This is a genomic window from Roseibium alexandrii DFL-11 (assembly GCF_000158095.2).
Lineage (GTDB): Bacteria > Pseudomonadota > Alphaproteobacteria > Rhizobiales > Stappiaceae > Roseibium > Roseibium alexandrii.
In genome coordinates this window covers 3680203-3737873 of record NZ_CM011002.1, presented here as the reverse complement: position 1 = coordinate 3737873, position 57671 = coordinate 3680203, and the positions used below count along the sequence as shown (strand labels likewise).

Here is a 57671-nt window from a genome sequence, read left to right as displayed (position 1 = left end):
GGGCTGCCGAGCGATGAACAAGTTCAGATCGCAACCCGTGTCCGGAGCACGAACCAAACACCGTTTTCACACCTGACAACCTATGTCCCGGCTGAAATCGCTCGCAACTATTCAGAAAATGACCTGGCAACGACCCCGCTCTTCAAATTGCTGGAACGTGGCGGTGTCCAGATCAAGGATGCTCATCAGTCGGTTTCCGCAACCCTTGCCGGGCCGGAAGTTGCCGACGCTCTTGATGTCGCGGTCGGCTCTGCGCTGTTGTCCTTGCGCCGCGTGGTCAAGGACGTTGATGGCAATGGGGTTGAGTATCTGGCGGGCCTCTACCGCCCGGACATGTTCCGCCTTGAGATGCCGCTAACCCGGGTCGGGGACGGGAACGCCCGCCATTGGGAGCCAGCGATTGGAAAGACGCACGAGGAGGGCGCATGACAGCGGCCACGACCCTTCTCGACAAGCTTTGGTCGTCGCACGAAGTGCTGACCCGTGAAGACGGGACATCGCTTTTGTGGGTGGACCGGCACCTTGTGCATGAAGGGTCCCATCATGCGTTCGCCAAACTGGCCGAACGTGGTGCGGCCGTCGCTGAACCCGAATTGACCTTTGCCGTTGTTGACCACTATGCGCCGACGCGCCACCGAGAACATATCGCAGATCCTAAAATCCGCCGCATGATCGAAACGCTGCGCTCGAATGCAACGCAGCACAGTTTGCGCCTGTTCGATCTGATGGATCCGGCGCAGGGCATCGTGCATGTCGTGGGCCCGGAGCAGGGGCTGACCTTGCCGGGTCTGCTGGTCAATTGTGGCGACAGCCACACATCGACCCACGGTGCGTTTGGTGCGCTCGCTTTTGGCATCGGTGCGACGGAAGTCGCTCATGTTCTTGCGACACAAACCGTATGGCAGAAAAAACCGGCGGCCATGCGTATCGTCGTTGACGGGAAGCTGGCCGAGGGCATCAGCGCCAAGGATATCGCGCTTAACTGGATTGCAAAACTTGGGTCCGACGGCGCCCGGGGACACGCGATCGAATATGCCGGAAGCGCCATCCGGGACCTGTCGATGGAAGGGCGGATGACGCTCTGCAACCTTTCGATCGAAGGCGGTGGCCGCTTTGGCATGGTCGCGCCCGATGACACCACCTTTGCTTATATCAAAGGGCGGCCCTTCGCGCCAAACGGCGCAGCTTTTGAGAAAGCTCAGGAAAAGTGGCAGAAACTGCGCTCTAACGAAGATGCCGTCTTTGCCAAAGATGTAAGTCTGGCGGCAGAAGAGATCGCACCGACCGTCACTTGGGGCACGAGCCCTGAGCAAGCATTGCCGGTCAGCGCAACGCTTCCTGATCCGTCCAGGCTGTCAGAGGAAAAGCAAAAGGCTGCGCGCGACGCGCTGGACTATATGGGGCTGGCTGCCGGGTGCCCGATCGAAGGCACGCCGGTCGATCAGGTGTTTCTCGGTTCATGTACCAACGGGCGGATCGAAGACCTTCGGGCCGCTGCCGCCGTGCTTGCAGGCCGGGCGGTGAAGGTACCGGGACTGGTCTCTCCCGGGTCAGCACTTGTCCGCCACCAGGCAGAACAAGAAGGTCTGGACCAGATTTTCCGGAAAGCCGGTTTGGAGTGGTCTGCGTCCGGCTGTTCGATGTGTGTTGGCATGAACGGCGACATCGTTGCGCCGGGCAAGCGTTGCGCGTCTTCGACCAACCGGAACTTTCGCGGGCGCCAGGGTCCGGGTGCTCGCACGCACCTCATGTCACCGGCGATGGTCGCAGCTGCCGCTGTGACCGGCACCATCACCGATGTACGCCCTCTCTTGAAAGGGAGGGAACTCTGATGGCTGGTTGGACTGAACATCAGGGGCAAGCAGTCGCTTTGCCGGTTCACAATATCGATACGGATCAGTTGATTCCGGCCCGGTTCATGTCGACGCCAAGGTCAGAGGGTTATGGACAGTTCCTCCTTCATGATCTGAGGCGTCTGGACGACGGATTGGAGTGTCCGGACTTCCCGCTTAATCAGTTTCCGCAGGCCAGCATCTTGATCGCAGGCCGGAATTTCGGCAGCGGTTCTTCGCGTGAAGCAGCGGTCTACGCGTTGGTGGATGCAGGTTTTAGGGCCGTGGTGGCACCGAGCTTCGGCGACATCTTTGCGAGCAATGCGGTCAATAACGGTCTGTTGCCAGCACTTATCTCGGAGGCCGATCTTGAGCGCCTGACGGGCGAGCTCAACGAAGGCTGCGGTCCGGCACACATTCATCTGGAGCACGGACACATCATCGTCGGTGGATCCGAAGTCCCATTCTCACTCGACAACAGCTGGCGAACAAAGCTGATCAACGGGTGGGACGACATCGACCTGACACTGCAACACGAACGTGCGATCGAGAAACACAAGCAAGATCGCAGAACAACTTCTTCCTGGGTTTGGCCCAACGCGGAAGACCAGAACTCTCAAATGAATGGGAGCCAATAGCTGAGGGGCCAGCCTTGAAAACATAGGGACCAACTGAGGGACGTCCCGCAAAGTGGAGTGAGACTATGAAAAACATCCTCGTAGCTGGCTTGGTTGCCAGTGCATCACTGTTCACAGCGACCGCGCATGCGGAAGACAGGATTTCCGCGGTTCATGCATTCCCGGAAACGCTGATCTACACAAAAAGCTTCCTGTCCTTCGTCGACAAGGTCAACGAAGCTGGCAAGGGCGTGGTCCAGATTGATGTGCGCGGTGGCCCGGAAGCCATTGGCATGTTCCAGCAGCCGGATGCCGTGCGGGATGGCATCGTTGACATGGTTTACACACCGGGCTCCTTCTATGGTGGCGCCCTGCCGGAAAAAGACGCGATGGTCGGCTCGAACCTGACCGCTGTTGAAACACGCCAGAACGGTGGTACGGAACTGATTGATCAGATCCATCAGGAAAAAATGGGTCTGAAATATCTCGGCTGGTTTGACAGTGGTGTCTGCTACAATCTTTGGACCCGCGACGAGCCGACCTTCGATGCCGATGGCAATCTGGAAGTGGAAGGCCTGAAACTGCGCGGCAACAACGTCTACAACGCGTTTTTCTCCAACTATCTCGGCGCGCAGGTCATCGATTTGCCGACCGGTGAAGTCTATGCCGCTCTGCAGCGCGGCGTTGTCGATGCAACCGGCTGGACCCAAATCGGTTTGATCGATCTGAAATGGAACGAGTTCCTGAACTACCGGATCGAGCCCTGCTTCTTCTCCACCGACCTTGGTGTGATCGTGAATCTGGAGAAGTGGGATTCCCTGTCTGATGAATCCAAGAAAATCCTGCAAGATGTCGCCATTCAGCATGAGAAGGACAGTGTCGAGGCTCTGCGCAAGAAGCGGGATGAGGATTTCGCCGCGCTTGATGCTGCAGGCATGATCTCTGTCTCATTGGAAGGTGAAGCCAAAGCCAATTACCTCGCAGCAGCACGCGAAAAGACGTGGGAGCGGATGAAGGGCCTGATGGCAGAACAGCCGGGCGGCACCGACAATTACGATCGCTTGATCGAATTGTTCTACGATTTCGACGCTGCAAAATAAGCACTTGAAACACGGGCTCGCGGGGATCGCGGGCCCTCTTTTTTGCTGGAGCAGGCGGTCTTCATGACAGCACTCAAGAAAGCATATAACGCCTTGATCGATACAATGGCGATTGCAGCCGGGGCAACGCTTGTGTGGCTTATGGTATCGGTGGTCGGCTCTGTGCTCATGCGAAATATGGGTATGCAGCCGTTTGCCTGGCTGTTTACGTCGGCCGAATACGGACTTCTCTACATGACCATGCTGGGCGCGCCGTGGCTGGTGCGCGAGAAAGGGCATGTGCATATCGAGCTCATTACGTCGATCTTGCCTCCTGCCGTCCGGAACGTTGTAAGCCGGAGCGTGGCGCTTGCCTGTGTCCTTGTCTGCCTCATTCTGGCCTGGCAAGGCGTTGAATTGCTTTTGAAAAACATTGAGCGCGGTGATTATGACACGCGCGCCTATTATTACCCGCGCTGGCTTCTCACGATTTCCTTTCCCGTCAGCTTCGGGCTGATGGCAATCGAGTTTTCGCGTTTTGTCGCCGGGCCGGACACGCTCCATACCGGCGAAGCAGGGATACACGAATAATGGAATGGTATGAGGCGCTTGCCCTTTTGCTGGGTGTAATCGTGGCCCTCATGGCAATCGGGATGCCGGTCGCCTTGGCGTTTCTTGCGGCGAACATCGTGGGAGCCTGGATTTTCATGGGCGGGGAGCGCGGCATTGGCCAGTTGCTCAACAATGGCCTTGGGTCCATGACCAAGTTCGCCCTGGTCCCCATTCCACTGTTCTTGTTGATGGGGGAAATCTTCTTTCACACGGGACTCGGCAACCGCATGTTCACGGCCATCGACAAGCTGCTTGGCCGGCTTCCCGGGCGCCTCAGCTATGTCACCGTAATGGGGGGGACAGCGTTCTCAACCCTCTCCGGCTCGTCCATGGGGTCGACCGCGCTTCTCGGCTCGCTCATGGTCCCTGAGATGAACCGGCGCGGCTATAAGACCCACATGAGCATCGGCCCGATCCTTGGGACGGGCGGTCTGGCCATTATCATCCCGCCGTCTGCTCTTGCCGTTCTTCTAGCAACGCTTGCGCAGATCGATGTTGGTGCCTTGCTGATTGCAGGGGTCATTCCGGGGCTCATCCTGGCTGGGTTTTACATCGCCACCATCTGGCTTCAGACGAAAATCGATCCATCCGCTGCGCCGGCCTATGACGTTGAGCCGATGTCCCTCGGTGCCAAACTCTCGCTCTTGGTGCGGGAGGTGGTTCCGATGGTGGGCGTGATGGTCATTATCATTACACTGATGATCAATGGTTTCATTACGCCATCAGAAGCAGCCGCCTTCGGCGCGCTGGGCGTGCTCATCCTTGCCGCCGTCTTCCGCTGCCTCACATGGGAGGCCATGCGCAAATCGATTACCGGTGCGCTTCGGGTCACCCTGATGGCCTATCTGATCGTGTTCGGGTCGGCCACCTTCAGTCAGTTGCTCGCTTTTTCCGGAGCTTCCCGCGGTCTGGTCAACTGGGCAACATCGTTTGAACTGGCACCGATCGCGATGCTGCTCGTGATGTTTGCAGTTCTTTTGATCCTTGGCATGTTCATGGAGCAGATTTCGATCATGCTGTTGACCGTTCCGATTTTCTTCCCACTCGCATTGACGCTGGGCTTCGATCCGATCTGGTTTGGCCTGATCATGCTCTTGTCGCTGGAAATCAGCTTCACAACACCGCCCTTTGGGCTGTTGTTGTTCGTAATGAAGGGGGTCGCGCCCCCCGGCACCACCATGCGAGACATCTATACCTCGGCTTTCCCGTTTATCGGCTGCTCGCTGCTGGTCGTCGCCTTGTTGGTCTTGTTTCCGGGCTTGGCCCTGTGGCTGCCAGGTTTGTAGTGGCAATTAGGGACGGCAACCCAGCCGGGAGTGAATTCCGGCACAGGCTAGAGCAACAAATAAACCCGCCCAAATAGGCGGGTTTATTTTTTATCATTCGATGTAGGTACGGTTTAATTCAGGCCTTTTGGCCGACGGATCGTCCCGCTCCCTCAGGCTGTTCGAGAGCCGCATGGGCCTGATGATAGGCCCCCAACTTCTCTGCAACCGCTTGATCCGGCAGAGAACTTGCCCGGGTCGTTAGGTCCACGTGCAACAGCAGTGTTTCAACAGTTGCTGCGAGTGTGTCGTCGGGTCCGTAAAGGAAGTGGAAGAGGTGCAGCTTCTTGCCTTCACCTTTAAGCACCTGGGTGCGGATGGTCAGCCGGTTACCGGCGTGTAATTCGCTGAGATAACGGACATGGGTTTCGATGGTAAAATAGCTTTTGCCTGACGCGATATAATTCGCATCTGCGCCGATCAGCTCCATGAACCGGTCCGTTGCGAGTGACCCGGCCTCGAGATAGTGGGTCTCGTTCATATGGCCGTTGTAGTCGGTCCAGCTGACAGGGATTTTCCGGTCGCCCGTAATTGGCAAATCCGGCGCTTCAGGTTTCGGCAAGTCTGCCTCATGGCGCTGGATGACGCCGCCGGCGCCACTGCCGGTTTTTTTAAGCGCCCGCATCATGCCAACGAGATTGTCGTCCCGCAGACGCTCCAGCTCGCGGATCGACATATGGCCGGATTGCGCATCAGATTGCCCCGCTATCAGGTCAACCAGCTCATCGGTAAACTCCGGGACGTCCATCAGTTTTGTCCAGGGCCACTTCAAGGCCGGACCGAACTGCGCCATGAAATGCTTCATACCGGCTTCACCGCCGGCAATCCGGTAGGTCTCGAAAAGGCCCATCTGCGCCCATCGGATGCCAAAACCCATCCGGATGGCTTCATCGATTTCTTCTGTTGTGGCAATACCGTCCTTGACCAGCCATAGGGCTTCGCGCCAGACCGCTTCCAGAAACCGGTCCGCAATGTGGGCGTCGATTTCCTTGCGGACCATCAGGGGGAACATGCCGATTGAGCGGAGAACGGGCGCTGCGTTCTCGCAAGCCCCGGCATCTCCAACCAGCTCAATGAGCGGCAGGAGGTAAACTGGGTTGAAAGGGTGTGCGACGATAGCGCGCGCGCCTTTCTCGTTCAGCTCCGATGGCTTGAACCCCGAAGTTGACGAGCCAATGACCGCGGTCTCCGGCGCCAGTTCACTCAGGTCTCCGAGGATCCTGTGTTTCAGGTCCAGCCGCTCTGGAATGCTTTCCTGTATCCAGTTTGCGTTCTGAACAGCATCAGCCATCTCTGAGTGGAAGCTCAAGTTCCCTTCGGCGGGCAGCGCCGTATCATAAAGCGCGGGCAGGCTGCGGCGCGCATTGGCGATCACTTCGCCGATCTTGCGTTCCGCTTCCGGGTCTGGATCAAAAACGGCAACATCCCAGCCGTTCAGGAGAAATCTCGCGGCCCAACCGCCGCCGATGACGCCGCCGCCAATGATTGCCGCCTTCATTTTGGAGCCCTCCTGGTCAGACCCAGTGTTTGTCGAACGGCGACTGGTCCGGCAATACGGGCTCCCATGCCTTCAATGACGCCGGCCGCTTTTTCGACAAGCTGGGCATTGGTGGCCAGCACGCCCTTTTCCAGGAAGAGATTGTCTTCCAGGCCAACCCGGACATTGCCACCTGCCAGAACGGAAGCTGCGACATACGGCATTTGATCGCGGCCAAGGCTGAAGGCCGACCAGGTCCAGTCTTGCGGGACCGCATTCACCATGGCCATGAAGGTGTTGAGATCGTTCGGCGCGCCCCAGGGAACGCCCATGCACAGCTGAACGAGGGCCGGGTATGTCAATGTGCCTTCTTCAACCAGCTGTTTGGCAAACCAGAGATGCCCGGTGTCAAAGGCTTCGATCTCCGGCTTAACGCCAAGCTCCGTCATCATGCCGCCCATGGCCCGGAGCATGCCCGGAGTGTTGGTCATGACATAATCGGCTTCAGCAAAATTCATGGTGCCGCAGTCAAGGGTGCAGATTTCCGGAAGGCACTCGGCGATGTGTGCCATACGTTCTGTTGCACCAATCATGTCCGTTCCGGCTGCATTGACGGGCAAGGGGGCTTCTGTAGAGCCAAAAACTATATCGCCGCCCATTCCGGCGGTCAGATTGAGGACCACGTCAACGTCGGCCGAGCGAATGCGGTCCGTGACTTCACGGTAGAGGTCCAGACGGCGGGACGGGACACCGGTCTCCGGATCGCGGACATGGCAATGAACGACTGCAGCACCCGCCCTGGCCGCGTCGATCGCACTGTCCGCGATTTCCTTCGGGCTGCGTGGAACATGGGGAGACTTGTCCTGCGTGGAGCCCGATCCGGTGACAGCGCAGGTGATGAAAACGTCCCGGTTCATTTGAAGTGGCATGAATTTTTCCTCCGGATCAGCGGGCGTTCAACCGGACTAGGGAGAACGGCCAAAAGCTGATCGTTTTTAAAGTGATAGAGCATCTTTGTGCGTTTTCCTGAGCGCACGATGCTCTAGCGGCCCTTCCAGACCGGATCGCGTTTTTCTGCAAAGGCACGCGCGCCCTCAAGTTGATCTTCCGATCGATAGAGCCGTTCGACGGTTTCGAACTGGCTCTTGGTGATGCGGTTCATGGCATCCTGGAATTTCATGTCTTCCGCTTCACGAACGACTTCCTTGATCGCGGCGTAGACAAGCGGTGGGCCTGAGGCGAGCAACTCGGCCATCTTCCGAGCCTCGCTCATCAAGTCAGCAGCCGGAAGGACGTGGTTGACGAGACCCCAGCGGGCGGCTTCCTCGACTTCGATCCAGCGGCCTGTCAGGAGCATTTCCATGGCAATATGATACGGGATGCGCTTGGGCAGTTTGATGCTGGCCGCATCGGCAACCGTACCGGAGCGGATTTCCGGAAGGGCAAATGTCGCGTGATCGGCAGCCAGAATAATGTCGGCAGACAGGGCGAGCTCCAGTCCGCCGCCGCAGCAAATGCCGTTTACGGCCGCGATCACCGGCTTGTTGAGGCCGCGCAATTCCTGCAATCCGCCAAAGCCGCCTTTGCCGTAATCACCATCGACCGCATCACCGCCGGCGGCAGCCTTCAAGTCCCAGCCAGGGCAGAAGAACTTCTCGCCGGCGCCGGTGACAATCACCACCCGCAGATCCGGGTTGTCGCGAAAGTCAGTGAAGATGTCTCCCATGATCCGGCTTGTCTTGAGATCGATGGCATTGGCCTTCGGACGGTCGAGCGTGACCTCCAGAATATGGCCGGTGACGCTTGTCTTGATTGGGTTATCCGTCATGATTTTGTCCGCATCTGATGAGGGCATCGGCCGCAATCGCAAAATCCTGGCCGCAAAGGAGGGGATTTATCTCGGCCTCTTCGACCGTTCCGGATTGAACGTAGTCTTGGAGAGCCATGATCGTATCGAGAACCTTGGGAAGGTCGCAAGCAGGCCGGCCCCGGTAGCCGGCGAGTACTTTTGAGATTTTCAGGTGTTCGAGGGCTTCTTCAATCTCTCGGCGGTTGGCGGGAATGGTGAGAGACACGCCGTCTTGCAGGAGTTCGGTAAAAACGCCGCCGGCAGCGATGGTGAGAACATGGCCATGCCCAGGGTCCTTCACGATGCCGATCAGGAGCTCTGCCTGCGCGCCGGTGACCATCTCCTCCACGAGAAAGGTACCGACAGGCATTTTGCCCGCGGCCACCTCAACATCTTCCCGCGAATTGAGATTGAGTATAACCGCCCCGGCTTCGCTTTTGTGCGCAATTCCCTGCCCTTTTAAAACGACTGGAAAGCCAACGCTTTCAGCCACTTCTGCCGCCTTCTCCGGGGAGGCTGCGGTGCCGCTTTTGGGTACCCGAATCCCGAAGGCTCCAAGCTGTTGCTTGGCTTGGTGTTCGCTCAGGGTTTCAGGGCTCGTCAAAGGTGGTGAGGTGAAGACGTTGTCAGCTGGAGGGGGTGCCATATTTGACGCGGCTGCGATGGCTGCAAGGGCCTCTTCCATGCCTGAAAAGGGAACTAAGCCACGGTCGATGAGGTTTGCTGCAATGGATTCCGGCAGGGCTTCGACCAAAGAGCTGACAATGCCCATCGGCTTGTTCGACAGGTTGGCAGCCGCTTCGATGGAGCCGATCACCTTTTCCCACTCAGCGCCATCGCAGCGGTCTTCCCTTGGGAAATCGAGGACTATGAGGCCAAGCGCCAGATCTCCGGTCATCATGGCGGCAAAAGTGGCCGTCATCGCATCCGAGTCACCCCAGATATAGGTGTGATAGTCGAGCGGGTTGGCGAGGGCGACTTTGGGGCCGAGCGCTTCTCTCAGTCCGTCTGACTGGGTTTGGGTGAGGTCTGGAAAAATAACATCATGGGTCAGCCCGAGATCCGCCATGAGACTGGCTTCGCCGCCGGAACAGGAGAGCGATGCGATCCGCTCAGATGTAAGCGGTCCATGGACGTGCATCAGTTTGAGCGTTTCCAGAAGCACCGGAAGAGACCGGACCTCAGCAATGCCGAGCCGGTCAAACAGGGCCGTCGCGCCTGCGGACGAGCCGGCAATGGAGGCCGTATGCGAGATCGTGGCAGCCTGAGCCTGATCGGAACGGCCGGTCTTCAGCGCCACGACCGGTTTTCCGCAGGCCCAGGCCTTTCTCGCGAAGGCTTCAAAGGACGGGAGATCGTCGATCCCCTCGATATGAAGACCGATCGCTGTGACCCGGTCATCATCAAGCAAAGCCTCGCCGATGTGAGATAATCCCGACTGCGCCTGATTGCCCACTGTCATGATGTAGGCAATTGGCAGGCCCCGCGCCTGCATGGTGAGGTTCAGGGCAATGTTGGAACTCTGCGAGATAATGGCAACGCCGTTGGAAACCTTCGCTAAACCGTGCTGATCCGGCCAGAGCGACGCGGTTTCCAGCGCGTTGATGAACCCGTAGCAATTGGGTCCGAGGATCGGCATGTCACCGGCGGCGGCCACCAGCTCTTCCTGGAGGCCAACGCCATCTTCCAGTTCTGCCGCAGCTTCCCGGAAGCCGGACGCAAAACAAACTGCACCGCCTGCGCCCAATTGCGCTGCCTGACGGATCACTTCGATGGTCGCATGCCGGTTGACGCCGACGAAAATCGCGTCCGGTGCTTCGTTCAACTGGTCAAGGGACAAGACCGCCGGAAAACCTGCGATCTCGCTGCGTTTTGGATGAACGGCCGTCAATTGGCCCGTGTAGCCAAAGGCGTGGCACTGCTTGAGGACGCTTTCGCACCAGGTGCCCCCGCCCACAACCGCAATCGAGCGCGGGTTCAGCAGCCGGTTCAAGGACCGCATCCTTATGCTCCCAGCGGACGGAAAATGTCCCGGCTGATGATGTGCCGCTGGATCTCGCTGGTGCCGTCCCAAATGCGCTCAACCCGCGCATCGCGCCAGAAGCGTTCGATCGGGAAATCATCCATCAGGCCCATGCCGCCGAAGATCTGCAAGGTGGTGTCGGTCACGCGCGCCAGCATTTCGGTCGCATAAACCTTGGCGCTTGCGATTTCCCGATTGGCGGGCAGGCTTTGGTCGAGACGCCATGCCCCGGCAAGCGTCAGCCAGTCCGCCGCGTCGATCTCCGTGATCATGTCGGCAACCTGGAAGCTGATACCCTGGAATTTGGCGATGGATTGGCCGAATTGCTTGCGTTCGGCAGCATAGTTCACCGCATAGTCGAAGCAGCGGCGTGCGCGGCCAACGCTCATGGCCGCAACGGTCAGGCGCGTGGCATAGAGCCATTCGTTCATGACCTCAAAGCCGCCGTCGACTTCACCCAGCACCTGCGCATTCGGCAAACGGCATTGGTCGAAGTACAGAATATAATTCTTGTAGCCTTTGTGGCTGACGGAGTTGTAGCCGTCGCGTACTTCGAAACCAGGCGTGCCGCGATCCACCAAAAAACAGGTGATCCGTTTTTTCGGTCCTTTTGGCGTTTCGTCCACGCCGGTGGCCACGAAGACGATAAAGAAATCGGCATGCTCGGCCCCGGAAATGAAGTGCTTGGACCCGTTGATCACCCAATCCCCGCCATCGCGGACCGCCTGGCATTTCATGCCCCGCACGTCGGACCCAGCGTCCGGTTCGGTCATGGCCAAAGCGTCCATTTTCTCGCCGCGCACAGCCGGGAGCAGGTATTTTTCCTTTTGCTCGCCTTCACAGGCCATCAGGATGTTCTGCGGTCGGCCGAAGAAATGGTTGAGCGCCATGGACCCGCGGCCAAGCTCGCGCTCGACAAGCGTGAAATCGAGGTGGCCAAGACCCGCGCCGCCGACGCTTTCCGGGAAATTGCAGGCATAAAACCCGAGGTCGATACATTTTTGCTTGAGTTCTTCCCCAAGCTCATGGGGCACCTGACCGGTCTTCTCCACCATCTCCTCGTGTGGGTAGATTTCATTTTCAACGAAAGACCGTACGGTGGACACGATCATCTCTTGTTCGTCGGTCAGGCCAAAATGCATCGCCAGCGCCTCTCTTGATTTGATTGATCGAGAGTGAGAGAAAGAAAGCTGATCGTCTGTGCAGTTTTGGTAAGATATCGTGCAGATTTTGATAAAAACCAAAGATGAGAAGGTTTCGCAGGTTCGGTCAATCTGTGTGCTGCTGTTCGACAACTTTTCCAACCATTGTCTGGCCAACGCTGTCGAGCCGTTCCGGGCCGCCAACACCATCGCGCGCAAAGAGCTCTATTCCTGGCAGCATGTCAGCGTTGAGGGCGGCACGGTAACGTCGTCCAGCGGCCTGCCAGTGGAAACGCTCAAGTGGCAGCAGGCGCCGCCGGGCGGCGACTACCTGTTTGTTATGCCGAGCTACGGCTTCAAGGCATTTTCAACGCCAAAGCTGCATCAGATCCTCCGGGCTGCACGGGCGCGGTTCAAGCTGCTTGGAGGTCTCGACACGGGTGCATGGATGCTCGCGGCCGCCGGCGTCCTGGAGGATGCTCGGGTCACTATTCACTGGGACGAGTTTGCAGGTTTTTCCGAAACCTTTCCTGAGGTGGATGTCGTTGAAGACCGGTTTGTGCTGGAAAACCGGATTGCCACTTGTGGCGGGGCATCTACGACATTCGAGTTGATGCTGGAGATTATCAAGAAAGACCACAGCCCTCTCTTTGCGCTGGAGGTGGCTGCCCTGTTCATGCATGGCAGCGCCGGTGAGCGTCCGGACTTGTTGCCGGTGCGTTCCGGTGATGGCCTCATGCGCGAAGCAACCGCCTTGATGCGGCGGAATATCGAAACTCCCCTTGCCATTCCCACCGTTGCAGGAAGGCTCAAGGTTGATCAGCGTTTACTCGAAACACGCTTTCGGTCCGAGTTCGGGATGACGCCGCTGGCGGTTTATAAATCAATCCGGCTTAGGGAAGCGCGGCGTCTGGTTCAGTCGACGGATCTGACCATCGCGGAGATCGCCGTGCGCTGCGGATACCAAAACGCCAGCGCCATGACGCGCGCCTACCGGCTTGAATTCGGATCTCCTCCGAGGCAGGAGCGCTGATGGGTGCAGCAATGAGACAATATGGCGGGGAAACAAATTTATTTTCGGGCTCAGTCCTATTCGCACACCATATAAATGCTCAAAGACCCACAAACCGGCCACCCGCTGAAACCAAGAGCAGGAACAAAGACATGAAAGCCGCGTACTACGAAAAAAATGGACCGGCCTCCGAGGTGATTATTGTTGGAGATCTGGACGATCCCAAACCGGCTCCAGGCGAAGTTCTGGTGCAGGTGGCAACCTCGGCTCCTAACCCTTCGGATGTGAAGTCCCGGGCGGGCGCGCGCGGGCCGATGGCATTTGAGCGCATCATCCCGCACAGCGATGGTGCCGGCCGGATCGTGGCCGTTGGTGAGGGTGTGAATGAGGAGCGTATCGGCGAGCGGGTCTGGCTTTGGAATGCGGCTTGGAAACGGCCACATGGATCGAACGCAACTCTCGTCGCCCTGCATGAGGAGCAGGCCGTCTACCTGCCAACGGAGGCAAGTTTCGAGGCGGGCGCTTGTCTCGGCATTCCTGCGATGACCGCGCACCGATGCCTCTTTGCCGACGGGTCGATTGATGGTCAGGATATTTTGGTGACCGGCGGCGCGGGTACTGTGGGGTCCTATGCCATCCAGATGGCCAAGCTGCGCGGTGCCCGGGTGTTCACCACCGTCAGCTCGGAGGAAAAGGCTGAGCATGCGCGGAAGATGGGCGCGGATGTCGTTTTGAACTATCGGACCGAGGATGTTGCCGCAGCCATATTGGACGCAACGGATGGAAAGGGTGTGGACCGGATCGTCGAGGTGGAGTTCGGAGGCAATCTCTCCGTCACACAAAAGGTGCTGGCGCAGAACGGAACGGTTGCTGCCTATGGCTCCATGGCGGACCCGGAACCGAAACTTCCGTTTTACCCAATGATGTTTGCCGGGCAGACCTTGCGGATGGTACTGGTCTATGTGCTGCCCGAAGCCGCGCGAACCGCTGCTGTTGTGGATATTACCGGCTGGCTGACCAACAACGAATTGCAGCATCCGGTTGCCCGTACGTTCTCGCTGGACCAGACTGCCGAAGCCCACGCCTTTGTGGAGGCTGGTACCAAAATCGGTACGACGGTGATCAAGGTCGCCGACCTATAGGCCAACGCATTCGTCACGATTCTTGTACTTGATCTAAAGAACAGTTGAGTTCGGACAGGGACCGCGAAACACTGGTGGTCTGTTCGCACCGTGGCCGGATAACAAGCACACTGGCCATGAAGCGGCAGATATCAAGACGCGGAAGGGAGGTCCGCAGCAATGTCCATGGAGACCGGCAGCGCCAGCAAGTTTCTGATCATCGATGATCACCCGCTGTTTCGCGAAGCGTTGCACAGCGCCGTTGAGCTTGCCTATCCGAACTCAGATACGCTCGATGCAGCGTCACTTGATGAGGCGAACCAGATCTTGCAGGACGATGCCGGATTTGATCTGGCGCTCCTGGATCTATCGATGCCAGGGGTCAAGGGAATGGACGGGCTGCTGCATTTGAGAACCCATTATCCGCGCCTTCCGGTGGTTGTTGTCTCAGGGGCTGAGGATCCGCCGATCATTGCGCAAGTTTTGGCTTATGGAGCGGCTGGATTTATCCCGAAATCCTCGAAGAAGACGACGCTGGCCGATGCCATTCAGCAGGTTATGAACGGGGCAGTTTATGTGCCGGAAACCTATGCGGACGGTGCGGAAGACCCGCTTGACGATGACACTCGCAAAATGATCGAACGGCTGTCCAGCCTGACGCCTCAGCAAATCCGTGTGTTGCAAATGATCTGCAATGGCCTTCTCAACAAGCAGATTGCCTATGAACTGTCGGTTGGTGAAACCACGGTTAAGGCGCATGTGTCTGAAATCTTGCGCAAATTGAGTGTTTCCAGCCGGACGCAGGCCGTCATTGAGGTCAATCGCCTTGAGGCGCTGGGCACCGCCAGTCCGTTCGAGCTGTCAACAGCAGCAGCGCCCGCCTAATCGGTCCAATAGCTGACAGAGACTATTCGCCGCCGTTGATCAGATGGGTTGCCAGGGCTCGCAATTGCGCCGGTTTCACAGGCTTCGGCATGTGTTCAACACCAAGCCGCTTGGCTTCTTCAACAACAGTTTCGGAAGCATCGGCTGTCGCAAGGATTGCCGGCACTTTGGTTGGCAGGATGGTGAAAAGCTGGGCCAGTGTTTCAGTTCCGAGATTGCCATGATCCAGATGGTGATCGGCGATGATCAGATCCGGGATCCAGCCTAAGCTTTCCAATGCTTCCAGCGCATCCCGTGTGGACCGCCCCACCTTGAATTCGCAGCCCCAGTTCGCAAGCAACCCCTCCATTGCCTCAACAACGGCCGGATCATTTTCCAGAACCAATATCTTGCGGCCGGAAAGGTTGCCCTTGGCTGCGGGCGGAGCTGAAGGCTGGGTTTCTGCAGTTTGCAATGCCGGGGGAGTTGAGGCCCTCAGCGCACTGATGCGGAAGACGCTGCCTTTGCCCGGAGATGATTGAACGGAGACCTCGTGATTGAGCGCCGTCACAAGACGATTAACGATGGCAAGGCCCAAGCCAAGCCCGGTCCCTTGGTCCGCCGCTCCCTCTGACAGTGGTCCGCGATGAAACTCCTCAAAGATCTTTTCTTGCTGGTCTTCCGGAATACCGCGGCCGGTATCGATCACTTCAATTGAAATCCGATCCCCCTGCCGCCGGGTGCCGATCAAGACACCGCCTTTATCCGTATAATGAATGGCGTTGGAGATCAGGTTCTGAAGTGCGCGCCGCAGCATCAGCCGGTCGGTGTAGACGCAGTCATTTGTCACGGCCACCCGCAGCCGCAGTCCCTTTTTTTCGGCCATGGGCCGAAGATCGGACAGGAGACTGTCCAGAATTGGGGGGATCGGCACGGAGGTGAAGCGCGGCATTGTCACGCCCGCATCCAGACGCGAAATATCAAGCAACGTGCGCAAGAGCTCATTCATCGTGTCGAGAGACCGCTCGACCTGCGCAACCATGGCTATTGCCTTGTCCGATTGCTGGAGGTCGTAGAGTGACGAGATCGTCAACTGGGCTGCATTGAGCGGTTGCAGAATGTCATGACTGGCGGCCGCCAGAAACTGTGTTTTCGACCGGTTGGCCCGCTCCGATATGTCTTTCTGGCGGGCGAGCTCGACGTTGATTTCTTCCACGCGGCGCAAGGCCGACGTCAGCTCATCCGTCCGCTTCCGGATCTGGCCCTCAAGGGAAATGGCCGTTTCAAACAGCGAAAACGCGTTGCGCTGTTGATCGACCGCCTGCTCAACGCGATTGACCAGCGCTGCATTGATCTTTTTCAGCCGGACCGGGTCATCGATATCATAAAGGCTCATGATGGCGTTTCCGGTTCGGCTGGGGGTTTCGCAAAGGCAATTCCGGTGAACGTATGATTGAGATGCATCGACAGATACTGCTCACCGTATGTGTTGAAGCCGAGCACGTTGTAGGCGTCATAGATCGCATTGATGCGCTGCGTCGCCTGCCGGTTTTGCGCATCAATCCGGCGAAGGGCGCAGTCGAACCCGAGCACAAAGTCGATGCCGCCGATTTCAGCATCGACACTCTCGAATGCTTCCCGCGTTGACCGGCTCATGCCCGTGGGCTCGGCAACGGTCAGGACAATCCCGTCGTCGATTGCACAGAAGAAGGAGAGCGACCCGTCCGGGTTCACCTTTTGCACCGAGCGGCAATAATACTCACCGCCAACCCGGACCACGAGCGGATGGGACGCAAAACTCAGTGGAGACAGTGACGAAGGATCAAGCCCGACAGCAAGGGCATACTCGGACGCAGCTTCAGCGGCGTTGAATTCGTAGATAATCCTGCGTGCCGGATCAGAGCGGGTGACAACCAGCTTTCGGTCGGTCGGAATGAAGTTGTCGGTCTTGAAGATCTTGAAAGGGATGCGGCTGCGGCACAAAAGGACGATGGCGCAATCATCTCCGGCTGCCCCGTTGAGGATCAGCGAAGTCTTTGAAAAATGCATGCTGTCGCCAGCGGAACCGCCAAGAAGAGGAATGTCCTCCAAAGCCCAGTGCAGGGCGGCGGTGACCATCTCCTCTACTACCGACAGGCCATCGATTAGGCAAAGGGCAAAGGTGTCACCTTTGTCTTCCGTGCCTGCAAATGGTGCCGGGTCGTGTTCAAAGGCCTGCCGTTCCCGTTTCACCTGGGCAACGATGCGGTCAAAACCGATGGATCGGATCCCGTCGATCCTGAATGGCGTGATCGCAAACTGATCTTTCGGAAACAAGATGGCCAGACACCGGCCGGCGCCCTCATCCACACCGCCAATTTCGTCGGCTGTTGAACACGCTGCATAGGGCAAACCGACAGCGCACTCAGCCATTTTCGACCGTAACAGGTCCGCCGGAAAACTGTCCTGGGAATAAAAGATCAATCCAAGGGAATACGCCGAAGATTGAGCGGCGGCTTCCAGATCTGCCCAAAATCGAGCATCGTCTGGCTGGCGAGCGGTCAAAGCTACGACCCCGCAGCCGAATTGCGTCCAGGCATTCGCGTCCAAAGTATCCTCCCGGATGACAGCGGCCTCTTGTCTCCGGGATTGCCGTCACCACTATAAATTTGTAGCTGTTGAAACGAAGACTTGTAAAGCGAGCCTGGTTCCTGCTCTGGTCGCGGTATCGGATTTGGAGGGCGTGACCTAAAGTACAGTGTACAGGGACAGCACTCTGTTCTTTTCTATGAACCAACGATTTTGGAAAAAAATCGGCTTTGGAGGACCACAATGGACATATCGGGCAGTCAGGTGATTGCAGCATCGCGGGATGCTGTCTGGGCCGCACTGAATGATGCGGAGATTTTGAAAGCAAGCATTCCCGGTTGTGAATCCCTCGAAAAGACATCCGACACCGAAATGACGGCAGCCGTGACCTCAAAGATTGGTCCGGTAAAGGCCAAGTTCAAAGGTGCGGTCACCCTTGAGAACATTAATGCTCCGGAGAGTTATACGATCGTCGGTGAAGGCAAGGGCGGCGTGGCCGGATTTGCGAAAGGCTCCGCAGACGTGAAGCTGACCGAAGTCGAAGGCGGCACGTTGCTGGAGTACACCGCAAAGGCGCAAGTTGGCGGCAAGCTGGCGCAGCTTGGCAGCCGGCTGATCGATTCCACTGCGAAGAAAATGGCGGAAGACTTTTTCGCAAAGTTCTCTGAAGCCGTTGCCGGTCCTGCGCCGGCGGCAGAAGAAACCACCGAAACGGTTGCGGAGGCATCGGCTGGAAACGCGGAGGAATTGGATCCCGGCGTTGCAGAAGAAGCCAAGCGGCTTGCCGTTGAAGACACCCCTTCCGGGGTTGTGCATGCACTGGAAGAAGCTGAACACGCCGTCGAAGACCAGCTGCACAAGGCGGAAGAAAACATTGAATCGGCGGCCGGTCGCGGTGCCTTTGGCGGCCCCATGGTCTGGGGGTTGATCGCCTTGGCAGGCCTCATTGTTGTGTTGGCATTGGCCAGCTGAATTTGACTGCCGCTGTTTCGGCGGCAGTTGACGTTTGGTCCGGTGTTTTGGAAAGTCTCTGGATGGAGGATCCGGGACTGGACTTTAAAACCGGACCGGACAAGCCGAACAACCGGCGGTAAGCCGGAGAAATTTGGATCCGAAGACCCTTTGGACGCGGGTGTTCAGATCTGGAAGTATCTGAGGGAGAAGAATTCATGGCAAAAGTGTCGATGGTGCTGAACGGTAAGTCCGTTTCAGCAGATGTGGAGGACCGCACGCTTCTGGTCGGGTTCATCCGGGACGTGCGCGGTTTGACCGGAACCCATGTGGGCTGCGACACCTCGCAGTGCGGAGCCTGTGTGGTTCATGTGAACGGCAAGGCTGTAAAGGCTTGTACGCTGCTGGCAGCTCAGGCCGATGGCGCCGAGGTTGTCACCCTGGAAGGCGTCGGCAGTGCGGACAATCTGCATCCGGTCCAGGCAGCCTTCCGCGAGCATCACGGTCTGCAATGCGGCTTCTGTACACCAGGGATGATCATGAGCGCGATCGACATGATCAATCGCCATGGCGCCGGTAACCTGGATGAAAAAACCATCCGCCACGAACTGGAAGGCAACATCTGCCGCTGCACCGGCTATCAGAACATCGTCAAGGCGATCAAAGCTGCCTCCGACCAAATGGCCGGCATGGCCCAAGCTGCCGAGTAGCACGAGGTACTCGCCGCTAGTTAGCGTGCACTCCGGTGCATGGGACGTATTTACGGCCTGACTGCCAATGTGTTGCCGGGAGGAACGGTGCAGCACAGCCGGCAGGGGCCAAAGCCACACAGTTTTAGGGAGAGAGTGATGGCAGTAGAGGGGATTGGCGCCCGCGCCCTGCGCAAGGAAGACAAGCGCTTCATCACCGGCAAGGGCCGGTACACCGATGACATGACCATGCCTGGCATGGGGTACGCCGCTTTTGTGCGCTCACCGCATGCACATGCAAAAGTCGCTAACATAGACGCCGAAGCCGCTTTGGCGATGCCGGGTGTTGATGCCGTTTTAACAGGCGATCAGCTCATCGGAGACGGGATTGGCAACCTGATTTGCGGCTGGATGATCCATTCCAAGGACGGCACGCCGATGAAAATGGGCGGCTGGCGCGCCCTTGAGCCGGAAACTGTTCGCCACGTCGGTCAGGCCGTTGCCGTTGTTATCGCAGACACGCAGGCCCAGGCCCGCGATGCTGCGGATGCGGTGGTTGTCGATTACGAGGAACTGGACGCTGTCGTTGATCCGTTGAATGCATTGAAGCCCGGCGCACCGCAGCTCCACCCGGAAGCCGAAGGCAATCTGATTTTCGATTGGGAAATTGGTGACGAGGCTGCCACAAACCAAGCCTTTGAAAAGGCCGCTCACGTTACCAAGATGGAGATCCATAACAACCGTCTGGTGCCAAATCCAATGGAGCCGCGCGCGGCGCTTGCCGGGTATGATGATGCCGAAGAGCATTACACGCTCTACACCACATCACAGAACCCGCATGTGGCGCGTCTGGTGTTGTCTGCGTTTTATGCTGTTGCGCCGGAACACAAACTCCGGGTAATCGCACCGGATGTCGGCGGTGGCTTCGGGTCCAAGATCTATATCTACCCGGAAGAAATGGTCTGCCTGTGGGCGTCCAAGCGCGTGGGGCGTCCGGTCAAGTGGGTCTCGGATCGCACCGAGGCGTTCCTGACCGATGCGCATGGCCGTGATCACCGCTCCGAGGCGGAACTGGCGCTCGATGCCGACAACAAGATCCTTGGCTTCCGCGTCAAGACAGTTGCAAACATTGGCGCTTACATGTCGCTGTTCTCATCGTCCGTACCGACGTATCTCTACGCGACACTGCTGTCGGGCCAGTACGATATTCCGGCAATCCACGCCAACGTGAAAGCGGTTTACACCAACACGACCCCGGTTGACGCCTATCGCGGAGCCGGACGTCCGGAAGCGACCTATCTGGTTGAGCGGATGATGGAAACGGCGGCACGCGAAGTCGGGCTGTCTCCGGCGGAGTTCCGCCGGAAGAACTTCATCCGGGCCTTTCCGCATCAGACCCCGGTGATCATGTGTTACGACGCCGGTGATTATGATGCGACGCTGGACGCGGCCTTGAAGGCAGCAGACTACGATGGTTTTGCTGCACGCAAGGCGGAAGCCGCGTCCCGCGGCAAGCTGCGCGGCATCGGCCTATCCTGCTACATCGAAGCTTGCGGCATTGCGCCGTCAGCTGCGGTCGGATCACTCGGTGCTGGCGTCGGTCTTTGGGAATCGGCCGAAGTCCGGGTCAATCCGGTTGGCACCATTGAGGTTCTGACAGGCTCGCACAGCCACGGCCAAGGGCACGAAACCACCTTTGCCCAGCTGATCAGTGAGCGTTTCGGCCTCGACACCGATTCGGTTTCCATCGTCCACGGCGACACCGACAAGGTGCAGTTCGGCATGGGCACCTACGGATCGCGCTCCGGCGCAGTGGGCATGTCCGCGATCGTCAAGGCACTCGACAAGGTCGAGTCCAAGGCCAAGAAGATCGCAGCTCACCTTATGGAAGCCGCCGAAGGCGACATCCAGATCGAAGGCGGCGAGCTGAAGGTGGCCGGTACCGACAAGAAACTGTCGTTTACCGAAGTGGCGCTTGCCGCTTACACTGCCCATAACCTGCCGGAAGGCATGGAGCCGGGTTTGAAGGAGGGCGCGTTCTACGATCCGACCAACTTCACCTTCCCGGCAGGCACCTATGTCTGCGAGGTGGAAATCGATCCGGAAACCGGCAAGACGGAAATCGTCAGTTTTGTGGCGGCCGATGACTTTGGCAACGTGATCAATCCGATGATCGTCGAAGGCCAGGTCCATGGCGGCATTACACAGGGGATCGGTCAGGCGCTTCTGGAAAATGCGGCCTATGACGAGGGCGGTCAGCTCCTGACGGCGTCCTACATGGATTACACCATGCCGCGTGCCGATGATGTGCCGTCCTACCAGCTTTCCACCCATGTGACTGAATGCCCGGGCAACCCGCTTGGTATGAAAGGCTGCGGTGAGGCCGGCGCGATTGGCTCTCCGCCAGCCGTGATCAATGCGATCACGGACGCACTGGGCTCCAATGACCTGACCATGCCGGCAACACCGGAACGGGTCTGGGCACTGGCGCAGTCAGGCATGAAACTGGCAGCCGAATAAGGCCGACAGCGAACATCATTCCGGGCGGCAGACGCCGCCCGCTCAATTGAGAATTTATTTTGGGGAGATCCTGAAATGTATGAAACAACCTATCACCGGGCCGGTTCTGCTGCTGAAGCCGCCGAGCTGCTCGCCAAGGCCGATGACGGCAAGATCCTGGGTGGCGGACAAACCCTGCTGCCAACCATGAAACAACGCCTTGCAGCTCCCTCTGATCTGGTGGACGTTACACAGATCCCGGAAATGAAGGGCATTTGCGCCGACGGGGATGGGGTTGCCATTGGTGCGGCGACCACCCACGCGGAAGTTGCCTCCAACGATATCGTCAAATCCAAACTGCCGGGCCTTGCGTCCCTGGCGGGCGGTATCGGCGACCCGGCGGTCCGCCATATGGGCACCATCGGCGGCTCTGTCGCCAACAACGATCCGGCCGCTGATTATCCGTCGGCGCTTGTGGCGCTGGGCGCGACCGTCGTCACCAACAAGCGGGAACTTTCCGCAGAAGACTTCTTCACCGGGATGTTCGAAACCGCGCTGGACGAAGATGAAGTGGTTCAGTCCGTGAAGTTCCCCGGTGCACAGAAAAGCGCTTACGCCAAATACCCGAACCCGGCGTCTCGCTACGCTATGGCCGGTGTGTTCGTGGCGCAGGGCTCAGATGGATCCATCAAGGTTGCCGTCACAGGAGCAGGACAGGATGGCGTTTTCCGTATGAATGACATGGAAGCGGCTCTTGGCAGCAACTGGTCGGCGGACGCGGTCTCCGGTATTGCACCGAATGCGGATGATCTCTTGTCGGATCTGCACGGATCGGCTGCTTACCGTGCCAATCTTGTGACGGTTATGGCAAAGCGGGCGGTGGCTGCGGCTGGGTAAATAACCGGCTTTCAATTCTTCGCTACGTGCTGTCCCGGTCTTGCGCCGGGACCTCATCGAGGGTGACCCCGGTGCAAAGCCGGGACGCGACAGATGAAGTCGACAGTCTCGAGCCCCTCTCCCCAATCGGAGAGGGGTTTTCTTTTGCGCAGTTCACCGGACTTGAGAACGACCACAGACTTTTGCAAAACAAGTGGGACACCAGCGAAACGGATCCCATGACCAAAGTTCTTTGCATCGCGCTCAATCCCACCATTGATGTTTCCTGTGATGCGGAGCGTGTGCAGTCCATGCACAAAACACGCACCACCAATCAGCGGCAGGATCCGGGCGGTGGCGGTGTCAACGTTGCGCGGGTGATTTCCGAACTCGGCGGAGATCCGGAACTGACCTATCTTTCGGGCGGTGCAACGGGAATTCTGCTGGATGCTTTTCTGGCCGAAACCGGAATTGCCCTGCGCCGGTTTCCTATTTCAAATCCCGTCCGGATGGCGTTCGCGGTTCACGAGGAAACCTCGGGGATTGAATACCGGTTTGTACCGGAAGGGCCGGAGGTGGCCGACGGCGAGCTCCAGCCGGTCATTGATCTTCTTGGTGAGGCCGGTGCGGACTACGTGGTGGCTAGCGGATCCTTGCCACGCGGTGTGCCGGAAGACACCTATGCGAAGATGATTGATCCAGTGGTTCAGCGTGGGGGGCGGTTCGTGATCGACACGTCCGGCCCTGCTTTGAAGGCGGCGCTGGATCATGGGAACGTCTTTTTGTTCAAACCAAGCTTGGGCGAACTTCAAGAGCTTGCAGGCCGGCCGCTTGATGAAGATGGTGTCCGGAATTTCGCGAAAGAACTGGTCGATAAAGGCGCTGCAGAAAACGTCACAGTTACGCTGGGCACAAAGGGCGCGCTTCTGGTCAACAAGGAGACAGTCTTGCGGGTGCCTGCCCGGCATGTTGCGGCAAAGTCAGCCGTTGGTGCAGGCGACAGTTTTGTTGGCGCGCTGGTCTGGTCGCTGACGCAAGGACACCCGATGGAGAAGGCCTTTCGGCTGGGGGTGGCGGCTGGCGCTGCAACGGCCTTGACCTCCGGCACTGAACTCTGCCGCCGGACGGACGTCCTTTCGCTCTATGAAGCGGAGAAGGCCGAGCGCCTCTAGCTCATTGGAGAGCTGGACAGGCCTGCCAATCGGGCGAGCAGAACGGCGACGTTCTTGACTTCGAATTTCTTTAATAGCCGCGCGCGCACGTCCTCGACTGTACGGGGCGAAAGGCCAAGGTCGCGGGCGATTTCCTTGCTCGTCTTGCCCTGAGACAACAACAGGACAACTTCCCGCTCCCGTTTGGTGAGCTGTGGGCCGCTGTCCTTAGTTTCTATCAAGGCAAAACTCAGAACGGTCCGCGCCAATGGATCTTCAGGTGTCAGCGTCCGGGCGCGGAACCGGCACCAGATCCGGTTCCCGTCGGCGCACCGCATCAGCCGTTCATCCGAATACGGTAAGGACTGCCGCAAGGGTTCCAGCCCAATGTCCCGCACCTGATGAAACTCGTGGTCCGTTCCGTAAAGCAGCCGGAAGCTCTGACCGATCAGGTCTTCCTTCTCATATCCGAACATCTGCGCAAACGTGTCGTTGCAGGTACGGATAACCCGATGTTCGGTCAGAACAAGACCCATCGGGGCATGGTCGTAAGCTATTTGGTCGAGCTCAAGCATAAGTCACCGTGATTGTACGGTGTAGGAACCGTAGGTAGTTCGTAGCATAGTTTATCGATGAGTTGCCAACAATGAGCTTGCTACGATGTGTACGATTTACACTGGATTGTCCCGGGCATGACCGAAAGCAGGCCAAAGTGGGCGGACTCATTGGAGTACGCGTTCCCTTTGACAGCGGGCGAACAGGTCAGACACCTCATCAGTGGCGGCATGTGTGATCAAAAGCATGTTGACCGGACCGGCAAACTCAAAAATTGTATAGGCTATGGACCTGGCATTCTGGGTTTGGTGCTGAAGCCGGACGACGATGCCGGCGAAATTTATACGCTTGTTTCAGCGAAGGTGGTCGCGCGTTCGCTGGCCGAGCTGCTGGTGAAGCCGCAGTACGCGGGACGGCAAAAGGGGAGTAGCTATGCGTTTGGGAAAAGTTGGAACAGGCCTGATCAGTGCCTTGGCATTGTCTGCCAGCATGGGGTTGGCCCATGCAAAGAGCGATATCACGGTGGCCATGCAGCTGGAACCACCACACCTCGACCCGACCAGTGCGGCCGCCGGTGCAATTGATTCGGTCCTCTATTCGAACGTTTTTGAAGGATTGACCCGCTTCGGGCCGGACGGATCCATTTTGCCCGGCCTCGCCGAGAGCTGGGAGATTTCCGAAGACGGCAAGACCTATACTTTCAAACTGCAATCCGGCGTCAAGTTCCACGATGGCACCGATATGACGGCCGAAGACGTGAAATTCAGTCTGGACCGCGCGCGATCGGATGACAGCCAGAATGCGCAAAAAGCGTTGTTCACCGGCATTGAATCCGTTGAAGTTGTCGACCCGCAGACTGTGGCGGTCACGCTCTCAACGCCAAATGGCAGTCTGTTGTTCAACTTGGCTTGGGGCGATGCGGTTATCGTTGCACCCGAGTCTATTGAGAACATCAAAACCAACCCGATTGGCACGGGCGCATTCAGGTTCTCGAATTGGGTTCAGGGTGACCGGATCGATCTTGAGAAAAACACTGACTATTGGGGCACGCCCGCCAAACTGGACAATGTGACCTTCAAGTTCATTTCCGATCCGACCGCAGCCTTCGCCGCTGTGATGGCAGAAGACGTCAATGCTTTTGTTGGTTTTCCTGCACCTGAAAACCTTCCGCAATTTGAAGCTGATCCGCGGTTTCAGGTGTTGGTTGGATCGACCGAAGGCGAGACAATCCTTTCGACCAACAACAAGCTGCCGCCGCTTGATGACGCTAAGGTGCGCGAGGCTATCGCGCATGCCATCGATCGTCAGGCAATTATTGATGGAGCCATGTTCGGCTATGGCACGCCAATCGGCACACACTTTGCCCCGCACAATCCGGACTATGTCGATCTGACCGCCAACAGCGCCTACGACCCGGAACTCTCCAAGAAGTTGCTGGCGGAAGCAGGGTATCCGGATGGCTTTACGACGACTTTGAAATTGCCGCCGCCGTCCTATGCCCGCCGGGGCGGGGAAATCATCGCCGCACAGCTGCGCGCTGTCGGCATTGAAACTGAGATCTCCAATCTGGAATGGGCGCAGTGGCTGGAACAAGTGTTCCGTGGCAAGGACTACGGTCTGACAATCGTCAGTCACGTGGAACCGATGGATATAGGCATCTATGCCCGCCCGGATTATTACTTCCAGTACGACAATCCTGAGTTTCAGAAGCTCTTTGAAAACCTCACCGCTGAAAACGATCCGGAGAAGCGGTCCGAGCTTTTGAAGCAGGCTCAGGAAATGCTCTCCAAGGATTATGTGAACGGTTATCTGTTCCAGCTTGCCTTCCCGACGGTGGCAAATGCGAAGATCAAGGGCCTCTGGGTTAACCAGCCAACCCCTGCGGCGGACATGACGGCTGTCTATTGGGAGGAGTGATCCCGCCTAAACTTAACTCCTCAAGCGTTTCAACCCACCGGAACGCGGGGTTAAGCATCACCTTGAGGGGGCTTGGCATAGTGAAACCCGCTGCTACGCCTCCTCAAGGTGAGCCTTTAATCTCTTGGTTTTACCAAGATATTGAAATCATATGACATTGCGCCGTTTCGGCGCTCCAAGCCGAAGTTAATGCCATGGCAAGGGCGGCCTTTGCCGGTTGCCGAACAGAAAGTCCATGCTCCATTATATTCTAAAACGTCTGTTGTCTTTGAGCTTGAGCCTGGTCGCCGCCTCGATCGTGATCTTTCTGGCGCTTGAAGTCGTGCCTGGTGATCCGGCAGCTTACATGCTCGGCCTCAATGCGCAGGAAGACACGCTCCAGGCGCTCCGCGAAGAACTGGGACTGACCGGCTCCATCTTTCAACGGTACCTGTCTTGGGCCGGCGGGCTATTGGTTGGAGACTTCGGTGTTTCCTATACCTACCGGACGCCTGTGTCGGGGATGATCGGTGACCGGCTGTGGGTCTCGCTGCCGCTGGCGCTTTATGCCCTGACGCTCAGCACGCTGATTGCCTTTCCGGCTGGTATTTGGGCGGCTTCCCGCAGGGGCTCGGCAGCTGATGCGTCTGTCATGGGCGTCACCCAGCTTGGCGTGGCAATCCCGAACTTCTGGTTTGCGATGCTGATGGTGCTCGTTTTCGCCATCAATCTGCGCTGGTTTTCTGCTGGCGGGTTTCCAGGGTGGGATGCCGGGTTTTTCGCAGGCACGAAGGCCTTGACCCTCCCGGCGATCGCGCTTGCGTTGCCGCAGGCCAGCATCCTGACGCGCGTAATGCGCTCCAGTTTGTTGGACACGCTTGGTGAGGATTTCATCCGGACAGCACGGGCAAAGGGTTTGACCAAGGGGCAGACGCTCTGGCGGCATGCCGTGCGCAATGCCTTGATCCCGGTGCTCACCATTCTCGGCCTGCAATTCTCCTTCCTGCTGGCAGGGGCGATCATAATTGAAAATGTCTTCTTTTTACCCGGTCTCGGCCGTCTGGTGTTTCAGTCGATCAGCGCCCGGGATCTCATTGTCGTTGAAAGCGTAGTGATGCTTCTGGTGTTCGCAGTGATTGTCGTCAATTTCGCGGTCGACATGGCCTATGCCTGGGTCGATCCACGCCTGCGGAGGCGCCGCTGATGAGTGTCCTGTTTCACAGCCGCACCCTATTGCCGGGTCTGTTTTTGTCGCTTGTGTTCGTCGCGGCTGCGCTGATCAGCCTGATCTGGGTTCCGTATGACACGACAGTCTTGAATATCGCCAATCGGATGAAGCTGCCAAGCTGGGAGCATTGGCTGGGTACGGACCAGTTTGGCCGGGACATCTTGAGCATGATCATGGTCGGTGCGCGCACATCCATTGCTGTCGCGCTTGTCGCTGTCGGCATCGGCATGTCCGTCGGGGTGCCTCTTGGTCTTGCCGCCGCCGCCCGCAAAGGCGGCTGGATGGATGAGGTGATCATGCGCGCAAACGATCTGGTGTTTGCCTTCCCGAGCCTTTTGATCGCAGTGATGATCACAGCGGTTTTCGGGGCATCCGCGCTGAACGCCATCATTGCCATCGGCATCTTCAACATTCCGGTCTTTGCCCGGCTGACGCGCGGCGCCGCGCTATCCTTGTGGAATCGGGACTACATTCTGGCGGCAAGGGTCGCAGGCAAGGGACCGGCCCGGATATCAATCGAACATATCCTGCCGAACGTTGCGAACTTGCTGATCGTGCAAGGAACCATCCAGTTTTCCCTCGGCATTCTGGCCGAAGCGGGCCTGAGTTATGTTGGTCTCGGCGCTCAGCCGCCAACGGCGAGCTGGGGGCGGATGCTGGCTGACAGTCAGACGATGATCTCCTTGGCCCCCCATCTGGCGCTGTTTCCAGGCCTTGCGATCCTGTTGACGGTGCTCGGTCTCAACCTGATGGGCGATGGCCTTCGGGATCTTCTCGATCCGAAACTGCGAAGGGCGCGCGTATGAGCCTTCTGGACATCCAAAACCTCTCTTTGTCCATCCACGGGATCCCGGTTCTCAAAGATGTTTCCATGCAGGTTGCGCCCGGCCGGATCCTCGGCGTGATTGGGGAAAGCGGCTCCGGCAAGTCCATGTCGGCCTTCAGCGTCATGCAGCTCTTGCCGAACGGTACCTCCTGCTCCGGCAAGATTTCGCTCGCCGGACAGGATGTTCTGACCCTCAGCGAGCCGGAACTCTGCCGTATCCGTGGACGGGATGTCGGTATGGTGTTTCAGGAGCCCATGACTGCGCTCAATCCGCTGCAAACCATCGGGGCACAGGTGGCTGAAACCATTCTGGTGCACGAAAACGTTTCAAAATCCGAGGCGATGGCCCGGGCCGCCGAAGCGCTGCGCCGTGCAGAGCTGCCGCAAGACAAGTTTCCTTTGAGCCGTTATCCGCATGAACTCTCCGGAGGCCAAAGACAGCGGGTGGTGATCGCGATGGCGATTGCCTTGCGGCCAAAGCTCTTGATCGCGGATGAACCAACGACCGCACTGGACGTCACCACCCAAGCTCAAATTCTGGAACTTTTGAAAAAGCTGGTGTCGGAAGACAATATGGGTTTGATGCTGATCAGCCATGACCTGGCGGTCGTTGCAGACCTTGCCGATGATCTGCTGATCATGAAGAACGGTGAAGTGGTCGAAGCGGGGCCTGCAGACACGGTCTTCCGCACCATGCAGCACCCCTATTCCAAGGCTTTGCTTGCCGCCTCAAGTCATGTGCCGGACCGGGAGGGGCTTGTACAGGAGACGCCGCTTCTAAAAGTCCAGAATGTTGTCCGGGACTATGTCACACACATCCACGGCTGGTGGGGCAAGACCGTCCACTTCCGCGCGGTGAACACTGTCAGCTTTGAAATCAAGAAGGGCGAGAGCCTTGGTCTTGTGGGCGAATCTGGCTGCGGCAAATCTACGTTGACCCGGGCCATTTTGGGTCTTGAAGAAGTTCAGAGCGGCGAGATCCTGTTCGACGGCCAACCGGTTTTCACCCATCACCACGCCAACCTTGCGGTCCGCCGCAGGATGCAAGTGGTGTTTCAGGACCCTTACGGCAGCTTCAACCCGCGATGGAAGGTTGAACGTCTGATCACCGAGCCATTTCATTTGTTGGACAACCCACCGAAGGGCGCGGAGCGGGATCAAAAAATTGCCGAGGCACTGGAGAGCGTCGGCCTGGCCGCTGAGGACCGGCACAAATATATCCACGAGTTCAGTGGCGGCCAGCGGCAGCGGGTCGCCATTGCCCGGGCGCTCATCATCAAGCCGGATCTGATCATTCTGGATGAAGCGGTGTCTGCGCTCGATGTCTCCGTCCGCGCGCAGGTTCTGGATCTGCTGGCGGATTTGAGCGACCGGCTTGATCTCACATATCTTTTTATCAGCCACGACCTGTCCGTTGTGCGCTCAATCACTGACCGGGTGCTGGTCATGAAGTCCGGCGAAATCGTTGAGGAAGGTCCCACAGGAAACGTCTTCGATGCGCCCAAACACGATTACACAAAACAATTGGTCGCCGCCGCGCCGGTTCTCCCGGCCGATATCACCGCGGCCTGAGGAGGAACGATGCGCAACAAGTTGGCTCTCTGGTTTGATCCGGCCAAATGCCTGATCAACGGTGAATGGACCGCGCCTTCAGGCGGCGGCACGCTGCCGCTATATAACCCCTCAACAGGGGAAGAGATCGGGGCCATTGCACGGGGCACTTCGGAAGACATCGATGCCGCCGTTGCAGCTGCGGAAGCCGCCCGCAACGGCGTGTGGGGAAAAACAACAGCAGTCGAGCGCGGGCGGATCCTCTTCAAACTCCGCGAACTGGTCTTGCAAAAGGTCGAAGAACTTGCCCGGATCGAGGCAATTGATGTCGGCAAGCCGCTCAAACAGGCCCGCGCTGACGCCATCGCCCTTGCCCGGTATCTGGAATTCTATGGTGGGGCCGCAGACAAGCTCCACGGCGAGACCATTCCCTATCTCGACGGCTACACGGTTTACACCTTGCGCGAACCGCACGGCGTCACCGGTCATATCGTTCCGTGGAACTATCCGATGCAGATAATCGGCCGATCGATTGGCGCTGCCCTTGCGACCGGCAACGCTTGTGTCTTGAAGCCTGCGGAAGACGCCTGTTTGACGGCCCTTGCCTTTGCAGATCTTGCCAAGGCGGCGGGTCTGCCCGATGGGGTGTTGAACGTCGTGCCGGGGCTCGGGTCGGAGGCGGGCACCGCGCTCTCGTCTCATCCGGGCATTCATCATGTCAGCTTTACCGGCTCCGTCGCGACCGGGGTGCACATTCAAACGGCAGCTGCCAAAAACGTCATTCCGGTCACCCTGGAGCTTGGTGGAAAATCACCGCAGCTCGTGTTTGATGATGCCGACCTCGACGCGGCCCTGCCGTTCCTGGTGAATGCCGGGATGCAGAACGCGGGCCAGACCTGTTCGGCCTCCTCCCGCATTCTGGTTCAGCGTGGGCTCTATGATCAGGTCGTTGAGCGCATGGCCGGCCGGTACGGCGATCTGAAGGTGGGGCCGGCGCTTTCCGATCTCGATGTCGGGCCGCTGATCTCGAAAAAGCAGCAGGGCATTGTCTCAACCTTCATCGACCGGGGCGCGGATCTGGAAAAGGCCGCGGAAGGCGTTTTGAAGGATGCGCCAGAGGGCGGGAGCTATGTAACGCCAACGCTCTTTGCAGGCGTCAAACCGGATCATGTTCTGGCCCGCGACGAGATTTTTGGTCCCGTGCAGGTGATCATCCCCTTTGATGATGAGGATGAGGCCGTCGCGATTGCCAATGGCACCGACTACGGCCTTGTCGCCAGCATCTGGAGCCGGGACGGCGCCCGGCAGATGCGCCTTGCGAAAAAGATCCGGACAGGTCAGGTCTTCATCAACAATTATGGGGCCGGCGGCGGTGTGGAGCTGCCCTTCGGCGGCATGGGAAAATCCGGGCATGGCCGGGAAAAGGGCTTTGAAGCCCTTTATGGCTTCACCACGCTGAAAACCGTCGCCGCCTATCACGGCTGATCCTCAAAAAGATAAATGATTTAAGGGAGTTAAACCCATGAGATTGCAAGGCAAAACAGCGATTGTTACCGGCGGGGCGTCCGGTTTTGGGGCTGGCATAGTGCGTAAGTTCGCGACTGAGGGCGCCAAGGTGCTGATTGCAGATCTGAATCTGGATTTGGCCGAAGAAGTCGCCGCAGAAGTCGGTGGATTTGCCACAAAAGCCGACGTGGCCAGCAATGATAGCGTGGTGGAGCTTGCACAGACTGCGGCCTCCAAGCTCGGCCGTGTCGATATTCTGGTCAACAACGCCGGGATCACCCATCTGCCGAAGCCGATGCAGGAGGTCACCGAGAACGAATTCGACAAGGTGATGGCGGTCAACTGCAAGTCCGTTTACCTGATGGCGAGGCACTTCGTTCCTGGAATGATCGACCGCGGATCCGGTGCGATCCTCAATGTCGCCTCGACCGCCGGTCTCAGCCCGCGCCCGAACCTCAACTGGTACAATGCCTCCAAGGGCTGGATGATCACCGCGACCAAGACAATGGCGGTCGAATTGGCGCCCAAAGGCGTGCGCGTCAACGCGCTCTGCCCGGTTGCTGGTGAAACCCCGCTCTTGAAAAGTTTCATGGGCGAGGATACGCCGGAAATGCGGGCAAAATTCCTCTCCACCATCCCGATCGGCCGCTTCTCGACACCCGAAGATCTCGGCAACGCGGCCTGTTACCTTTGTTCCGACGAAGCCTCGATGATCACCGGAGTCGCCATGGAAGTTGATGGTGGGCGGTGTATTTGAGGGGATGGCTTGATCTGATTTTTTCCGTGGTGTCATCCTGGAAGCAGCGCAGCGGCGATCCGGGATCCATTCGTTCGCAGAGCATTTTTTGCCAATCTCCAAAACCCGCCGCAATTCCTCTATTCAGCGCATGCTGCACCGCAAGATATTTTAAATATAAAATTTCATACTTGAAATATCTGAAAATCGAGCGCAGGATCAGCCCCAGACGTTTTGGCTAAGATCAGATCCGGGGAGAATGAACGTGCGCATCGTGTGTCTTGGAGGCGGGCCGGCCGGTCTTTACTTCGCCATTTCGATGAAGCTGCGGGACAGCTCTCACGAGATCACCGTGATTGAGCGCAATAAGGCGGACGACACATTCGGCTGGGGCGTGGTTCTGTCCGATGAAACCCTCGACAATCTGGCTGCCAACGATCCCGTCAGCGCGGAAACAATCCGCGCGAATTTTGCCTATTGGGATGACATCGCGCTGTTGGTCGGCCAGGAAAAACAGCTGTCCAGCGGCCACGGCTTCTGCGGCATCGGCCGCAAGAAACTCTTGCTATTGCTGCAGGAGCGCGCCCGTGAACTCGGCGTGGAATTGAAATTCGAAACCGAAGTTGGCAGCGCCGAAGATTACCGCAAGGACTACGATCTGGTTGTTGCTGCCGATGGTCTGAATTCCAGGACCCGCACGCTCTATGCCGATACGTTCAAGCCGGACATCGATGTGCGTAAATGCCACTTCGTCTGGCTCGGCACCCATCAGACCTTCTCCGACGCCTTCACGTTTATCTTTGAAAAGACTGAACACGGCTGGGTTTGGGCGCACGCCTATCAGTTCGACGATGATACGGCGACCTTCATTGTTGAATGCATGCCGGAAACTTTCGAAGCCTTTGGTTTCGCTGATATGAGCCAGCAGGAAAGCATCAAGACCTGCGAGGAGATTTTCAAGGATCATCTTGGCGGCCATAGCCTGATGACCAATGCCAACCACATTCGCGGATCCGCCTGGATCCAGTTCCCACGGGTGCTGTGCGAGAAATGGTCCCACGAGAACGTTGTCCTGATGGGCGATGCGGCCGCAACCGCGCATTTTTCCATCGGCTCGGGCTCGAAGCTGGCTTTGGAATCCGCCATTTCGCTGGCGGATCTGCTGCACAGCGAGCCGGACCTTGCCTCAGCATTTGCGATTTATGAGGATCAGCGCCGCCTGGAAGTCTTGCGCCTGCAGTCTGCTGCACGCAACTCGCTGGAGTGGTTCGAAAATGTCGAGCGCTACCTCCATCTTGATCCGGTCCAGCTGAACTATTCGCTGCTTACCCGGTCCCAGCGCATAAGCCATGAAAACCTGCGCGAGCGGGATCCGAAATGGCTGGCAAGCGCTGAAAGCTGGTTCATGGGCGAGGCCCGCAAGGACGCCGGTCTGCCGGTTGCAGACAATGAAAACACGCCGCCGCGCGCGCCGATGTTTGCGCCATTCAAGCTGCGTGAGATGGAGCTGAAAAGCCGGATTGTCGTCTCGCCGATGGCGCAGTACAAGGCCGTGGATGGCTGTCCGACCGATTGGCACCTGACCCATTATGGCGAACGGGCCAAGGGCGGGGCCGGGCTTGTCTATGTCGAGATGACCTGTGTCAGCCCGGAAGGCCGCATCACGCCGGGTTGCCCGGGGCTCTATGCACCGGAGCACGAAACAGCCTGGCGGCGCCTAACTGATTTTGTGCACGAGAACACGGACGCAAAGATCGCCTGCCAGATCGGGCATTCCGGCCGCAAGGGCTCGACCAATCTTGGTTGGGAGGGGATGGACCTGCCGCTTGAAGACGGCAACTGGGACTTGGTGTCCGCGTCCGCAATTCCCTGGTCATCGCGCAACGCGACCCCACGTGAAATCACCCGCGCGGAAATGGACCAGATCGGCGATCAGTTTGTCGCCTCTGCTGAGATGGCGGACCGTGCCGGCTTCGACATGATCGAATTGCATGCAGCCCACGGCTATTTGTTGTCATCCTTCATTTCGCCGGTCTCGAATGTCCGGACCGATGACTATGGCGGCAGCCTTGAAAACCGGATGCGCTATCCGCTGGAAGTTTTGAGGGCGATGCGCGCTGTCTGGCCGGAAGAAAAGCCGATGTCAGTCCGCATATCCGCGAACGATTGGGTTGGCGAGGACGGCGTTACACCGGACGAAGCGATCGAGATTGCCCGCATGTTCGCAGATGCCGGTGCGGATCTCATTGACGTCTCCGCGGGTCAAACGACCGTTGATGCCAAGCCGGTCTACGGCCGCATGTTCCAGACGCCGTTCTCTGACCGAATCCGGAATGAGGCGGGCCTGACCACCATGGCCGTCGGCAACATTTTCGAGGCCGATCACGCAAATTCGATCCTGATGGCAGGCCGCGCGGATCTGGTGGCCGTCGGTCGCCCGCATCTGACCGATCCCTACTGGACGCTGCATGAAGGGGCGAAGATCGGCGATCGTGCGGCACCCGATTGGCCGCTGCCGTACCTCGCTGGCCGCGATCAGCTGTGGCGGCTTGCAGACAAGAACGCCGAGACGGTGGGCAAGGTATGACGCTTGCCGGAAAACATGTGATCGTGACGGGCGGCGGATCCGGGGCAGGCGCGGAAATCGCGCATGCCTTTGAGACGGCAGGCGCCAAAGTCACCATCATGGGCCGGAATGCGGAAAAGCTCGAAGCACAAAATCTGCCGTATCAGGTCTGTGATGTGTCGGATCCGGCCGCGATCAAACCAGCCTTCGACGCTGCCCGTCAGGAGCAAGGCCCGATTTCAGTCGTAGTCGCCAATGCGGGTGCGACGGAAAGCGTGCCGTTTGCCAAGATGTCACCCGAAGCCTTCAGCGCTAATTTGGCGGTCAATCTGACCGGTGTTGCGTTCTCCTTCCAAGCTGCCTTGAGCGATATGAAGAATGCCGGCTGGGGCCGGATGATGGCGATTGCCTCAACAGCGGGTCTCAAGGGTTATCCGTATGTGTCCGGCTATTGCGCCGCAAAGCATGGTGTTGTCGGCCTGACCCGGTCGCTGTCGGTCGAGTTGGCGCGCACTGGGATCACGGTCAATGCAATCTGCCCCGGCTTTCTCGAAACACCCATGCTGGAGCGTTCGATCGACAACATAGTCGAAAAGACCGGCATGGAGCGCGAGGCAGCCTTAGGAACACTGCGCAAGATCAACCCGCAAAACCGGTTCGTTCAGCCACGGGAAGTTGCCGAAACGGCGCTTTGGCTGTGCTCCGACGGAGCGGCCAGCGTTAACGGCCACGCGCTTAGTCTGTCGGGAGGCGAGATCTGATGGCCGCGCACGACACCTCCGCGGAGCCAATCTCCAAATCCCGGCTGCGTCTCTGGCTTCGCTTGCTCAAGGCAACATCCGGAATTGAAACCGAACTTCGCCGGCGTTTGCGCGATGAATGCGACACCACGCTGCCTCGGTTCGATGTCCTGTCGGCGCTGTCGCGCTATCCGGACGGCCTAAAAATGAGCGAAATTTCCGCGTTTCTCAAAGTCTCCAACGGCAATGTAACCGGCATCGTTGAGCGTCTGGTCGAAGACGGTCATGCGGTCCGTATGGCGGTTCCGGGCGACAAACGCGCCAACCGGGTCAAGCTGACGTCCGAAGGGCACGCGATTTTCGCAGATCTGGCCGCCAAACATGAAGGTTGGATCGATGAGCTGATGGGCGGTCTCGACCGCACTGCCATTGCAGCTTGCAACGAGATTTTTGAACAATTTGGATCTTCCGGCGAACCGGAGACAGCACTGAAAAAGGCAGGCCGCCCATGACCGACGCCCCGAAACACTTCAATCTGTCCGTCGATGGCGGCATCGCGCGGGTCTCGCTCAACCGGCCGGAGCGGAAAAACCCGCTGACCTTTGAAAGCTATGCAGAGCTGCGCGACTGGTTCCGGGATCTGGTCTATCGCGACGACATTCATGCCGTGGTCTTCCTGCCGAACGGGGGCAATTTCTCCTCCGGCGGCGATGTCCACGATATCATCGGCCCGCTGACCAGGATGTCGATGAAGGAATTGCTTGCCTTCACCCGGATGACGGGGGATCTGGTCAAGGCGATCGTCAATTGCGGAAAGCCGGTGATTGCAGCAATTGATGGGGTGTGCGTCGGCGCCGGGGCGATCATCGCCATGGCTTCAGACCTGCGCTTTGCCACTCCGGACGCCAAAACGGCGTTCCTATTCACCCGCGTAGGCCTTGCGGGCTGTGATATGGGCGCCTGCGCCATTCTTCCCCGGATCATCGGCCAGGGCCGGGCGGCGGAGCTGCTCTACACTGGCCGCTCCATGAGCGCCGATGAAGGGGAACGCTGGGGCTTCTTCAATCGCTTGGTGGATGCGAACTCACTGGAAAACGAAGCTGTCACCTTTGCAGAGCGGATCGTGGCAGGGCCGAACTTTGCGCACATGATGACCAAGACGATGCTCGCGCAAGAATGGTCGATGTCGATTGAGCAGGCGATTGAGGCCGAAGCGCAGGCGCAGGCGATCTGCATGCAGACCGGGGATTTCGAGCGGGCCTACAACGCCTTCGTCAACAAGGAAAAACCGGTGTTCGAGGGCAACTGATGGCAGACAAGAGTTTTCTTTCCTGGCCGTTTTTCGAAGACCGGCACCGCACGTTGGCTGCCGAACTGGAGGACTTTGCGAAAGGTCTTCAGGTCGACCATTCTGACACTGACCAGGCCTGCCGGTTGCTGGTCAAGGCGATGGGGGCCGCCGGGTGGCTTCAGCCGACAGCTTCCGAGGACGGGGCGCCGCTGGATGTCCGTACTCTGTGCCTCTCCCGTGAAATTCTCGCGCGCCATGACGGGTTGGCCGATTTTGCGCTCGCCATGCAAGGTCTTGGCACGGGGGCCTTGTCGCTGTTTGGGACCGCGGAACAAAAAGCGGTCTGGCTGCCGAAAACCCGATCCGGAGAGGCAATCTCGGCATTTGCGCTCACCGAGCCGCAATCCGGTTCCGATGTCGCAAATTCCACCATGACTGCGACGGATGATGGCGACAGCTACGTTCTGAATGGTGAAAAGACCTGGATCTCCAACGGTGGTATTGCCGACGTTTATACTCTGTTTGCCCGCACCGGCGAGGCGCCCGGCGCCAAGGGGTTGTCGGCTTTTGTCGTAACGCCGGATCGTCAAGGGTTTGAAATTACCGAACGTCTTGACACGATTGCCCCGCATCCGCTGGCAACACTGCGTTTCACCGATTGCCGGATCAAAAAATCCGACCTAATCGGCAACCCGGGCGATGGATTCAAAATCGCCATGTCTGTGCTCGACATCTTCCGCTCCACGGTCGCAGCAGCCGCGCTGGGCTTTGCCCGCAGGGCTTTGGACGAGGCGCTTGAGCGGGTGAGCACACGCCAGATTCAGGGCGCACCGCTCGCCGATCTTCAGATGGTGCAAGGACATATCGCCGACATGGCACTGGACGTGGATGCAGCTGCCCTGCTGATCTACCGGGCCGCATGGGCCAAGGACAGCGGCGCGCCGCGCGTCACCCGGGAAGCGGCGATGGCCAAGCTTTTCGCCACCGAACAAGCGCAGCAAGTGATCGACAAGGCCGTTCAGCTGCATGGCGGTGATGGCGTGCGCTCCGGTGAAACCGTAGAGAAGCTCTATCGCGAGATCCGGGCCTTGCGCATTTATGAAGGCGCAACGGACGTCCAGAAAATCGTCATTGCACGCCAGACACTTGGCGCTTTTGCCGCTGACAGCGCCAATCAGGGAGGATAGCCAATGCTGGGTCCAACCGCTCACACCGACACCTTTGCCCGGGACAACCTTCCGCCTCAGGATCAATGGCCGGAGTTTCTTCTGGATGGATTTGACTATCCCGATCACATCAATGTCGGCGTTGAGCTCACCGACAAAATGGTTGAGAAAGGTCTCGGGGATCACACAGCGTTAATCGGCAATGGCCGCCGCCGGACCTACAAGGAACTCTCCGACTGGACCAACCGCCTCGCCCATGCGCTGGTGGAAGATCTGGGTGTGAAGCCGGGCAATCGTGTTCTAATACGTTCCGCCAACAATCCGGCGATGGTTGCCTGCTGGCTGGCGGCGACCAAGGTTGGTGCGGTTGTGGTCAACACCATGCCGATGCTGCGTGCCGGGGAACTTGCCAAGATCGTCGACAAGGCGGAAATCGAATTCGCACTGTGTGACACACGGTTGATGGACGAGATGGTCGCCTGCGCCAAGACATCATCATATCTAAAAAAAGTCATCGGCTTTGACGGCACGTCCAACCATGATGCCGAACTCGACCGTCTGGCGCTGACCAAATCCGTCCGGTTTGACGCGGTCAATACCGGCCGTGACGATGTCGCCCTGCTGGGATTTACTTCCGGGTCCACAGGATCACCCAAGGCGACTATGCATTTTCACCGGGACATCCTGATCATTGCAGATGGCTATGCCAAGGAAGTGCTCGCCGTCACACCGGACGATGTGTTTGTCGGGTCGCCGCCGCTCGCCTTCACCTTCGGCCTTGGTGGTTTAGCGGTCTTCCCGCTGCGTTTTGGAGCTGCAGCCACGCTTCTGGAGAACGCTTCACCGCCGAACATGATCGAGATCATCCAGACCTACAAGGCAACGGTCTGCTTTACGGCACCAACGGCCTACCGCGTCATGCTGCAGGCAATGGAAGAAGGTGCAGACCTCTCGTCCTTGCGGGCGGCAGTCTCAGCGGGTGAAACGCTTCCGGCACCGGTCTATGACGCCTGGATGGCAAAGACGGGGAAACCGATGCTGGACGGCATCGGGGCCACCGAAATGCTGCATATTTTTGTTTCCAACCGGTTTGATGATCACAAGCCGGCCTGCACCGGTAAACCGGTCTCGGGCTACGAGGTCAAGATCGTTGGTCAGGATGGAGAACCTGTCGCGCGAGGCGACGTCGGACGGTTGGCCGTGCGCGGTCCGACTGGATGCCGCTATCTCGCGGATGAACGTCAGAAAAAATATGTTGTTGATGGCTGGAACATCACCGGCGACAGTTTTTCAATGAGCGAAGACGGTCATTTGCACTTCGCCGCGCGCAATGACGACATGATCATATCCGCCGGTTACAACATTGCCGGACCGGAGGTTGAAGCCGCGCTATTGGCGCATGATGTGGTGCTGGAGTGTGCCGTCATTGGCGTGCCAGACCCGGATCGCGGGTCCATCGTTCAGGCACACATCGTCCTTGTCGAGGGCAATGAACCAACGGACGAGCTGACCAAGGCGTTACAGGATCACGTGAAAGCGGTCATCGCACCTTACAAATACCCGCGCTCCGTCATTTTCACCGACACGTTGCCCAAAACGGCGACCGGGAAGGTTCAAAGGTTCCGGCTTCGGGAAGAGCTGTAGGACAGCACTCAGAATAAACCGGCGTTTGGGCAGCGTCGGGGATCACACATGGCCCCTTGGTTTTAGACGGTCAAAGACGCCGCAGAGCCACGTAATTCGGGAACAGCAGGTCAAATTCTTTAGGAGAACCAACATGAAACAAACACTACTTGCGGCGGTTGCCGCACTCAGCCTCGGCGTTGCTGCGGCGTCTGCAGAGCCGGTGAAGGTCGGCATGATCACCACCTTGTCAGGCGGTGGTGCCGGTCTTGGCATCGATGTTCGCGATGGCTTCATGTTAGCGGTCAAGCAGTCCGGCAATGAAGATATTGAAGTCATCATTGAAGACGATCAGCGTAAGCCGGATGTTGCCGTAAAACTTGCCGACAAACTGGTGCAGGCCGAAAATGTGGACGTTCTGACTGGTCTCATCTGGTCGAACCTTGCCATGGCCGTCATCCCATCCGTAACGGCGCAGGGAAAGTTCTATCTGTCGCCGAACGCAGGTCCGTCCATGCTGGCTGGCAAGGGGTGTCACCCGAACTACTTCAACGTGGCCTGGCAGAACGACAACCTGCATGAAGCCGCAGGCGCATTTGCCAATGTGGAAGGCTACAAGAACAGCTTCATTCTCGCGCCGAATTATCCGGCTGGCAAGGACGCACTCACAGGCTACCAGCGTCTTTACAAAGGCGATTTGGCGGGTGAGCTCTACACCAAGCTGGGGCAAACCGATTATGCGGCTGAACTCGCGCAAATCCGTGCGTCTGGTGCAGACAGTGTCTACTTTTTCCTTCCGGGCGGAATGGGCATCTCATTCCTGAAACAGTATGCCGGCAGCGGCATCGACCTGCCGGTCGTTGGCCCGGCGTTCTCCTTTGACCAAGGGATCCTGCAAGCAGTTGGCGACGCTGCGCTTGGTGTTCGTAACACCAGTCAGTGGTCCAAGGACATCAACACACCGGTCAACAACGCATTCGTCGAGAGCTTCCAAGCGGAATACGGCCGTTTGCCGTCGCTCTACGCGTCTCAAGGGTTTGACACCGCCAACCTGTTGCTATCCGCCATGGCAAAAGCCGACGTGAAGGACGCGGATGCTTTCCGGGAAGCGCTTCGGGAAGCTGATTTCAAGAGCACGCGCGGCGAATTCAGATTCGGCCCCAACAACCATCCGATTCAGGATATCTACGTGCGGGAAGTCATCAAGGAAGGCGATGTCTTCACCAACAAGATCATCGGCAAGGCGCTGAACAGCCATTCAGATGCCTATTGGTCCGAGTGCAACATGTAAGGTGATGTTTGGCCTCGGTCATTCGATCGGGGCCAGCTTTCGGGTGGAACTGCATGTCTTTGATATTGCTGATAGAGCAGATTTTAAACGGCCTCCAATTCGGGATCATGTTGTTCCTGATGGCCGCAGGTCTGACGTTAATCTTCGGAGTGATGGGGCTGATCAATCTGGCCCATGGATCGCTCTACATGATCGGGGCCTTTTGCGCCGCAGCTGTTGCCGGAGCAACCGGATCATTCCTGCTGGGATTGATTGCGGCGCTGGCCGGAGCTGCCATAGCCGGAGCCCTTGTCGAACTTGTCGTCATCCGGCGGCTTTATACTAAGGATCACCTGGATCAAGTACTCGCGACTTTCGCACTGATCCTGATCTTTTCAGAAGGGACACGATGGCTGTTCGGCTCTTTTCCGCTCTTTTTGGATATTCCCGATGCGCTGTCCGGACCGGTGACGCTTCCGGGCGGTATTGAGTATCCGCTTTACCGCCTTACGCTGATCATCGTTGGATTGCTTGTCGCTGCCGGTTTGTTCCTTCTGATTTCGCGCACCCGCCTTGGGATTCAGATTAGGGCCGGGGAGAACGACCGGGAAATGATCGCAGCGCTCGGTGTCGACATTGCCAAGCTCTACACCATCGTCTTTGCGCTGGGGGCAGCGCTTGCCGGTCTTGCCGGAGCCCTCGTTGGGGCAATCCAGTCGGTGCAAGTCGGCATGGGCGAGCCTGTGTTGATTTTGGCTTTTGTTGTAATCGTCATCGGCGGCATTGGCTCCATCAAGGGCGCGCTCATTGGCGCGATCCTGGTTGGCCTCACGGATACACTCGGCGGCATCTTCCTGCCTGAGCTGATGAAACTCTTCTTCAGTCCGGCAACGGCCACGTCCATCGGATCTTCGATCGCCTCCATGGCGATCTACATCCTGATGGCTGCAGTCCTTGTGTTGCGCCCAACCGGTCTGTTTGGAGCGCGCGCATGACCCGGGAAACAATGTTCAACTCGGCCGCGCTTGCCGCACTGGCCCTCGTTCCGCTCTGGGCGCATTATTCCGGTGAGCCGTTCACCGTGACCCTTGCCACCCGCGCTGTCATTCTTGCGCTGGCGGCGGTCGGTCTGCACATCGCCCTGGGTCTTGGCGGCCTTGTCAGCCTTGGACACGCTGTCTTCTTCGGGATTGGCGGCTATGCAATGGGTATCCTTGCCCATCATGCGCAGACTTACACCCCATTGATGGAATGGCCGTTCGTTGTCGAGGGCACCAAATCCATGCCGGTGATCTGGCTGGTCGCCGTGGTTCTGTCGTCTGTTGTGGCCTACTTCATCGGTCTCTTGTCACTCAGAACCTCCGGCGTTTACTTCATCATGATCACGCTGGCATTCGGACAGATGTTCTTTTTCTTTGCGATCAGTTGGAGTGCCTATGGCGGTGAAGACGGCCTGTCGATCTATGTCCGCAATGGCTTTCCGGGCGTGAACACACTCGTTCCGATCCAGTTCTATGCCGTGTGCTTTGTGATCCTCGCAGCGGTGATGTTCTTTGCCGCACGGTTGCAACGATCACCTTTTGGCCTTGCGCTCAATGCGGCACGCCAAGTGCCGGACCGGGTCGAAACCGTTGGTCTAAACCCGATGCGCTTGCGTCTGGTTGCGTTCGTATTGTCCGGTGCGATCACGGGTCTCGCCGGGGCTCTTTTTGCCGATCTCAACCGGTTTGTCAGCCCGACCATGTTCTCCTGGCAGATGTCCGGAGAGCTGATCATCTTCATTATTCTCGGCGGACTTGGCCGGCTGTACGGGCCGGTTGTCGGTGCCGTAGTTTTTGTGGCGCTTGAGCACATCCTCGGGGACCTGTCCGATTACTGGCACATCTATTTGGGTGTCCTGTTGCTGGGTGTCGTGCTGTTCGCACGCGGCGGGATCATCGGCATGCTGCTTGGCCGGGAGGTGGCACATGACTGAGGCAATTCTCGCAACGCAAGGCATCTCCAAGAGCTTCGGAGCGCTGAAGGCCAGTGACGATGTTTCCATTGATCTGATGGCTGGAGAAATCCACGCGATCATCGGACCGAACGGGGCTGGCAAGTCGACCTTGATCAAGCAGATCTGCGGCGGTCTCAAGCCGGATACCGGAACGGTGAAGCTGTTGGGGGAGGACGTCACCGATCTGCCAACGGAACTGCGGGCACGCGTCGGGCTCGGACGGACCTTCCAGATCTCGGCGCTCGCGATGGAAGACACTGTTCTTCAAAATGCGGTGCTGGGCGCGCTTGGGGGACAGGGAAACCCATGGCGATTTTTCAAGCCGGTTCTTAAAGACAAGGACCTTTTGGACACCGCTATGGAAGCGCTGGAGCGCGTCGGTCTTCAAGATCATGCAAAGACACGCACGGCAGAACTCAGCCACGGTCAGAGACGTCAGCTGGAAGTGGCCGTTGCCCTGACATTGAAGCCGAAAGCCTTCGTGATGGATGAACCCATGGCCGGCCTCGGTACGGAAGGCTCCAAGCGGCTTACCGAGTTTCTTGGCGATCTCCGCCATCAGGCGCCGATCCTTTTGGTCGAGCACGACATGGACGCCGTTTTTGCATTGGCCGATCGGATCAGCGTGCTGGTCTACGGCAAAGTCATCGCAACCGGCACAGTTGAAGAAATCCGCGCCAACAAAGATGTGCGCGATGCTTATCTGGGAGACGAAGCATGAGCGCGCTTTTGGCTCTCTCCAATGTCACGGCCAGTTATGGCCCCAGTCAGGCACTGTTTGACGTGTCCTTGTCAATCGGCGAAGGCGAAGTGGTCGCATTGATGGGCCGAAACGGCATGGGCAAGTCAACAACCGTCAAGACGATTTGCGGCATGTTACCGTCCGGCGGAGAAATCCGGTTCAAGGACAAGGTGATTGGCGGCATGCCAAGCCACAAGGTCGCGCGCCTTGGTGTGGGGCTGGTGCCGGAGGGCCGGCGCTGCTTTGCCGATCTGTCGGTTGAGGAGAACCTGACTGCTGCGGCTCGTCCCGGTACCTGGGATTTCGCCAAGGTCGCGGAGCTGTTTCCGCGTCTGGCCGAGCGCCGGAACCAGAAGGCGGCCTCGCTGTCTGGCGGGGAGCAGCAAATGCTGGCGATCGGCAGGGCGCTGATGACCAATCCGATCCTCGTCATCCTGGATGAGGCGACAGAAGGCCTTGCGCCGATCATCCGGCAGGAAATCTGGGCGGCCATTAGCCATCTGAAGAACAGCAGTGGATTGTCGATCCTCTTGGTCGACAAGTCTTTGAAAGAGCTGCAGCAGGTCGCCGATCAGGGTGTCATTCTGGAACGGGGCCGAACGGTCTGGTCAGGCCGGATGGCGGATTTGGACGCGGAGACCGGAGAAAAATATCTCGGGATCTAGGGAGTCTGTCTCTTAAGTCCCGGGCAAATAAGAAAGACGCATTATGAGCCACAAAATCATTCATCCCGACGGCTGGGCCCCGGCAAAGGGGTATGCCAACGGTGTATTAAGCCGCAAGGGCGTTTTGCATATCGGCGGTCAGATCGGCTGGAATGCCGATCAGGTTTTTGAGACCCACGATTTCATCGGTCAGATGGAACAGGCGCTCAGGAACATTCTTGATGTCGTTCTGGCAGCGGGCGGTAAGGCGGAGGATATCGTCCGTTTGACCTGGTTTGTGACCGACAAGAAGGAATACCTCGCCCGTCAGAGCGAAATTGGCGCGATCTACCGTAAGGTCATGGGCCGCCATTTTCCGGCAATGTCGATGGTCGTGGTCGCCGGCCTGATCGAAGATGAAGCCTTGGTCGAAATCGAGGCGACGGCCGAGATCGGTTGATGATTTTTATGCTTCGGGCAAGAACCAGTCCCGGGCGTTTTCGTAGCTGATGCGGCGGATAAGGCCGTCGCTCAGCTCTTTATGGGCGGGGATAGACCCATCCTCGACCCAACGGCCGACCATCCGGCAAACAAGCCGCCGATAATATTCGTGCCTTGGGAACGAAAGGAAAGACCGGGAATCGGTCAGCATCCCGACAAAGCGTGAGAGAAGGCCCATCTGGGCAACTTGCGTGAGCTGCCGTTCCATCCCGTCCAGCTGATCATTGTACCACCAGCCTGGCCCTGCCTGGACTTTCCCCGGCTCAGATCCGTCCTGGAAGTTACCGGCAATCGTCACCAGCATCTCGTTGTGGATCGGGTTGAGCGCATAAAGGATGGTGCGCGGAAGGCCTTTTCGGGAATTGATCAGGTCGAGCACGGAATTGAGGGACTCACCGATCCCGGAATCTGACATGCAATCGCCCCCAACATCGGGGCCAAGAGCCCTGAATAGGCGGGAGTTCTGATTGCGCAAGACACCAATGTGGTACTGCATGACGATGCCGCGCTCAGCATAGGCTTCACCCAGTTCAATCAGCACGGCTGCTTTGAAGTCAGCCGCATCTTGTGCCGACATGGGCCAGCCGTTTTGTCCGCTCCTCAGAATGATATCAAGTTCCCGGGGAGGACGCTTTTCAAAGGCCGGCAGATCGTTGAGACCGTGATCCGCCGCCTTGCAGCCAAGAGACACAAAAAAGTCGAGTCGTTTGAGCAAGGCTGCGATCAACGTATCGAAACTGTCGACTGCAATGCCGCTGGCCTCGCCCAGTTTGCGGCAATAGGCAGCAAATCCAGGGGCTGTCGGAACGAGGGCTTTGTCCGGCCTGAAACTTGGGGCCACTGGAACCGTAAAGTCCGGATCGGACTTCAGAGCGGCATGCCACGCAAGATCGTCCGTCGGGTCGTCTGTCGTGCCCACATATTCAACGTTCATGGCAGTCAGCAGACCCTGGGCACTGCGGCTGGGTTGCGTTAGGGCAGCATTGGCGAGCTCCCAGACTTCATCCGCGGTGTCGGGTCCGAAAACGCCATCCCATTGAAAGTAGCGCTGCAGTTCCAGATGGGTCCAGTGATAGAGCGGATTGCCCAGGCAATGAGGGATGGTCTGCGCGAAGGCATCGAATTTGTCCCGATAGTCCGCTGCACCTGTGACGAGTTCTTCAGGCACCCCGTTCCAACGCATGGCCCGCCATTTATAGTGATCGCCCTCCAGCCAGATTTCACCAATCGACCGCCAGGATTTGTTTTTTGCAATGGCCGCCGGATCCAGATGATTGTGAAAGTCGACAATCGGCAGATGCTTGGCAACGTCATGGTAAAGGCGACGGCTGGCCGCGGTATCAAGCAGAAAGTCCGGGCCGAGAAAGGGTGCAGTCATAAAAAGGTCCTTGGTGCTACGCTGCCAGTGCTGCGCGCACACCGTCGTGTTTCAGTGTTTTGTAGGCGTGTGTTACTTGCTTTACAAATGCTGGCTCTGCTGGAAGATCAGAGCCGAAAATACCGGCCAGCAACATCATGTTAAGCACATAATCCTCATCGTCTGACCCCGCGACAAGTTCAGATATTCGGCTGGCATGCGGATCGTTGACGGGCAGGTCTGCACCGGTCTCTGAAGTGCCCCGGCAGTATCGCATCCAGCCGGCGACCGCCAAAGCAGACAGCGGCCAGGGCCGGTCTGCTTCAATATGACGTCTGATTGGCGCCAAAAGCCGTTGCGGCAGTTTCTGGCTGCCGTCTAATGCGATTTGCGTGGTTCTGTGACGAAGGGCCTGATTGGAAAAACGCGCGATCAGTTCGTCGCCGTAGGCAGAGATATCGAAGCCACCCGGAACGGACAATGTTGGAGCTTGTTCGCCCATCATGAGGTTTTGGGTCGCGGTTTTGAAGACAGGATCAGCCATGCAATCGGCAATCGTCTCCTTGCCTGCAAGAGCGCCGAGATACGCCAGGAAGGAGTGGCTGCCGTTCAGCATGCGCAGCTTGATATCTTCATAGGGTTCGACGTCGGGAACAAAACGCGCGCCCGCCAGATCCCAGTTTGGCTTTTCTCCGGCAAAACTATCTTCAATCACCCACTGCTTGAACGGTTCACACAAGATGCCGTTGGGGTCGGATGTGCCGAGCGCGCCAGCCAGTTTCTCAAAAGACGCCTCGGTCATGGCCGGCGTGATGCGGTCGACCATGGAACAGGGAAACCGGCAGTTTTCGAAGATCCAGTCTTTCAGTTCGGGGTCCCGCTTTTCGGCAAACTCGAGGACGGCCGTTCCGCAGAGTTTGCCATTTGCAGGGAGATTATCGCAGGACAGAATTGTGAGCCCGGGGAGCTTTCGTTGGCTTCTCAGGCGCAGGCCCTCGACAAGAAGGCCGATTGCCGTCTTGGGATCGGTTGGCTGTTTCAGGTCGGCCGCGATGCCAGCATTTTCAAGATCGAGGCGCCCGCGAGTGAGGCCGTAGCCCTTCTCCGTGATCGTCAAAGTGACGACGTGTAGATCCGGGTCACAGATCTGGGCAATAAGTGCGTCGATGCCATCGCGATTGGGATGCAGTGTCTTGATCACGGCACCGACTTGCCTAAGCGCAAGGGCATCGTCAGACATTTCGCCGACCGTGAACAAACCACCCGCCTTATCAAGCGCGGAGAGTTCGTCTGCACCCGAATTCAATCGGGCAACCGCCATGCCCCAGTCGCTTTTACTCTGGCACAACAGTTCGTCTTGAAAGACCGCGGTATGCGCTTTGGCAAAGGCACCAAACCCGATATGAAAAACGCGGATTTTAAGTAGGCTGCGATCATAGTCAGGGAGGGAGAGGTTCACGGACATAATTTAAATACTCAAACAAAGAAAAGGGGTGTCTCCGTACTGGTCGGAGCTCCGTTGACAACTAGCGGAGATGAGCCAGCAAGCCAGAGGTCGACTTGATCATAGGCAGGCTTGTAAGTGCCGCTCATGTACCAGTTCAGCATAACCGTTGCGCTGTTTCGTGACAGGGTCATGCGTGTCAGACAATGGTCTGAGGCAAGGGCATTGGCAGAGACACCGTCATCATCATAAGCACGGCTCTCGCGCGTCGGGGCATCCGGGTTCTGCGGGTATATTCGCCAGGTTCGTGTCTTGTCAGTCTGTGCCGTACTGCGCGTATTCGGACCGGCCGTCGGTAAAACCGTGCCGCCACGGACGAATAGCGGAATAGTGTCTTGATTGACTGGCACGTTCAACATCTGCCCGCCCGGATACCACGTTGTTCCTGCAAAATCCCACCAGCCTTCCGTACACGCCGGCAGGGGAACTGAGCGGCTCTCCGCGCCTTTTTCAATAACCGTCGCGACGAGCAGATCGGTCCCAAAAAGGAACTCGAACTCGGAGGCTTGCGCCAGCTGATCTTCAGGAAAATCCAGCCACAAGGGGCGCAACATCGGTTCGCCGTCGGTAACGGCCCGGTATAGAAGTGTGTAGAGATACGGGATTAGCTGGGCCCGGAACTTGAGAGCCTTGCGGATCAGCGGGGTGATCTCCGGATACATCCAGGCTTCATTGGCAGTGCCGTCGTCATTCCAGGAGTGGATCGTGAAGCGAGGATGGAAGATCCCGTTCTGGACCCAGCGGAGAAACAGCTCCGGTTCCGGCTTCGGACCGGCAAAACCGCCGACATCGTGGCCGATATTGTAAAAGCCCGAAAGGCTGAGCCCGAGGCCCATCGGAATGTTCCAACGAAGCGTGTCCCAGCTAGTGTAATTGTCGCCGGTCCAGGTTTGGGCGTAGCGCTGTGTACCCGGTGCGGCGCAACGGGAAATCAGATAGGGGCGCTTTGCCGGCTGATCCGCGACCTGCGCATCATAGGATGCGCGGGTCATCAGCTGGCTGTGCAACGGGCGGATCAGACCAACGGGGATTTCTTTGCCAAAACCGGTGCAAACAGCCTCGTCGTCCCAGACTTCATATTCATTGTTGTCGTTCCAGGTGCTGGAAATGCCTTTGTCGAACAGCTTTTCTTTCAGATTATTCTGCCACCAGGCAATGGCTTCCGGATTGGTGAAGTCGAGATGCGATCCGTTTCCGTCCCAAAATGGCGATTGCTCCGGAGCGCCGGTCTCACTGTCCTTGATGAAAAGACCTGCCGTTTCGACCTCATCATATAACGGGTGATCGTCCAGAAGGACCGGCTTGATGTTGGCGATCAAATTAATGTCGGCATCGGCATAGGCGTTGGTGAGCGCACGAACATTCGGAAAGCGATCCGTGTTCCAGTGAAAGACATACCGCTTTCCCTTGATGGCAGTATAGCCGGAGGACATCTGAAAACTGTCGCAAGGCATATCTTCTTCGGCGAGTTTTGCCAAAAACCTTTCCAGCCGTTCCTGGGCGTTTTCCGAATCCGTATACGCCATCGTTGAACCGGAATAGCCCAAGCCCCAGCGCGGCATGAAGGCTGTGCCGCCGGTGAGCCAGTGCTGGCGTTTCACGACCTCCAGCACAGACGGTGCCCACGAAAAATAGTAGTCGAGTTCTCCATCTGAGGCACGGAATGCGCGGAATGCAGGGTGATAGTTGTCCTTCTCGTTCCCAAGATCGAACCAGCAATGGGCGAGCGTGTCGTAGTAAAGCCCATAAGCGCCGAGCGGGCCGCGGTCCGTGATGGTGAAGGGAATGTGCTTGTAAAGCGGGTCGGTGGTTCGGGCATCATACCCCATCGCATCGAGGTTTCGCATCTCGAAGCGGCGCCCGGACCTTTCCAGGGAACCGGTTTTCTCGCCCAGGCCGTAATAGCGCTCGCCGTCAAACCGGCGCATGAAGTGAGATTTCCGGTGATCGTGGCGGCCCAGCATGTAGGCGTCCTGCGGGCGGTCCCGGGCGATTTCCTGCCAATCGGCAGTTGCCGTTTCCCGGCACGCCCAGACGAGTGCCAAAGGTGTTTCGACGGTCAGACGCAGACAGTCTGTCGTGAGTTGTGGCCGATTGTTCTCTTGGGTGAATGAAAATCCCGGACAAGTGAAACCGCTGAGATCCTCGCGAGAGCGCCCTTCCCAGGGAACATCGCCATTCGGGGCAATTGCCCAGGTCCGGTCCAGCCGGTGAACACCGTCTTTCAGAAGGGACACCCGGATGAGGGTCTGCTCCAGAACTTGGATGATAAGCTGGTGCCGCCCTTCGACAAGAAGCTTGATGCCATTCTCGGACTGCTCGGTCAGGGTCCAGTTTTTGAGCGCTTTCATGGACGACCCTAGTAGCCGAGCAACAGTTGAGGCAGGAACAGGCTGATCTGCGGGATGTAGGTGACGACCAGCAGCAGGCCGACCAGCACCGCGTAAAACGGAAGCATCGGCTTGATCACATCTCCGATTTTGACCCCGCCAACGGAGCAGCCAACAAAGAGGGCAGAACCCACTGGCGGCGTGCAAATGCCGATGCACAGGTTGAAGGTCATCATGACCCCGAAATGCACCGGATCCATGCCAAGGTCTGTGACGACAGGCAGGAAGATCGGCGTAAAGATCAGCAGTGCCGGGGTCATGTCCATGAAGGTGCCGACAATCAGCAACGCGATGTTGATGATCAACAGAAGAACAAGCGGATTGTCTGACAGGCCGAGAAGGATATCGGAGATTGCATACGGGATGTCGGCGAAGGCCATGGCTTTCGACATGGCAATGGAGCAGCCGATCATCAAAAGCACGATGGATGTCGTAACCGCGCTTTCCAGAATGATGCTCGGCAGCTGGCGCCAAGTGATTTCTCGGTACCACACAACAGCAAGAAACAGTGTGTAGACGACAGCAACAGCTGAGGCTTCCGTAGCGGTGAAAACTCCGCCGATGATCCCGCCCATCACAATGATGATCAGACCAAGAGGCAGAACGGCACCGAGCGTTTTGTCGATGACTTCGCGAGTGCTGGGCCGCGGCGCGATTGGATAACCCCTGCGTTTTGCAATGATGCCGGCAACCAGCATGAGGCAAAGACCCATTAGGATCCCCGGGACATAACCGGCCACGAACAGTGCCGCGATCGAGGTCCCGTTGGTGATCAGTGAATAGACGATGAAGGTCGCGCTCGGTGGAATAAGCAAGCCTGTCGGGCAGGAGGCGATGTTGACGGCTGCACTGTAAGCGGGGTCATAGCCTTCCTTTTTCTGCAAGGGCGACATGACACCCCCAACCGCTGCGGCAGAGGCCACGGCCGATCCGGAAATCGACCCGAACATCATGTTGGCGAGAACATTGCAGTGCGCCAGTGAGCCGGGCAAACGCCCACCCAGAACCTTGGCAAACTCAATAAGCCGCAGCGCAATGCCGCCCCGGTTCATGATGTTGCCGGCGAGAATAAAGAATGGGATGGCGAGCAGGGTGAAACTGTCCAGTCCCGAGGCCACCTGCTGGGCGACGATATAGACCGACTGGTCGAAGGACATGAACAGGAGGAAAGTCGCAAAGGCGGCGAGACCGATGGAAAAGGCGATCGGAACGCCCAAAACCATGAGCAGCACAAAGGTCCCGAACAGGACCGCGACGGCTTGGATATCCATTTATGAGCTCCTCAGGGCCTAGGTCAGCGGTCTGCCGGGGGCAGGCGGTTCAAGTTGTTCATTGGGGCCGCGGCCATCGCGGACAAGGTCGGCGAAGAACGTCAGGCAATAATAGAGGATGCAAATTCCGGAAAACGGGATTGCAACGTAGATGAAGCCCATAGGGATGCGGAGCGCTGGAGAAACCTGACCGGTTTCCAGCGTGCGGCTGACCAATCCGAGGCCGCCGTAAATCATGATGAGACCGGCAAAAAGGGCAATCGCGCCGATGATGCCTGCGTTGACAGCAAATCTGGCTTTGCCGGTCGTTACAACGGGCAGAAGGTCAATTGCCAGATGCCGCCGCTGGCCCAGAGTGTAAGCGCCGCCCAGAAGGGCGACCCAAATGAACAGGAACCGTGCCATTTCGTCGGTCACGGTGCTTGGGCTCTCTAAAACGTATCGCGAGAAGACCTGCCAAACGACACAGACAACAAGGACGGCGAAAGCCGATGTGATGACGAGGCGCAGAACGAAATCCACCCCTCGGGTTAAAGCAGTCACGATGATCCTCCCAGCCTGACGATCGCGTGCATGGTGCATTGAGCTTGCATGCGCTTGGCACCATTACACTTGCGACAGGAAACAAAATTGGTCAACCAATTTCGCAAAAAAGGTTGACTGATTTTCGAAATTGGACGAACAATTCGACCTCAACGGCGTCTGAAGCCGTGAAATGGGTATACCGGAACGTTCCATGAGGGAGCCGAGCCGGGTCCAGCCCTCACCTGGGAGGAAGTCATGTCGAAGTTCATCAAGGTTGCGGCTCTCTTGGCCGCGGGCGCCGTCGCGTTCGGCTCAGCTGCCAACGCCAAGACGCTACGCCTCAATCACAACAACCCGGAAGATCATCCGCTGCACAAGTCCATGGAATTCATGGCGGATCGCTTGGAGGAGCTGACCAACGGCGATCTGAAAATCCGCATCTATGCAAACGCGCAGCTCGGAACGCAGCGCGAATCCATGGAACTGATGCAAAACGGTGCGCTCGATATGGCCCGCTCCAACGCTTCGGAGCTGGAAGCCTTTGAAGAATCGTACGGTGCTTTGAACCTGCCTTACATCTTCGTCAACGATGACCACTATTATGATGTCCTGTCCGGCGACATCGGCGCCGATATCCTGAAAGCTTCAGAGGACAAGGGTTTCATTGGCGTTGCTTACTATGTTGAAGGTGCCCGGTCGTTCTACGCCAACAAGGAAATCAACTCTCCGGCAGACCTGCAGGGCATGAAGATCCGTGTACAGCCGAGCCCATCCGCGATCCGCATGGTCGAACTGCTTGGTGGCAACCCAACACCGATTGCTTGGGGTGAACTCTACAGCGCACTTCAGCAGGGCGTGGTTGATGGTGCCGAGAACAACCCGCTGGCATTGACGTCCGCCCGCCATGGCGAAGTGAGCAAGGTGTACTCTAACGACGGTCACACCATGATCCCGTCTGTCGTGATGATCTCCACCAAGTCCTGGAACGAGCTCAGCGACGACCATAAGGATGCACTGACAACCGCTGCCAAGGAGTCGATGGATTTCCACCGCGAGCAGTGGGATGCCATGGTTGCCGAGGGCATCGAAACGGCCAAGAACGAGCTCGGTGTGAAGTTCGTTGAAGTTGAAAAAGGCCCATTCATCGAAGCTGTCCTCCCGATGCATGAAGAAGCTGCCGCCAAATCTGAAAAAGTTGCAGACCTCATCAAGCGCATCAAAGAGATCGCTCCGCAATAAACTGCTGCCAGGACCTGACCGATGCTCGAACGCTCACATCTTGCCGACAACGCGCTGCAGGCGCTGCATGACGAAGACTATGATGTTCCGTTTAACACCCAGTCTTTGAACCATGAGGGCCTGATCTTTATGGGCGGACGGGCATCGGACAGCCTGGATGGCGATTGGACTTTTTGCGTCGATCTTCTCGACACCGGCCTTCGGCAGAAATGGTTTTCCATGCTGCCGGACGCACCTGAGAACCGGACCGAGCCCTGGGACTACGACCCTTATATGGGGGAAACCGTTCCTGTCCCGTCCAACTGGGCCATGCTGAAGGAAAAATGGTATTTCTTTGAGGGCAGTGCCTGGTACACCCGCCCCCTGGACATTGACGTTATCGATGAGACCAAGCGAACGTTTCTGCGCTTTGGTGCGGCGGCTTACGACTGCAAAATCTTTCTGAACGGCGAGTTCATAGGCAACCATTACGGTGCCTCGACCCCGTTCTGTGTTGAGCTTACCGGCAAACTGAAATCCGGCCGGAACTGGATCATGGCCTGCGTCAACAATACCCGCACCCGTGACCGGGTTCCAATGCGCAATACGGATTGGTTCAATTACGGTGGAATTTACCGGGAAGTCAGCCTGTTCCAGACCCCGAAGAGCTTGATCAAGGATTTCTTTCTCTACCTGGTGCCGGACGGCAGCTACAACAAACTCTGTGCCGAAGTAACCATTGATGGCCCGCTCAGAAGCGAAATAGCTCACCTAACCATCCCGGCGCTGTGCGTAGAGCTGACCATTCCCATAAATGCCTCCGGGCACGGCCGCGTGGAGTTTGCAGCACAACCTCACTTGTGGAGCCCCGAGACCCCGGTTCTTTATGACGCGGGCGTTGATTATGGCGAGGACAAGGTCAGCGACCGGATTGGCTTCCGTCAGATTGAGCGCCGTGGAACCGATATTGTTCTGAACGGCGAACCGCTGTTCTTGCGCGGGATTTCTGTTCACGAAGACGATGCAACAGATGGCAAGGTAACCAGCGAGGCGGATCTCCGCCGCCGGTTTGACCACGCCCGGGAACTCGGATGCAATTACCTTCGCCTCGCCCATTACCCGCACCATGAACTGGCTGCGCAGATGGCGGATGAGCTAGGTTTTCTCCTGTGGGAGGAAATCCCGGTCTACTGGGCGATCGATTTCGAAAACCCGGCGACCTACCGGGACGCGGAAAACCAGCTCAGCGAATTGATCAAGCGCGACCGGAACCGCGCGAGCGTTGTCATTTGGTCGGTAGGAAATGAGAATCCGGACACTGACGCGCGCCTGGATTTCATGAAAAACCTCGCTGAAACCGCGAAGCGGCTCGATCCGACACGGCTCACGTCCGCGGCCTGCCTTGTCAATCATGCCCAGAACCGTATCGAAGACCGGCTTGCGCAGCACATCGATATCATTGGCCTCAATGAGTATTACGGTTGGTATGAAGAAGACTTCGAAGACCTCACGGCAATCGGCGAAAACTCTGATCCGGATCGCCCGGTGGTCATCTCCGAGACCGGGGCTGATGGTGTCATAGGCGACAAGGGCCCGAAAACAGGCCTTTTCAGTGAAGCTTACATGGCGGAAGTCTACACCAAACAGATTGCCACCCTGCGGCACCTTGCGTATGTCAAAGGCATGTCGCCGTGGATCTTGTATGATTTCCGCGTGGAACGTCGTCAGAACATCTTTCAAAATGGCTACAATCACAAAGGCCTGATCGCCGCCGACAAGAAGACCAAGAAAAAAGCATTTCATATCCTGGCCGAGTTTTATCATCAGATTGCGGCCGGTCAGGAGGATGCAAGGAAAGCATCATGACCAGCGACACTCACAAACGCCGGTATCAGGAAATCGCGCAGATCCTTGCGCGGCGGATCGCCCATGACGGTTACAAGCCAGGCGACAAGTTTCCGACAGAGCGTCAGATTTCCGAGGAACTGGGCATCAGCCGCTCTTTGGTTCGTGAAGCCTTCATCATGCTGGAAATTGAGGGCTATCTGGACGTGCGCAAAGGGTCCGGGAGTTATGTTGCCGCCGGCGAGAAGCTTTTTCTGAGCAATCCGAAACCTGATTTCGGCCCTTTTGAGCTCTTGCAGGCCCGCCAGCTTCTGGAAAGCAGCATTGCCGGATTTGCGGCCAGCACGATCACCAAGAGCGATATCGTTCAGCTGCGAGACACGCTTGAACTGGAACGGAAAGCCATCGCAAACGGCGAAGAAGATTATTTGGCTGACCGGCAATTCCACCTTCAGATCGCCGAAGCCACCCAAAACAGTGTCCTTGTGGCACAGGTCGAAGAGCTTTGGAGCAAGCGCGAGAACAGCCCGATGTGGGCCCGCTTGCATGATCGGATATTTGATCTCAGCTACCGGGCCAAGTGGCTCGATGATCATGCTGAAATTCTTGAAGCCTTGCGACACCGCAATTCGGAAGCTGCGCGTAAGGCCATGTGGCAACACCTTGAGAATGTGCGGCTGACGCTTTTGGAGCTCTCAGATGTGGGAGACCCCGAATTTGACGGGTATCTTTATAAGCCCGCGGCTGTATCGAATTAGTGTGGCTGGATAGACTATTCTGGATCACGAGAGGCACTGGGGGGTGTTCGGCGGCATGAAACAAAAAGAAAGACAGATGCGATGATCGAATGCTGGCGCTGGTTTGGTCCGGATGACCCGATTTCCCTGCGCGATGTTCGTCAAACCGGTGCAACCGGTATCGTCACGGCGCTTCACCAAATCCCGAACGGCACCTATTGGCCTGAAGAAGAAATCGCAAAGCGCCGCCGCATGATTGAGGCAGCGGGTCTCACGTGGGAGGTGTGTGAAAGCATCCCGATCCATGAGGACATCAAGACCGGGGCACCTGGTTGGGAACGCTGGGCGGAAAACTGGGCTGAGACGGTCCGGGCACTGGCTCGCGAGAACATCCGCACGATCTGCTACAACTTCATGCCGGTGCTCGACTGGACGCGGACGGATCTGGATTATGAATTGCCCGATGGGGCAACCGCCTTGCGGTTTGAATTCGTCGCCTATGCGGCATTTGATTTGTTTATCCTGAAACGCGAGGGCGCTGAGGCCGACTACAGTCAGAACGATGTTTCAGCTGCTGAAGCGTGGCTTGATCAGCGGACCGAAGAAGACAAGGACCGTCTGGTTCGAACCATCATTGCAGGATTGCCGGGATCTGAAGAAAGCTACACGCTCGACACATTCCGGGAGCATTTGGCAGCTTACAGGGCAATTGACAAGGAGAGCCTCTTCCAGAACCTGGCGAACTTTCTGGAGATTGTTGTGCCGGTGGCGGAGGAAGAAGGGGTCAAGCTTGCCATCCATCCAGATGATCCGCCACGGTCGCTGTTTGGCTTGCCACGGATCGTGGGCACCCGTGAGGATCTCATCCGGATCAAAAACCTGAACACATCTCAAGCCAATGGATTCACGGTCTGCTCTGGGTCTCTCGGCGTTCATCCGGACAATGATCTTCCGGCGATTATTGAGGCCCTGGACGACAGGATCCATTTCGCACATCTGCGGACCACAAAACGCGAAGCGGACCCGCGCAGTTTTCATGAAGATGCCCATCTGGCGGGCGACGTCGACATGGTCGCAATCGTTCGGGCATTGCGGACGCTCGAGCGTAAAAGGGGTAAGGCCATTCCCATGCGACCCGACCATGGCCATCGTATGCTTTCAGATTTGAAGGAGACATCGACACCGGGATACCCGGCCATCGGGCGTCTGCGCGGACTTGCTGAATTGCGCGGTGTCATGCGCACTGTTGATGTCTATGAGGCTTCCCCTAGTTAAACCGCTCTGAAAACTCGCAAGAGAGAGCGGCTTGACCGATGGGGCATAAAAACGCCATCCCTGTCTCGAGCATGCAAGCAGGAGCAGGGCACGATGGATATGTCTGCACATACGGATCACGAAATCACTTACGATATTATTGAGGACGGCCGGGACACGATTGTAATCGAAGGTCTTCTTGTGGCTGCCGAAATTGGCGTTCTGGACAGCGAAAAGGGCCGAACACAAGGGCTCCGTTTTGATGTCGAAATCCGGACAGTCCCCGATTACCGCAAGATCGTCGCCGAGACGGGATCCTATGTCTCTTATGCAGACACAGTATTTTTCATTCAGGACAAAGCCGCCAATGGCGGTCATGTTGAGCTGGTTGAAGAATGGGTCGAGGCGGTAGCAGCTTTTGCCCTGCAGAACCCGCTTGCGGATTTCGTGACGGTCAAGGCGACAAAACCTGAAATCTTTGAAGACGCAGCCGGCGTCGGCATCCGGATTTCACGCAAGCGCAGCGCCTGACCTTGCCGGTGCAAGGCACGGGACTATCTGCATGCCGGTACACGTCTTTTCCCTTCCAGGAGATACTTTTAAATGATTTCCGCAGACCGTGTTCTTCCCCTTTGGCTAAAATACCGGGAAGCGCTGGAAACCCCGATCCGAACCTTTGACTTTCCAAAATTTGGAAAAAAATTTGAGGACCGAACCTATCAAATGGGGGTTTTGAACCTGTCTCCGGACAGCTCCTACCGGGAAACGGTATGCCACACTCTCCAGGCCGCCCTTTACCGGGGGCGCCGCATGACCCTTGAAGGCGCTGCCATGGTGGACATTGGCGGCGAATCGACGGGTGATACAGCGGACATTGTTTCAATAGAACGCCAGATTGACCGCATGCGGCCGGCCGTGTCGGCGCTCGCGGATGAGAATATTCTTGTGTCCGTTGAAACCTATCATCCGGAAGTCGCCGTCGCTCTGCTGGAAGCAGGTGCCGGAGTGGTCAACCTGACGGGCCGGGTCGACGACAAGAGTTTTTA

At 57.7% G+C, this 57671-nt stretch carries 51 protein-coding genes (2 of these 51 only partly in view); 38 read left to right on the top strand and 13 right to left on the bottom strand.

Annotated elements, in window-relative coordinates; translation table 11 throughout:
* The 6 genes from SADFL11_RS17130 to SADFL11_RS17105 form a co-directional block, all read left to right on the top strand.
* Window positions 1–429 carry the 3' portion of a GntR family transcriptional regulator gene (locus SADFL11_RS17130; protein ID WP_008189726.1) on the top strand. The gene continues 375 nt to the left of window position 1, outside the view, so only the last 429 of its 804 coding nucleotides appear in the window; its start codon lies off the left edge, out of view; its stop codon occupies window positions 427–429.
* Window positions 426–1832: a 3-isopropylmalate dehydratase large subunit gene (leuC, locus tag SADFL11_RS17125; protein WP_008194113.1), complete on the top strand. Its 1407-nt coding sequence runs from the start codon at window positions 426–428 to the stop codon at window positions 1830–1832. The genes SADFL11_RS17130 and leuC overlap by 4 nt, the downstream gene beginning before the upstream one ends.
* Window positions 1832–2470, top strand: a complete 639-nt coding sequence (gene leuD, locus SADFL11_RS17120) for a 3-isopropylmalate dehydratase small subunit (protein WP_008196970.1) — start codon at window positions 1832–1834, stop codon at window positions 2468–2470. The genes leuC and leuD overlap by 1 nt, the downstream gene beginning before the upstream one ends.
* Before the next feature lie 65 nt (window positions 2471–2535).
* A complete protein-coding gene (gene dctP, locus SADFL11_RS17115; protein ID WP_008192745.1) occupies window positions 2536–3549 on the top strand; it encodes a TRAP transporter substrate-binding protein DctP in 1014 nt (337 codons plus the stop codon).
* Between the two features lie 63 nt (window positions 3550–3612).
* Entirely contained in the window at window positions 3613–4119 is a 507-nt protein-coding gene (locus SADFL11_RS17110) for a TRAP transporter small permease (RefSeq protein ID WP_040452689.1), read from the top strand.
* Window positions 4119–5426, top strand: a complete 1308-nt coding sequence (locus SADFL11_RS17105; protein WP_008196534.1) for a TRAP transporter large permease — start codon at window positions 4119–4121, stop codon at window positions 5424–5426. Before SADFL11_RS17110 ends, SADFL11_RS17105 begins: the two co-directional genes overlap by 1 nt.
* A gap of 118 nt (window positions 5427–5544) precedes the next feature.
* Here SADFL11_RS17105 and SADFL11_RS17100 read toward each other — a convergent pair whose 3' ends face one another.
* The 5 genes from SADFL11_RS17100 to SADFL11_RS17080 all read right to left on the bottom strand — a co-directional run bounded on the left by SADFL11_RS17100 (window position 5545) and on the right by SADFL11_RS17080 (window position 11956).
* Window positions 5545–6963, bottom strand: a complete 1419-nt coding sequence (locus tag SADFL11_RS17100) for a carnitine 3-dehydrogenase (protein ID WP_008195767.1) — start codon at window positions 6961–6963, stop codon at window positions 5545–5547.
* The gene (locus SADFL11_RS17095) at window positions 6960–7871 is read right to left on the bottom strand and encodes a 3-dehydrocarnitine:acetyl-CoA trimethylamine transferase BcoG (protein ID WP_040451218.1); all 912 of its coding nucleotides are present in this window, start codon (window positions 7869–7871) and stop codon (window positions 6960–6962) included. Before SADFL11_RS17095 ends, SADFL11_RS17100 begins: the two co-directional genes overlap by 4 nt.
* A 113-nt stretch (window positions 7872–7984) precedes the next feature.
* Entirely contained in the window at window positions 7985–8770 is a 786-nt protein-coding gene (locus tag SADFL11_RS17090; protein ID WP_040452690.1) for a carnitinyl-CoA dehydratase, read from the bottom strand.
* Window positions 8760–10793, bottom strand: a complete 2034-nt coding sequence (locus SADFL11_RS17085; protein WP_008189159.1) for an acetate--CoA ligase family protein — start codon at window positions 10791–10793, stop codon at window positions 8760–8762. Before SADFL11_RS17085 ends, SADFL11_RS17090 begins: the two co-directional genes overlap by 11 nt.
* 2 nt (window positions 10794–10795) lie before the next feature.
* The gene (locus tag SADFL11_RS17080) at window positions 10796–11956 is read right to left on the bottom strand and encodes an acyl-CoA dehydrogenase family protein (protein ID WP_008191281.1); all 1161 of its coding nucleotides are present in this window, start codon (window positions 11954–11956) and stop codon (window positions 10796–10798) included.
* Between the two features lie 79 nt (window positions 11957–12035).
* Between SADFL11_RS17080 and SADFL11_RS17075 the strand changes: the two genes are divergently transcribed.
* From SADFL11_RS17075 to SADFL11_RS17065, 3 genes are all read left to right on the top strand, one after another.
* Window positions 12036–12989 carry a GlxA family transcriptional regulator gene (locus tag SADFL11_RS17075; protein ID WP_008189151.1) on the top strand — a complete coding sequence of 318 codons (954 nt, stop codon included), beginning with the start codon at window positions 12036–12038 and terminating at the stop codon, window positions 12987–12989.
* Between the two features lie 131 nt (window positions 12990–13120).
* Window positions 13121–14110 (top strand): NADPH:quinone reductase, encoded by a 990-nt coding sequence (locus tag SADFL11_RS17070; RefSeq protein WP_008191029.1) that lies wholly within the window; start codon window positions 13121–13123, stop codon window positions 14108–14110.
* Between the two features lie 159 nt (window positions 14111–14269).
* On the top strand, window positions 14270–14974 hold the full coding sequence (locus tag SADFL11_RS17065) for a response regulator (RefSeq protein WP_008194764.1): 705 nt from the start codon (window positions 14270–14272) through the stop codon (window positions 14972–14974).
* 22 nt (window positions 14975–14996) lie between these two features.
* Here SADFL11_RS17065 and SADFL11_RS17060 read toward each other — a convergent pair whose 3' ends face one another.
* Together SADFL11_RS17060 and SADFL11_RS17055 are read right to left on the bottom strand one after the other, a co-directional pair.
* Entirely contained in the window at window positions 14997–16349 is a 1353-nt protein-coding gene (locus SADFL11_RS17060) for an ATP-binding response regulator (RefSeq protein ID WP_008190282.1), read from the bottom strand.
* Window positions 16346–17542 (bottom strand): FIST N-terminal domain-containing protein, encoded by a 1197-nt coding sequence (locus tag SADFL11_RS17055; RefSeq protein ID WP_008195695.1) that lies wholly within the window; start codon window positions 17540–17542, stop codon window positions 16346–16348. The genes SADFL11_RS17060 and SADFL11_RS17055 overlap by 4 nt, the downstream gene beginning before the upstream one ends.
* A gap of 222 nt (window positions 17543–17764) precedes the next feature.
* Here SADFL11_RS17055 and SADFL11_RS17050 point away from each other — a divergent pair, with 222 nt between their 5' ends.
* The 5 genes from SADFL11_RS17050 (at window position 17765) to SADFL11_RS17030 (ending at window position 23708) form a co-directional block, all read left to right on the top strand.
* Entirely contained in the window at window positions 17765–18493 is a 729-nt protein-coding gene (locus SADFL11_RS17050; RefSeq protein ID WP_008192952.1) for an SRPBCC family protein, read from the top strand.
* A gap of 197 nt (window positions 18494–18690) precedes the next feature.
* Window positions 18691–19182 carry a (2Fe-2S)-binding protein gene (locus SADFL11_RS17045; RefSeq protein ID WP_040451219.1) on the top strand — a complete coding sequence of 164 codons (492 nt, stop codon included), beginning with the start codon at window positions 18691–18693 and terminating at the stop codon, window positions 19180–19182.
* Window positions 19183–19320: 138 nt separating this feature from the next.
* Window positions 19321–21681: a xanthine dehydrogenase family protein molybdopterin-binding subunit gene (locus tag SADFL11_RS17040; protein WP_008195950.1), complete on the top strand. Its 2361-nt coding sequence runs from the start codon at window positions 19321–19323 to the stop codon at window positions 21679–21681.
* 75 nt (window positions 21682–21756) lie between these two features.
* The gene (locus SADFL11_RS17035; RefSeq protein WP_008196400.1) at window positions 21757–22557 is read left to right on the top strand and encodes an FAD binding domain-containing protein; all 801 of its coding nucleotides are present in this window, start codon (window positions 21757–21759) and stop codon (window positions 22555–22557) included.
* Window positions 22558–22619: 62 nt separating this feature from the next.
* Window positions 22620–23708, top strand: a complete 1089-nt coding sequence (locus SADFL11_RS17030; protein WP_228198214.1) for a 1-phosphofructokinase family hexose kinase — start codon at window positions 22620–22622, stop codon at window positions 23706–23708.
* Here the strand turns inward: SADFL11_RS17030 and SADFL11_RS25770 are convergent.
* Complete coding sequence (locus SADFL11_RS25770) at window positions 23705–24262, bottom strand: PAS and helix-turn-helix domain-containing protein (protein WP_008196105.1); 558 nt, start codon at window positions 24260–24262, stop codon at window positions 23705–23707. The genes SADFL11_RS17030 and SADFL11_RS25770 overlap by 4 nt on opposite strands.
* A gap of 412 nt (window positions 24263–24674) precedes the next feature.
* Between SADFL11_RS25770 and SADFL11_RS17020 the strand changes: the two genes are divergently transcribed.
* The 18 genes from SADFL11_RS17020 to SADFL11_RS16935 all read left to right on the top strand — a co-directional run bounded on the left by SADFL11_RS17020 (window position 24675) and on the right by SADFL11_RS16935 (window position 44483).
* Window positions 24675–26159 carry an ABC transporter substrate-binding protein gene (locus SADFL11_RS17020; protein WP_008195779.1) on the top strand — a complete coding sequence of 495 codons (1485 nt, stop codon included), beginning with the start codon at window positions 24675–24677 and terminating at the stop codon, window positions 26157–26159.
* A gap of 235 nt (window positions 26160–26394) precedes the next feature.
* Window positions 26395–27342 (top strand): ABC transporter permease, encoded by a 948-nt coding sequence (locus SADFL11_RS17015; RefSeq protein ID WP_040451221.1) that lies wholly within the window; start codon window positions 26395–26397, stop codon window positions 27340–27342.
* The gene (locus SADFL11_RS17010) at window positions 27342–28172 is read left to right on the top strand and encodes an ABC transporter permease (RefSeq protein ID WP_008189572.1); all 831 of its coding nucleotides are present in this window, start codon (window positions 27342–27344) and stop codon (window positions 28170–28172) included. The genes SADFL11_RS17015 and SADFL11_RS17010 overlap by 1 nt, the downstream gene beginning before the upstream one ends.
* Window positions 28169–29764, top strand: a complete 1596-nt coding sequence (locus SADFL11_RS17005) for an ABC transporter ATP-binding protein (RefSeq protein ID WP_008194675.1) — start codon at window positions 28169–28171, stop codon at window positions 29762–29764. The genes SADFL11_RS17010 and SADFL11_RS17005 overlap by 4 nt, the downstream gene beginning before the upstream one ends.
* Window positions 29765–29773: 9 nt before the next feature.
* On the top strand, window positions 29774–31228 hold the full coding sequence (locus SADFL11_RS17000; protein WP_008196043.1) for an aldehyde dehydrogenase family protein: 1455 nt from the start codon (window positions 29774–29776) through the stop codon (window positions 31226–31228).
* Between the two features lie 37 nt (window positions 31229–31265).
* Window positions 31266–32006 carry an SDR family oxidoreductase gene (locus SADFL11_RS16995; protein ID WP_008191830.1) on the top strand — a complete coding sequence of 247 codons (741 nt, stop codon included), beginning with the start codon at window positions 31266–31268 and terminating at the stop codon, window positions 32004–32006.
* Between the two features lie 244 nt (window positions 32007–32250).
* Window positions 32251–34572, top strand: coding sequence for a bifunctional salicylyl-CoA 5-hydroxylase/oxidoreductase (locus tag SADFL11_RS16990; protein WP_040452693.1), 2322 nt, complete (start codon window positions 32251–32253; stop codon window positions 34570–34572).
* Window positions 34569–35312 (top strand): SDR family NAD(P)-dependent oxidoreductase, encoded by a 744-nt coding sequence (locus SADFL11_RS16985; protein ID WP_008189122.1) that lies wholly within the window; start codon window positions 34569–34571, stop codon window positions 35310–35312. Before SADFL11_RS16990 ends, SADFL11_RS16985 begins: the two co-directional genes overlap by 4 nt.
* Window positions 35312–35803, top strand: coding sequence for a MarR family winged helix-turn-helix transcriptional regulator (locus tag SADFL11_RS16980; protein ID WP_008195918.1), 492 nt, complete (start codon window positions 35312–35314; stop codon window positions 35801–35803). Before SADFL11_RS16985 ends, SADFL11_RS16980 begins: the two co-directional genes overlap by 1 nt.
* The gene (locus tag SADFL11_RS16975) at window positions 35800–36600 is read left to right on the top strand and encodes an enoyl-CoA hydratase family protein (RefSeq protein WP_008193544.1); all 801 of its coding nucleotides are present in this window, start codon (window positions 35800–35802) and stop codon (window positions 36598–36600) included. The genes SADFL11_RS16980 and SADFL11_RS16975 overlap by 4 nt, the downstream gene beginning before the upstream one ends.
* Window positions 36600–37769, top strand: coding sequence for an acyl-CoA dehydrogenase family protein (locus SADFL11_RS16970; RefSeq protein WP_008196317.1), 1170 nt, complete (start codon window positions 36600–36602; stop codon window positions 37767–37769). The genes SADFL11_RS16975 and SADFL11_RS16970 overlap by 1 nt, the downstream gene beginning before the upstream one ends.
* A 3-nt stretch (window positions 37770–37772) precedes the next feature.
* A complete protein-coding gene (locus SADFL11_RS16965) occupies window positions 37773–39392 on the top strand; it encodes an AMP-binding protein (protein ID WP_008192851.1) in 1620 nt (539 codons plus the stop codon).
* 133 nt (window positions 39393–39525) lie between these two features.
* Window positions 39526–40662 carry an ABC transporter substrate-binding protein gene (locus tag SADFL11_RS16960; RefSeq protein ID WP_008189246.1) on the top strand — a complete coding sequence of 379 codons (1137 nt, stop codon included), beginning with the start codon at window positions 39526–39528 and terminating at the stop codon, window positions 40660–40662.
* Between the two features lie 53 nt (window positions 40663–40715).
* The gene (locus tag SADFL11_RS16955; RefSeq protein WP_008189987.1) at window positions 40716–41636 is read left to right on the top strand and encodes a branched-chain amino acid ABC transporter permease; all 921 of its coding nucleotides are present in this window, start codon (window positions 40716–40718) and stop codon (window positions 41634–41636) included.
* Entirely contained in the window at window positions 41633–42616 is a 984-nt protein-coding gene (locus SADFL11_RS16950; protein WP_008195151.1) for a branched-chain amino acid ABC transporter permease, read from the top strand. Before SADFL11_RS16955 ends, SADFL11_RS16950 begins: the two co-directional genes overlap by 4 nt.
* On the top strand, window positions 42609–43358 hold the full coding sequence (locus SADFL11_RS16945; protein WP_008195031.1) for an ABC transporter ATP-binding protein: 750 nt from the start codon (window positions 42609–42611) through the stop codon (window positions 43356–43358). Before SADFL11_RS16950 ends, SADFL11_RS16945 begins: the two co-directional genes overlap by 8 nt.
* A complete protein-coding gene (locus SADFL11_RS16940) occupies window positions 43355–44044 on the top strand; it encodes an ABC transporter ATP-binding protein (RefSeq protein ID WP_008195321.1) in 690 nt (229 codons plus the stop codon). The genes SADFL11_RS16945 and SADFL11_RS16940 overlap by 4 nt, the downstream gene beginning before the upstream one ends.
* A 43-nt stretch (window positions 44045–44087) precedes the next feature.
* A complete protein-coding gene (locus SADFL11_RS16935; RefSeq protein WP_008192058.1) occupies window positions 44088–44483 on the top strand; it encodes a RidA family protein in 396 nt (131 codons plus the stop codon).
* Window positions 44484–44489: 6 nt separating this feature from the next.
* Here the strand turns inward: SADFL11_RS16935 and uxaC are convergent, their stop codons facing one another.
* From uxaC to SADFL11_RS16910, 5 genes are read right to left on the bottom strand one after another with little or no spacing between them, the layout of a single operon-like run.
* A complete protein-coding gene (uxaC, locus tag SADFL11_RS16930; protein WP_008193355.1) occupies window positions 44490–45902 on the bottom strand; it encodes a glucuronate isomerase in 1413 nt (470 codons plus the stop codon).
* Between the two features lie 16 nt (window positions 45903–45918).
* Window positions 45919–47346, bottom strand: a complete 1428-nt coding sequence (locus SADFL11_RS16925; protein ID WP_008194693.1) for a mannitol dehydrogenase family protein — start codon at window positions 47344–47346, stop codon at window positions 45919–45921.
* Window positions 47347–47357: 11 nt separating this feature from the next.
* Complete coding sequence (locus SADFL11_RS16920) at window positions 47358–49736, bottom strand: glycoside hydrolase family 31 protein (RefSeq protein WP_008191918.1); 2379 nt, start codon at window positions 49734–49736, stop codon at window positions 47358–47360.
* A gap of 8 nt (window positions 49737–49744) precedes the next feature.
* Window positions 49745–51046 (bottom strand): TRAP transporter large permease, encoded by a 1302-nt coding sequence (locus tag SADFL11_RS16915; RefSeq protein ID WP_008189343.1) that lies wholly within the window; start codon window positions 51044–51046, stop codon window positions 49745–49747.
* 18 nt (window positions 51047–51064) lie between these two features.
* On the bottom strand, window positions 51065–51589 hold the full coding sequence (locus SADFL11_RS16910; RefSeq protein ID WP_040452695.1) for a TRAP transporter small permease: 525 nt from the start codon (window positions 51587–51589) through the stop codon (window positions 51065–51067).
* Between the two features lie 237 nt (window positions 51590–51826).
* On the opposite strand from SADFL11_RS16910, the gene SADFL11_RS16905 reads away from it, so the two are divergent.
* From SADFL11_RS16905 to SADFL11_RS16880, 6 genes are all read left to right on the top strand, one after another.
* Window positions 51827–52810: a TRAP transporter substrate-binding protein gene (locus SADFL11_RS16905; protein WP_008189193.1), complete on the top strand. Its 984-nt coding sequence runs from the start codon at window positions 51827–51829 to the stop codon at window positions 52808–52810.
* Between the two features lie 21 nt (window positions 52811–52831).
* Window positions 52832–54655: a glycoside hydrolase family 2 protein gene (locus SADFL11_RS16900; RefSeq protein WP_008189855.1), complete on the top strand. Its 1824-nt coding sequence runs from the start codon at window positions 52832–52834 to the stop codon at window positions 54653–54655.
* The gene (locus tag SADFL11_RS16895) at window positions 54652–55392 is read left to right on the top strand and encodes an FCD domain-containing protein (protein WP_008196601.1); all 741 of its coding nucleotides are present in this window, start codon (window positions 54652–54654) and stop codon (window positions 55390–55392) included. Before SADFL11_RS16900 ends, SADFL11_RS16895 begins: the two co-directional genes overlap by 4 nt.
* A gap of 81 nt (window positions 55393–55473) precedes the next feature.
* Window positions 55474–56646: a mannonate dehydratase gene (uxuA, locus tag SADFL11_RS16890; protein WP_008190727.1), complete on the top strand. Its 1173-nt coding sequence runs from the start codon at window positions 55474–55476 to the stop codon at window positions 56644–56646.
* A 93-nt stretch (window positions 56647–56739) separates the two neighbouring features.
* Window positions 56740–57156, top strand: a complete 417-nt coding sequence (locus tag SADFL11_RS16885; protein ID WP_008193436.1) for a dihydroneopterin aldolase — start codon at window positions 56740–56742, stop codon at window positions 57154–57156.
* A 72-nt stretch (window positions 57157–57228) separates the two neighbouring features.
* Window positions 57229–57671: the 5' portion of a dihydropteroate synthase gene (locus SADFL11_RS16880; RefSeq protein ID WP_008194184.1), read on the top strand. 442 nt of this gene lie beyond the right edge of the window; 443 of the gene's 885 nt are visible here — the first part of the coding sequence; it begins with the start codon at window positions 57229–57231; its stop codon lies off the right edge, out of view.

Coding starts and splice junctions, on each gene's coding strand:
- leuC (WP_008194113.1), top strand. CDS start 426: ATGACAGCGGCCACGACCCTTCTCGACAAGCTTTGGTCGTCGCACGAA.
- leuD (WP_008196970.1), top strand. CDS start 1,832: ATGGCTGGTTGGACTGAACATCAGGGGCAAGCAGTCGCTTTGCCGGTT.
- dctP (WP_008192745.1), top strand. CDS start 2,536: ATGAAAAACATCCTCGTAGCTGGCTTGGTTGCCAGTGCATCACTGTTC.
- SADFL11_RS17110 (WP_040452689.1), top strand. CDS start 3,613: ATGACAGCACTCAAGAAAGCATATAACGCCTTGATCGATACAATGGCG.
- SADFL11_RS17105 (WP_008196534.1), top strand. CDS start 4,119: ATGGAATGGTATGAGGCGCTTGCCCTTTTGCTGGGTGTAATCGTGGCC.
- SADFL11_RS17100 (WP_008195767.1), bottom strand. CDS start 6,963: ATGAAGGCGGCAATCATTGGCGGCGGCGTCATCGGCGGCGGTTGGGCC.
- SADFL11_RS17095 (WP_040451218.1), bottom strand. CDS start 7,871: ATGCCACTTCAAATGAACCGGGACGTTTTCATCACCTGCGCTGTCACC.
- SADFL11_RS17090 (WP_040452690.1), bottom strand. CDS start 8,770: ATGACGGATAACCCAATCAAGACAAGCGTCACCGGCCATATTCTGGAG.
- SADFL11_RS17085 (WP_008189159.1), bottom strand. CDS start 10,793: ATGCGGTCCTTGAACCGGCTGCTGAACCCGCGCTCGATTGCGGTTGTG.
- SADFL11_RS17080 (WP_008191281.1), bottom strand. CDS start 11,956: ATGCATTTTGGCCTGACCGACGAACAAGAGATGATCGTGTCCACCGTA.
- SADFL11_RS17070 (WP_008191029.1), top strand. CDS start 13,121: ATGAAAGCCGCGTACTACGAAAAAAATGGACCGGCCTCCGAGGTGATT.
- SADFL11_RS17065 (WP_008194764.1), top strand. CDS start 14,270: ATGTCCATGGAGACCGGCAGCGCCAGCAAGTTTCTGATCATCGATGAT.
- SADFL11_RS17060 (WP_008190282.1), bottom strand. CDS start 16,349: ATGAGCCTTTATGATATCGATGACCCGGTCCGGCTGAAAAAGATCAAT.
- SADFL11_RS17050 (WP_008192952.1), top strand. CDS start 17,765: ATGGACATATCGGGCAGTCAGGTGATTGCAGCATCGCGGGATGCTGTC.
- SADFL11_RS17045 (WP_040451219.1), top strand. CDS start 18,691: ATGGCAAAAGTGTCGATGGTGCTGAACGGTAAGTCCGTTTCAGCAGAT.
- SADFL11_RS17040 (WP_008195950.1), top strand. CDS start 19,321: ATGGCAGTAGAGGGGATTGGCGCCCGCGCCCTGCGCAAGGAAGACAAG.
- SADFL11_RS17035 (WP_008196400.1), top strand. CDS start 21,757: ATGTATGAAACAACCTATCACCGGGCCGGTTCTGCTGCTGAAGCCGCC.
- SADFL11_RS25770 (WP_008196105.1), bottom strand. CDS start 24,262: ATGCTTGAGCTCGACCAAATAGCTTACGACCATGCCCCGATGGGTCTT.
- SADFL11_RS17020 (WP_008195779.1), top strand. CDS start 24,675: ATGCGTTTGGGAAAAGTTGGAACAGGCCTGATCAGTGCCTTGGCATTG.
- SADFL11_RS17015 (WP_040451221.1), top strand. CDS start 26,395: ATGCTCCATTATATTCTAAAACGTCTGTTGTCTTTGAGCTTGAGCCTG.
- SADFL11_RS17010 (WP_008189572.1), top strand. CDS start 27,342: ATGAGTGTCCTGTTTCACAGCCGCACCCTATTGCCGGGTCTGTTTTTG.
- SADFL11_RS17005 (WP_008194675.1), top strand. CDS start 28,169: ATGAGCCTTCTGGACATCCAAAACCTCTCTTTGTCCATCCACGGGATC.
- SADFL11_RS17000 (WP_008196043.1), top strand. CDS start 29,774: ATGCGCAACAAGTTGGCTCTCTGGTTTGATCCGGCCAAATGCCTGATC.
- SADFL11_RS16995 (WP_008191830.1), top strand. CDS start 31,266: ATGAGATTGCAAGGCAAAACAGCGATTGTTACCGGCGGGGCGTCCGGT.
- SADFL11_RS16985 (WP_008189122.1), top strand. CDS start 34,569: ATGACGCTTGCCGGAAAACATGTGATCGTGACGGGCGGCGGATCCGGG.
- SADFL11_RS16980 (WP_008195918.1), top strand. CDS start 35,312: ATGGCCGCGCACGACACCTCCGCGGAGCCAATCTCCAAATCCCGGCTG.
- SADFL11_RS16975 (WP_008193544.1), top strand. CDS start 35,800: ATGACCGACGCCCCGAAACACTTCAATCTGTCCGTCGATGGCGGCATC.
- SADFL11_RS16970 (WP_008196317.1), top strand. CDS start 36,600: ATGGCAGACAAGAGTTTTCTTTCCTGGCCGTTTTTCGAAGACCGGCAC.
- SADFL11_RS16965 (WP_008192851.1), top strand. CDS start 37,773: ATGCTGGGTCCAACCGCTCACACCGACACCTTTGCCCGGGACAACCTT.
- SADFL11_RS16960 (WP_008189246.1), top strand. CDS start 39,526: ATGAAACAAACACTACTTGCGGCGGTTGCCGCACTCAGCCTCGGCGTT.
- SADFL11_RS16955 (WP_008189987.1), top strand. CDS start 40,716: ATGTCTTTGATATTGCTGATAGAGCAGATTTTAAACGGCCTCCAATTC.
- SADFL11_RS16950 (WP_008195151.1), top strand. CDS start 41,633: ATGACCCGGGAAACAATGTTCAACTCGGCCGCGCTTGCCGCACTGGCC.
- SADFL11_RS16945 (WP_008195031.1), top strand. CDS start 42,609: ATGACTGAGGCAATTCTCGCAACGCAAGGCATCTCCAAGAGCTTCGGA.
- SADFL11_RS16940 (WP_008195321.1), top strand. CDS start 43,355: ATGAGCGCGCTTTTGGCTCTCTCCAATGTCACGGCCAGTTATGGCCCC.
- SADFL11_RS16935 (WP_008192058.1), top strand. CDS start 44,088: ATGAGCCACAAAATCATTCATCCCGACGGCTGGGCCCCGGCAAAGGGG.
- uxaC (WP_008193355.1), bottom strand. CDS start 45,902: ATGACTGCACCCTTTCTCGGCCCGGACTTTCTGCTTGATACCGCGGCC.
- SADFL11_RS16925 (WP_008194693.1), bottom strand. CDS start 47,346: ATGTCCGTGAACCTCTCCCTCCCTGACTATGATCGCAGCCTACTTAAA.
- SADFL11_RS16920 (WP_008191918.1), bottom strand. CDS start 49,736: ATGAAAGCGCTCAAAAACTGGACCCTGACCGAGCAGTCCGAGAATGGC.
- SADFL11_RS16915 (WP_008189343.1), bottom strand. CDS start 51,046: ATGGATATCCAAGCCGTCGCGGTCCTGTTCGGGACCTTTGTGCTGCTC.
- SADFL11_RS16905 (WP_008189193.1), top strand. CDS start 51,827: ATGTCGAAGTTCATCAAGGTTGCGGCTCTCTTGGCCGCGGGCGCCGTC.
- SADFL11_RS16900 (WP_008189855.1), top strand. CDS start 52,832: ATGCTCGAACGCTCACATCTTGCCGACAACGCGCTGCAGGCGCTGCAT.
- SADFL11_RS16895 (WP_008196601.1), top strand. CDS start 54,652: ATGACCAGCGACACTCACAAACGCCGGTATCAGGAAATCGCGCAGATC.
- uxuA (WP_008190727.1), top strand. CDS start 55,474: ATGATCGAATGCTGGCGCTGGTTTGGTCCGGATGACCCGATTTCCCTG.
- SADFL11_RS16885 (WP_008193436.1), top strand. CDS start 56,740: ATGGATATGTCTGCACATACGGATCACGAAATCACTTACGATATTATT.